Annotated in this window: 51 protein-coding genes and 1 riboswitch (1 of these 52 running past the window's edge); of the genes, 37 read left to right on the forward strand and 14 right to left on the reverse strand. The window is 53.0% G+C overall.

The features are described from left to right. The first annotated feature begins 171 nt into the window (after positions 1-171). The 4 genes from K9N21_11265 to K9N21_11280 all read left to right on the forward strand — a co-directional run bounded on the left by K9N21_11265 (position 172) and on the right by K9N21_11280 (position 2867). Entirely contained in the window at positions 172-462 is a 291-nt protein-coding gene (locus K9N21_11265) for a hypothetical protein (protein MCF8144486.1), read from the forward strand. 326 nt (positions 463-788) lie between these two features. Next, a complete protein-coding gene (locus K9N21_11270) occupies positions 789-1313 on the forward strand; it encodes a hypothetical protein (GenBank protein MCF8144487.1) in 525 nt (174 codons plus the stop codon). Between the two features lie 79 nt (positions 1314-1392). Then, complete coding sequence (locus K9N21_11275) at positions 1393-1935, forward strand: hypothetical protein (GenBank protein MCF8144488.1); 543 nt, start codon at positions 1393-1395, stop codon at positions 1933-1935. An 80-nt stretch (positions 1936-2015) separates the two neighbouring features. Beyond that, complete coding sequence (locus K9N21_11280) at positions 2016-2867, forward strand: hypothetical protein (protein MCF8144489.1); 852 nt, start codon at positions 2016-2018, stop codon at positions 2865-2867. A gap of 721 nt (positions 2868-3588) precedes the next feature. Here K9N21_11280 and K9N21_11285 read toward each other — a convergent pair. From K9N21_11285 to K9N21_11350, 14 genes are all read right to left on the reverse strand, one after another. Next, positions 3589-4572 (reverse strand): hypothetical protein, encoded by a 984-nt coding sequence (locus K9N21_11285; GenBank protein MCF8144490.1) that lies wholly within the window; start codon positions 4570-4572, stop codon positions 3589-3591. A gap of 65 nt (positions 4573-4637) precedes the next feature. After that, a complete protein-coding gene (locus tag K9N21_11290; protein MCF8144491.1) occupies positions 4638-6155 on the reverse strand; it encodes an MSMEG_0568 family radical SAM protein in 1518 nt (505 codons plus the stop codon). Between the two features lie 6 nt (positions 6156-6161). Further along, positions 6162-6758: a flavodoxin family protein gene (locus K9N21_11295; GenBank protein MCF8144492.1), complete on the reverse strand. Its 597-nt coding sequence runs from the start codon at positions 6756-6758 to the stop codon at positions 6162-6164. 146 nt (positions 6759-6904) lie between these two features. After that, positions 6905-7687: an ABC transporter ATP-binding protein gene (locus tag K9N21_11300; GenBank protein MCF8144493.1), complete on the reverse strand. Its 783-nt coding sequence runs from the start codon at positions 7685-7687 to the stop codon at positions 6905-6907. A 115-nt stretch (positions 7688-7802) separates the two neighbouring features. Then, a complete protein-coding gene (locus tag K9N21_11305; GenBank protein MCF8144494.1) occupies positions 7803-8558 on the reverse strand; it encodes an ABC transporter permease in 756 nt (251 codons plus the stop codon). Beyond that, a complete protein-coding gene (locus K9N21_11310; GenBank protein MCF8144495.1) occupies positions 8555-9523 on the reverse strand; it encodes an ABC transporter substrate-binding protein in 969 nt (322 codons plus the stop codon). The genes K9N21_11305 and K9N21_11310 overlap by 4 nt, the downstream gene beginning before the upstream one ends. A 58-nt stretch (positions 9524-9581) precedes the next feature. Further along, positions 9582-10208, reverse strand: coding sequence for a hypothetical protein (locus tag K9N21_11315; GenBank protein MCF8144496.1), 627 nt, complete (start codon positions 10206-10208; stop codon positions 9582-9584). Between the two features lie 87 nt (positions 10209-10295). Then, positions 10296-11855, reverse strand: coding sequence for a 4Fe-4S dicluster domain-containing protein (locus tag K9N21_11320; GenBank protein MCF8144497.1), 1560 nt, complete (start codon positions 11853-11855; stop codon positions 10296-10298). A 25-nt stretch (positions 11856-11880) separates the two neighbouring features. Next, the gene (locus K9N21_11325) at positions 11881-13314 is read right to left on the reverse strand and encodes a cytochrome c family protein (GenBank protein ID MCF8144498.1); all 1434 of its coding nucleotides are present in this window, start codon (positions 13312-13314) and stop codon (positions 11881-11883) included. A gap of 20 nt (positions 13315-13334) precedes the next feature. Next, a complete protein-coding gene (locus tag K9N21_11330) occupies positions 13335-14069 on the reverse strand; it encodes a cytochrome b/b6 domain-containing protein (protein MCF8144499.1) in 735 nt (244 codons plus the stop codon). A gap of 73 nt (positions 14070-14142) precedes the next feature. Continuing rightward, entirely contained in the window at positions 14143-15003 is an 861-nt protein-coding gene (locus tag K9N21_11335; GenBank protein MCF8144500.1) for a cytochrome c family protein, read from the reverse strand. 115 nt (positions 15004-15118) lie between these two features. After that, the gene (locus K9N21_11340) at positions 15119-16366 is read right to left on the reverse strand and encodes a hypothetical protein (GenBank protein MCF8144501.1); all 1248 of its coding nucleotides are present in this window, start codon (positions 16364-16366) and stop codon (positions 15119-15121) included. A gap of 335 nt (positions 16367-16701) precedes the next feature. After that, entirely contained in the window at positions 16702-17988 is a 1287-nt protein-coding gene (locus K9N21_11345) for a hypothetical protein (GenBank protein MCF8144502.1), read from the reverse strand. 114 nt (positions 17989-18102) lie between these two features. Then, entirely contained in the window at positions 18103-18456 is a 354-nt protein-coding gene (locus K9N21_11350) for a hypothetical protein (protein ID MCF8144503.1), read from the reverse strand. A gap of 652 nt (positions 18457-19108) precedes the next feature. Between K9N21_11350 and K9N21_11355 the strand changes: the two genes are divergently transcribed. The 33 genes from K9N21_11355 to K9N21_11515 all read left to right on the forward strand — a co-directional run. Continuing rightward, positions 19109-19987, forward strand: a complete 879-nt coding sequence (locus tag K9N21_11355) for a GntR family transcriptional regulator (GenBank protein MCF8144504.1) — start codon at positions 19109-19111, stop codon at positions 19985-19987. Positions 19988-20165: 178 nt separating this feature from the next. Then, positions 20166-21623 carry a CoA-acylating methylmalonate-semialdehyde dehydrogenase gene (locus K9N21_11360; GenBank protein MCF8144505.1) on the forward strand — a complete coding sequence of 486 codons (1458 nt, stop codon included), beginning with the start codon at positions 20166-20168 and terminating at the stop codon, positions 21621-21623. 15 nt (positions 21624-21638) lie between these two features. Then, positions 21639-22070, forward strand: a complete 432-nt coding sequence (locus K9N21_11365; GenBank protein ID MCF8144506.1) for a hypothetical protein — start codon at positions 21639-21641, stop codon at positions 22068-22070. A 24-nt stretch (positions 22071-22094) separates the two neighbouring features. Then, complete coding sequence (locus K9N21_11370; GenBank protein ID MCF8144507.1) at positions 22095-23525, forward strand: FAD-binding oxidoreductase; 1431 nt, start codon at positions 22095-22097, stop codon at positions 23523-23525. A 37-nt stretch (positions 23526-23562) separates the two neighbouring features. Continuing rightward, positions 23563-24891 (forward strand): (Fe-S)-binding protein, encoded by a 1329-nt coding sequence (locus tag K9N21_11375; protein MCF8144508.1) that lies wholly within the window; start codon positions 23563-23565, stop codon positions 24889-24891. A gap of 128 nt (positions 24892-25019) precedes the next feature. Next, positions 25020-26207, forward strand: a complete 1188-nt coding sequence (locus K9N21_11380) for an ABC transporter substrate-binding protein (GenBank protein MCF8144509.1) — start codon at positions 25020-25022, stop codon at positions 26205-26207. Between the two features lie 136 nt (positions 26208-26343). Further along, entirely contained in the window at positions 26344-27219 is an 876-nt protein-coding gene (locus tag K9N21_11385; protein MCF8144510.1) for a branched-chain amino acid ABC transporter permease, read from the forward strand. A gap of 1 nt (position 27220) precedes the next feature. Next, on the forward strand, positions 27221-28219 hold the full coding sequence (locus K9N21_11390; GenBank protein MCF8144511.1) for a branched-chain amino acid ABC transporter permease: 999 nt from the start codon (positions 27221-27223) through the stop codon (positions 28217-28219). Positions 28220-28228: 9 nt separating this feature from the next. Next, complete coding sequence (locus tag K9N21_11395) at positions 28229-28972, forward strand: ABC transporter ATP-binding protein (protein MCF8144512.1); 744 nt, start codon at positions 28229-28231, stop codon at positions 28970-28972. Positions 28973-28988: 16 nt separating this feature from the next. Further along, a complete protein-coding gene (locus K9N21_11400) occupies positions 28989-29693 on the forward strand; it encodes an ABC transporter ATP-binding protein (GenBank protein MCF8144513.1) in 705 nt (234 codons plus the stop codon). Between the two features lie 244 nt (positions 29694-29937). Further along, positions 29938-30888, forward strand: coding sequence for a tetrahydromethanopterin S-methyltransferase (locus K9N21_11405; GenBank protein ID MCF8144514.1), 951 nt, complete (start codon positions 29938-29940; stop codon positions 30886-30888). A 76-nt stretch (positions 30889-30964) separates the two neighbouring features. Continuing rightward, entirely contained in the window at positions 30965-31996 is a 1032-nt protein-coding gene (locus K9N21_11410; GenBank protein MCF8144515.1) for a methyltransferase, read from the forward strand. Positions 31997-32320: 324 nt separating this feature from the next. After that, the gene (locus K9N21_11415; GenBank protein ID MCF8144516.1) at positions 32321-32998 is read left to right on the forward strand and encodes a cobalamin-dependent protein; all 678 of its coding nucleotides are present in this window, start codon (positions 32321-32323) and stop codon (positions 32996-32998) included. Between the two features lie 80 nt (positions 32999-33078). Next, positions 33079-35157, forward strand: a complete 2079-nt coding sequence (locus K9N21_11420; GenBank protein MCF8144517.1) for an ASKHA domain-containing protein — start codon at positions 33079-33081, stop codon at positions 35155-35157. Positions 35158-35319: 162 nt separating this feature from the next. Then, the gene (locus tag K9N21_11425) at positions 35320-35691 is read left to right on the forward strand and encodes a hypothetical protein (protein ID MCF8144518.1); all 372 of its coding nucleotides are present in this window, start codon (positions 35320-35322) and stop codon (positions 35689-35691) included. A 43-nt stretch (positions 35692-35734) separates the two neighbouring features. Then, on the forward strand, positions 35735-36748 hold the full coding sequence (locus K9N21_11430) for an MtaA/CmuA family methyltransferase (protein ID MCF8144519.1): 1014 nt from the start codon (positions 35735-35737) through the stop codon (positions 36746-36748). Positions 36749-37615: 867 nt separating this feature from the next. After that, entirely contained in the window at positions 37616-40027 is a 2412-nt protein-coding gene (locus K9N21_11435) for a GAF domain-containing protein (GenBank protein MCF8144520.1), read from the forward strand. Beyond that, positions 40024-41445, forward strand: a complete 1422-nt coding sequence (locus K9N21_11440; GenBank protein MCF8144521.1) for a sigma-54 dependent transcriptional regulator — start codon at positions 40024-40026, stop codon at positions 41443-41445. Before K9N21_11435 ends, K9N21_11440 begins: the two co-directional genes overlap by 4 nt. A gap of 279 nt (positions 41446-41724) precedes the next feature. Next, a riboswitch (cobalamin riboswitch) is annotated at positions 41725-41981 on the forward strand. A 287-nt stretch (positions 41982-42268) separates the two neighbouring features. Continuing rightward, on the forward strand, positions 42269-43282 hold the full coding sequence (locus K9N21_11445; protein MCF8144522.1) for an MtaA/CmuA family methyltransferase: 1014 nt from the start codon (positions 42269-42271) through the stop codon (positions 43280-43282). 76 nt (positions 43283-43358) lie between these two features. Then, the gene (locus tag K9N21_11450; protein ID MCF8144523.1) at positions 43359-44105 is read left to right on the forward strand and encodes a B12-binding domain-containing protein; all 747 of its coding nucleotides are present in this window, start codon (positions 43359-43361) and stop codon (positions 44103-44105) included. 24 nt (positions 44106-44129) lie between these two features. After that, entirely contained in the window at positions 44130-45170 is a 1041-nt protein-coding gene (locus K9N21_11455) for a GTP-binding protein (protein MCF8144524.1), read from the forward strand. 152 nt (positions 45171-45322) lie between these two features. Beyond that, positions 45323-45853: a transporter gene (locus K9N21_11460; GenBank protein MCF8144525.1), complete on the forward strand. Its 531-nt coding sequence runs from the start codon at positions 45323-45325 to the stop codon at positions 45851-45853. Positions 45854-46001: 148 nt separating this feature from the next. Then, on the forward strand, positions 46002-47390 hold the full coding sequence (locus K9N21_11465; GenBank protein MCF8144526.1) for a sigma-54 dependent transcriptional regulator: 1389 nt from the start codon (positions 46002-46004) through the stop codon (positions 47388-47390). Positions 47391-47682: 292 nt separating this feature from the next. Then, positions 47683-49062: a methanol--corrinoid methyltransferase gene (locus K9N21_11470; GenBank protein MCF8144527.1), complete on the forward strand. Its 1380-nt coding sequence runs from the start codon at positions 47683-47685 to the stop codon at positions 49060-49062. Between the two features lie 101 nt (positions 49063-49163). Beyond that, positions 49164-49442, forward strand: coding sequence for a TIGR04076 family protein (locus tag K9N21_11475; GenBank protein MCF8144528.1), 279 nt, complete (start codon positions 49164-49166; stop codon positions 49440-49442). A 37-nt stretch (positions 49443-49479) separates the two neighbouring features. Next, positions 49480-49692: a hypothetical protein gene (locus K9N21_11480; protein ID MCF8144529.1), complete on the forward strand. Its 213-nt coding sequence runs from the start codon at positions 49480-49482 to the stop codon at positions 49690-49692. 19 nt (positions 49693-49711) lie between these two features. Next, positions 49712-51415, forward strand: a complete 1704-nt coding sequence (locus K9N21_11485; protein ID MCF8144530.1) for a methylamine methyltransferase corrinoid protein reductive activase — start codon at positions 49712-49714, stop codon at positions 51413-51415. Positions 51416-51449: 34 nt separating this feature from the next. Beyond that, positions 51450-52037, forward strand: a complete 588-nt coding sequence (locus K9N21_11490) for a hypothetical protein (GenBank protein ID MCF8144531.1) — start codon at positions 51450-51452, stop codon at positions 52035-52037. Positions 52038-52289: 252 nt separating this feature from the next. Continuing rightward, on the forward strand, positions 52290-54332 hold the full coding sequence (locus K9N21_11495) for a PAS domain S-box protein (GenBank protein ID MCF8144532.1): 2043 nt from the start codon (positions 52290-52292) through the stop codon (positions 54330-54332). Further along, the gene (locus tag K9N21_11500; protein MCF8144533.1) at positions 54322-54987 is read left to right on the forward strand and encodes a response regulator transcription factor; all 666 of its coding nucleotides are present in this window, start codon (positions 54322-54324) and stop codon (positions 54985-54987) included. The genes K9N21_11495 and K9N21_11500 overlap by 11 nt, the downstream gene beginning before the upstream one ends. Before the next feature lie 279 nt (positions 54988-55266). Next, positions 55267-56217 carry a tetrahydromethanopterin S-methyltransferase subunit H gene (locus K9N21_11505; protein MCF8144534.1) on the forward strand — a complete coding sequence of 317 codons (951 nt, stop codon included), beginning with the start codon at positions 55267-55269 and terminating at the stop codon, positions 56215-56217. Between the two features lie 52 nt (positions 56218-56269). Continuing rightward, positions 56270-57325: a methyltransferase gene (locus K9N21_11510; protein ID MCF8144535.1), complete on the forward strand. Its 1056-nt coding sequence runs from the start codon at positions 56270-56272 to the stop codon at positions 57323-57325. A gap of 26 nt (positions 57326-57351) precedes the next feature. Continuing rightward, on the forward strand, positions 57352-57671 hold the start of the coding sequence (locus K9N21_11515; protein MCF8144536.1) for a corrinoid protein. Its footprint extends 346 nt past the window's final position; only the first 320 of its 666 coding nucleotides appear in the window; the start codon lies at positions 57352-57354; the stop codon falls past the right edge of the window.

A 57671-nucleotide genomic window follows, 5' to 3' on the forward strand; every position in this document is an offset into this window, starting at 1 on the left:
TTTTTCGCACTATACTTTCAACGAGCATGAATCTTATCCTCCTTTCCTATCGGATCTTCACCAACAGGAACTATTGGATTTGATTCATGCTTTCAAGTTTTTAAATAATCTTTCTACCCACAAATTCGTATGAGGAGCCTATTTTTTGTCAAGCTATTCGGATGTGCTATTGTGGAACTAAAAGTCCCAATTGATATCAATCCATTTTCAGAGGCGATATTACAGCAAAAACCCCATCCTAAGGTATTTTTGGCTTTAGGGTCGTCTTTAGAAATGGGGACAGGGATGACAGATATTGAAACGGTTAATATTGATGACCAGTGCGTCTATGCTACATGGTTCTATATCGTCGAACCGATTGCAGTAACTGTGATATACGCAGAGCCTTCAGAAAAGAGAGAGGGTTTGGTGCATTCTTGGCATCCGTCTACAATTAAAAAATGTATTTATGCTGGATTTTAAAAACATAACAACGGGCTGGACAAGGATGCGCGAAAAACCGCCGCGCACCTGTCAGCCCGGCCGTTGGGCGCAAGTTATAAGTGATTGCAATGTCAATATCTGACAAGACACGTAAAATGCTGTGGGGAAAATCTGGTAACAAATGTGCGATTTGTAAACGCGATCTTGTACTAGAATCTACCGGTATGGACATCGAATCCGTCGTGGGTGAGGAATGTCACATCTTATCCGCCCAACGAAACGGGCCGAGGTTTGATTCGACCTATCCTGCAAACAAGCTAAATAATTATGGAAATCTTGTCCTACTATGCCGAGTTCATCATAAAATGATCGATGATCAAAAAGAAACATACACTCCAGATATTATTCTCCAATTAAAACAAACCCACGAACAATGGGTGGAGGCAAAGCTTGCCTCCGATGAAGAGCCAAAACCTTTACGTTTTAGAAAAACAAAAGAGAAGACAGCAGCCTTTCTCACAAGGCTTGATAATGGAAAAGAAGTTTTAAATATTGTCGAAGGCTCATGTGCTGCATCTTATGACCACGACGAACTGCTAACTGAGCAAGAAGTTGAACAGGTCGGAGAGTTTCTTGAAGTAGTGCAAGGTTGGGGTGATATCGGACGTGAGCTAGGGCCAGCGAGACGTACAGAGACTACTTTCAGGCTTTCTCAAGGAATTAAAGAATTAAATGATCTAGGTTTCCTAGTTTTTGGAGCTCGGGAGGTGCACGAAATGACCGGAGGCTATTTAAACGGGGTTACAGATTGGCCAGTGAGCATAATACGTGTACTGAGGAAGGATAATCCAGAAATTATGGCTATCCCAGTTGAGGACCAAAATGATTGAGATCGTCCAACCATCTCTTCCAGCGGAGCGCAAAAAGCGATGCGCCCGCTGAAGAGCCCGTTATGCATTGCAAAATAAAATGACTAAACCAATAAAAACAAATAGAAGTATTTCAAACTTAATAAAATCGCTGAAAAATCATGTCGATTTACTAAAAGAATATCATGAGCGAGCTTGTTTATACAATGATGTTCGTTTTTTGGGTGAGATTGCTGGAAAACTAAGAATTCTTGTCTGCGAAACCCGAACAAATAAGCCTCTATTAATGAAACTCATGGATGATTTGGAGTGTAAGATCCCTATTAGAATCGATCAACCAAAACCTCTTGGTGGACCTATAGTATTGTCTCTACGTGAATACCTTAACCGCCTTGCATGTTCGGTAAGAACCGAATCTGGAAGATGGGTTGAATTATCGAAAACAAATTTAATTGCTCTCTGGGCTCAACAATATGGAGCATCCCATGAAGATTGGGAGGTTAATGAGGAACTTGTGGCTGCATTAGATCCTTCTTTTAGAGTTGGGAATTTGCCTGCTGCAGCCCATGGGATCTGCATTATCTGTAAAACTGTAATTGTCGTTGCGTCAGAATTTATAAAAAGGCAAGACGAGTTGGCATAACAAATTTTTTCCACTGGCCGCCAAACAGCCGGCGCCAGTGAAAATGATGTTGTGCATGAAAGATTCTGAAAGGAATAGGCATGGCCGCAACCATAAAAGAAAATGCTGGAATTATATTGGCCACCCTCTATGAGGAGTCGAAGCAACTCGGGCAGAAAGATGAGATCGACGGACAGCGGATACAGGAACTGACTAAACTTGAGCCAGACCAAATAAACGATGCCGTATCTATACTACGCGACAACGGGTACGTCGAGTGGCAGCAGTATCTGGGTACAGCCCCCTTTGAATTCGGCGATGTTGAGATAACTCCTCGGGGTAAGGCTGAATATGAGAAAGCGTTGGAGCAGAGCAAAAATACGCATCTAATTTCTGCAATAAATCCAGCAGCAACTCCTGTTGGCTCCCCTTATGGGTTTCAAGATAGCGATTGGGAGTTAGTCGCAGAAAGGAAGTCTGAACGGTCTAAGTTATTTGTCGTGGTAGGCTACCAGTTTGCATCTTCCTACTATACTTCCGAAAATCTCATCATGAATCTTCGGAACCACTTCGAAAAGGCAGTTAAGAACTACAATGAACTACCGACATCTTTTCCTGTTGAACTTGACTTTAGCCCACTCGCCGCAGGTTATGGAGAACATCTTTTCAATGAGATATGCCGCGATATCATATGCGCAGACATAGCAGTCTTTGAGACCTCAGATGTAAATCCAAACGTGATGCTGGAAATGGGCGTGGCTCTGACCTGGGGTGTCAGGGTATTGCCAATAAAGGCGAACGGCTGTCCAAAGCCACCATCTGATATCTCCGGACAGACTTGGGCTGACTACGAAAACAACGCCAGCCAATTCGTAGACCAAGATCACGATCGGAAGATGCTGCGAATGGTTGAAAGAGCAGCAAGGAAGAAAGGCACTCGGACCGCACAATAACAGCATCAACCGGACGCTTGATAGTGCTGGTTATGCTCACGTGTGTGCCGGGCATGGCACAGAACTGGCGAGGTGAAAGTCCTCGTACCAGTGTGGCAGATGTGTGGCAGATGGGGACGCTGTAAGGTTTTAAGGTTTCTTCGGCTGGGCATGGCCCCAGATCTAGCGGATCGGCGTGAAAGGGACCATGGCCTATGGGGCCGGGAAGGCGTATTCCCTCACTATCCGGATCGTATTGGCGGGCTGGAAATCGGCCAGGTCTGCGGCTATGGGTGGAGCTGCTCCAGATTTTCGAAAGAACGGATGATGTTACTCCACCCCTGTGGTTTGCTGATCAAGGGGGCAGGTGATGCCGGTAATGGTGTCTGTTGTGAAATCGAAAACCATTTGAGATAAGGATCCGCTTCTGACGGTGACCTTTGTGCCATCAGTTACCCTGCCCACCACCGCGGCCTGGATATGCCTCTCCCGAAACAGGTCAATCACCAAATCCGAGTGTGGCAGATGGGGACGCTGTAAGGTTTTAAGGTTTCTTCGGCTGGGCATGGCGGCAGATCGAGCGGATCGGCATGGAAGGGGCCATGGCCTATGGGGCCGGGAAGGCACCCTCACTACCCGGACCGTATTGGCGGGCTGGAAATCGGCCAGGTCTGCGGCTATGCCGGAGGTCCTCAGATCTTCGAAGAACGGATGATGTTACCCCACCCCTCTGGTTTGCTGGTCAGGGGGGGCAGGTGATGCCGGTGATTCTGTCGGTCGTGAAATCGAAAACGGTTTGAGATTCGGATCCGCTTCTGACAGTGACCTTTGTATCATCCGTGACCCTGCCGACAATCGCAGCATGGATATGCCTTTTTTGGAACAGGTCAATCACCGAATCCGAGTGTTCAGGATGGACAGAGAGGATGAATCCAAAGCTTTGGAAAGAGAGCATCCAATCCTCAAGATCCAGACCCGGGGGGGAGGGGATGGCCTCCAGGTCGATCTCCGCGCCCCGTCCCGAATTTTCCATCATGATGGAAAGGGTCCCCAGGAGGCCGGCGTTGCTCACATCCTTGCACGCCAGGGCCCACCCGTTCTCCGCGATGCGGGGAAGGGCTTCCAGCCGGTGGATCAGTTCCTCAGGGGTCTTGCCTGAATTGGCATCCCAGCTTACCACGGAATGGCACCCCTTCTGACCGTTCAGGTCCGCGGCAAAGACGAGCTCGTCGCCCGGGACCGCAAGATGGCTCCGGAGCAGCTTATTGGCGTGGCCTAAAATAGCCACAGAGAGCGCGGGGGCGTCTGATGGGGCGTCGGGATGGAGGTGCCCGCCGACCATCGGCACCTGCAGCTTTTCACACCCCCTTCGAATCCCGTCAATGACCTTTGACCGATGCGCATCATCGCCGCTGGCCAGGACATTGACCATGGCAAGGGGTCTCCCCCCCATGGCATAGATGTCATTGACCGTCACCATGACCGCAGCCTTGCCGGCCGCATACGGTTCATTGACGAGCAACCGGGTCATCATGCCGTCGGCGGCCAGCAACAGGTATCCGTCCTTCCAGGGAATCACCGCTGCATCGTCTCCGTAGTTGGGCAACTGGGGTCCTTGGTGTCCCCCCAGAATCAGCTTTGCATACACCTCCTCGATCGGTTTTTTTCGCAAGAGCCCGAGGTAATTGCGCGTGTTATCGACCAACTGGGTCAGATTTCGGTTCAATGTGTTAGACTCCGGTTTTCCCGCTGAGGTTGCACCATCATCAATCAACAATCGACTATCATCAATCAACAATCCTCAAGGTTTGCCTCCATTACCTGATGGACTCTCCCGAAATAGGGCTCAGGCATTCCAATCCCTTTCCAGCCGAGACGCAAAAAAAAGGGGACATTGTCTTCCTGGATGTGGGCGGTGAATTTGGTGCATCCCTGTTTCTTGACCGTTGCGACGGCCCTCCGGACCAGGAGTTCTCCTGCGCCTGAGGACCGGTACCCCTTTTTGACCGCCAGTCGTCCCCCGATCCAGTGGGTATTGCCGTTACCGTTTGAAAACACCCTCACCGTGCCCACCACTTCCGGACCGTGTTTCGCCACCAGGTGGATGCCGTTTTCGTCATGCGGGTCCCTGTCCGAAGTCTCAAAGATTTGCTGCTCTGTGACAAATACCGCTTTTCGGATGTCAAAGGCCTGATTCAATTCAAATGAGGTCCTCGCCCGATGACACGTGAGATCGGCCCCGGGGCGTTCATACAGGGGAAGTGCCGAGCAGGCCCCGCACCGGACGCACCCTGCCAGGGACCGGTCGGCGGCAAGCCCCGTCTTCTGCAATATCGCGGCCACTTTTTCGTAGAGGGGGATCATAACGGCCGGATCCGGGGGAAGCGCATCCGCCATGAGCGAACCGGGGATGGGCCGCAGGGGGACCACAAAGGGATATACGCCCAGATCTGCCAGACGTTCGCTGCCGGAGATGATGGAATCCTGTTTTTCCCCCAGGCCTGCAATGAGGAAGCTGCTGACCTGGTTCGGCCCGAAGATCTCCACGGCGGCCTTCCAGGCCGCTTCATATCGCCTCAAACCGATGGCCGCCTTGACAGGGGCGGTCCTGGAGAGGGCCGCCATGTCCATGCTTTCAATGTGAATGCCGACGGTGTCCACTCCGGAATGCTTCAATTCATGGAGTCTTTCCGGGTCAGCGGGGGGAAGAAACTGGGCGTGCACCGGGAGATCCACAGCCTCCTTGATCGCCGTGCATGCAGCACCCAGGATGGAAATCTCCGCTCCTTGCGGGTTTCCTGTCCCCGTGGTGAGGACCACATGCCGGACCCCATCCAGGGCGTGTGCCTTGCGGGCCGTCTCTGCCAGGTGTTCGGGTGTTTTCAAAGGAATGGTCTGCCGGTTCTTCAAAGAGAGTTCGATTCCGCAGAACCGGCACCTGTTTTCGGAATTCCAGTAGATGCAGGTCTGAAGCACCGAGGTGGCCAGGCAGTCCTTTCCGTGAAGGAGGGCGATCTGTGAACAGGGGGTGCCGTCGCAGGTGGTCTGCCCGTAAAACCGTGGCCGGGGGATCATCTCCACGGGGAGGAGATCCCTGCCGTTTTTGCATAGCAGGACCTCCCCGCTTGCGGCCCTGAGGGAGTAGGGAGATGCGGATACATAGGGACTTCCCGTGGGCACGTTTATTGCGATACCCTTTATCAGAAAGGCGCCCGCGTCCGCCGGGCCTGCCCCCCCCTCTCTGCTGAGAAACCCCTTTCCGAGACGAACTCCCCGGCTCTGGATCTCTGTTACAACATGGCCGATCATCTGAATTTATCCCGCCATCTTGAGCGCGACCTCCGCCACTCGACGGCCAAGGCTTCGGACCGTTTGGAGACCCACCTCATCGTGCTCGACGCCTTCCGGATGTCCGCTCCACACGGTCCCTCCGAAATGAGCGCCGGGTTTGCCGTCGCCCACGAGAATCATATCCTGGACCAGCATAACGGCCTGCACGCTCTGAATGACCGCTTCCTGGCCCCCGTTTCGGAATCCGCCGACCGCAATGACGCCCCCGACCTTGTCCCGGAACAGGAATCCGTTGCGTCTGAACATGACGCACCGGTCCATAAAGGCCTTGCACTGGCCGCTCATGGCGCCCATATAGACGGGTGTGGCCACGATCAGGCCGCCCACATCCGGGTCCGAAAGGACAGGGATGAATTCCTCGAAGTCATCCTTCTGACCACACACGAGATTTTTGGTGCAGATGTTGAGGGCCTTGCAGACGTTGACCTCCTTTTCCGCCAGATCGATGGTCACGGTAGATACCTGAGGATAGGCCTCGGTAATCGCCCTGAGACAGCAATCCAGGGCATACCGGGTGGTTTTCTCCTTGCGCGCGCTGCAGGATACGCCGACTATTTTCATTTTTAACACTCCTTTCACACCATTCTTACCATTTTTATCATAAATACCCCGGAGAAATTATCAGACACCCGCGGGATTAACAATACTTGATACCTGATACCTGATATCTGGTAACGGATAACTGATAACGAATAACCGATAACCGGTCATGGGGGTTGCCCCCATTCACCGCCCCCTTTTTTCCCGGCCTCCAGGGTCTCCAGCACCCTTTTCCGGATGGCGTTGCAGGCCGGGCTGGTCCGGTCCCTGGGCCGTTCGCAGTCTACCTGGAAACGGCCCACAATCTGAGCAGGCCGCCCGGATAACACCAGAATGTGGTCGCTCATGAAAACAGCCTCATCCACGTTGTGGGTGACAAAGACAATGGTCACTTTCTGGGTTTCCCAGAGATCGAGAAGGAATGCCTGCAAATCATTTCTCGTCTGGCTGTCCAGGGAACCGAACGGCTCATCCATAAGGGTAACCTTCGGATCGGTGATCAAGGTCCTTGCAATGGCCACCCGTTGCCGCATGCCCCCTGACAGTTCCCGGGGATATCGCGCCTCGAATCCGCTCAGGCCGAATCGGTGGATGTAATCCATGGCGGCCGCATGCCGCTCTCCTTTTGGGATCCCCATGATCTCCAGGCCCAGCTGGATATTTTGGAGGGTCGTCAGCCAGGGAAAAAGGGCGTATTCCTGAAATACGAGGCCGATACGATCCGTTTCATATGCGATTTCCCTCCCGTCGATCAGGACCCTGCCGGACGAAGGCCTCTCCAGCCCTGCGATGATCCTCAACAGCGTTGTTTTTCCACATCCGCTCGGGCCGACAACGGAGACAAAGGTTCCTTCCTCCACGCGACAGTGGATATCCTTAAGCACGTGGAGCGGTGTATCGGAGTCTCGCCCGCCGAAGAATTTGGTCAGACCGATCAGTTCCAGGGCCATAAGACCTCTTCTTCTTTACAAAAAATTCTTTGTGTGCTTTGTGTCTCTGTGTGAGTCCCACCTGGGCGGGATTGGTTGTGGATATCCGCTTCAGGCATTTCACGCACTTCTTTCTTTACTGCCATCGGACGATTCGGGATTCACAGGCATGCAGCCCGCTGTTGATCAGGACGCCGATCAGGCCGATGATCAGCATGCCTGCCAGAATTTCATCCGGCCGCTGGATGTCCCTGGCCGTCATAATCATGTACCCCAGCCCGTAACCGCTCTTGACCCCTGTGAATTCCGCGGCCACCAGGGTCATCCATCCGATCCCCACGCCGATTCTCATCCCCACGAATATAGACGGGATGGACCCGGGAAGCAATACCTTAAGAAAAATGTCCTTTTGTTTTGCATTGAGGGTCCGGGCCACTTCAAAGTATATGGGGTTGATGGAAACGACCCCTGAAACGGTGTTGAGAAGGATCGGAAAGAAGGCCCCAAGGAAGATAATGAATGCCGCCGACTTCATGCCGATGCCGAACCACAGGATGGCAATCGGAATCCATGCCAGGGGGGGGATGGGTCTGAGAAGTTCGATCACAGGATTGACTATGCGTCGCAGCGCGGGCGACCCGCCCATCAAGAGCCCCAACGGGATACCTAAAAGTGCGGCAACGGCAAACCCGAGGGCGACGCGGTAGAGGCTGTAGAGCACGTGATAATAAAGGAGATGGCCGGGAGGCATGCCGATGACCGCCAGGTCTTTCAACCCAAGAAGGATTTTGACCGGCGATGGCAGGAGGTGGGGGGGGATCACCTTGACAAAAGAAAGCCCCTGCCAGACAAGGACCAAGGCCAGAGGTAGGAGGTACCGGTCAAATCTCATTTGTGGATGATGTCTCCGAGGATCTTCTGGTTGATAAACGTTTCCACAAACGCCCCCGGATCGGGCAGGGTGATGTACTTCATGCGGGAGAGAAAGTCCACATATTCCCTCTCTCCGTCGATGCTCAGGAGATAGGTGTAGTTCACGTTTTCCATGGCCAGACGGATGGTCGGCGCATCCATCCCGGTGTATTTGACGCCGATCTTTACGGCCTCGTCAGGGAACTCCCTGATGAAATCCGTAGCCTCCACGTGCGCCCTCACCGCGGCCTCGGCATCCCGGGGCCGCTCGGAAAGGAAGCGGTTGCTTACCACAAGGACACAGCAGGGATGATCTTTCCAGATGTCATGGGAGGTAAGGAGAACCTGTCCCACGCCCATGGTCCGCGCCTTGGCCGGGTAGGGCTCCCAGGCGATAAATGCATCGATCTGCCCGGTCTTGAGCGCCCCGATCATCTCCGGCGGCTTCAAGACGATGATATGGACCGCCTTTTGATCCACATTGTGCTTCAGAAGGGCCTTTTTGAGGAGAAAGTCCTGGACCGTGGAATGACCGGGGATGGCCACCCGCTTCCGTGCCAGATCGCGCACGTCCCTTATCGGCGCGTCCTTCCCCTTCACAATGGCCGACCCCTCGGTGTTGACCTGGGCCAGGACCGTTACCTCCGCCGCCTTGTTGGCCACGGCCGTGGTGGCGGGGGCCTCTCCCACGTAGCCCACGTCAAGGGCCCCGGCCGCAAATGCGCTCATCTCTTCAGGGCCGGCCTTGAAAATGCCCGCGACCTCCACTTCGACCCCGTGTTTCCGGTAAAGCCCATTTTCCAGGGCCACCCAGCAGGCCAATTGGTGAATATCGCTCTGGAGATATCCGATACGGATGGGTTTGTCTGCGGCATTTCCAGCGGACGGGCCGGCCAAAAAGATCAGAGAGATAACAACAGTCAGAAACAATGTGGTTTTCATCATGCCTCCTGCGGGTCTTTGCCGGAGCACTCGGTCGCGGACGGTGAAGCGGCGGAAAATGCTATCCGGGCTGAACTACCTCATAATACCGATTGGCGGCCAACCCTGCAAACAAAACAGCGCCGGGGCAGGGGACCACCAGCTTTTTTTGAAACCGGGAACCGATGATGTTGAAAAACTCAAGACAGGCGGAACAGATATGGGTGGTTTTTGCGATGGAATAGGGCACGGTCTGGTTCTCTTCCCGGATAAAATAGACAGGGTCAATAAAGTTGGCGTGATTGGCGCAGTGGGTGAGGAAGAGTTCGTCATAGGTGATGCCCCTCAGCCCCATGATCTTAAGCCATCGTTCCTGCAATTCAGGGTCCTCCCCCGCGATGTCCTCCCATGCCTCGGGACGGGCCTGATGATAGGTTTCTCTGTCGATCAGATGCAACTGCCCGGTTCGGTCGGGCAATTCAGGGCGCCTCAATTTGGACTCACGGATAATGATGTCCGGTCCCCTGTCGATGGTCACGATCCTGCTGGCGCTGATGACCAGGACCCGGCCATAGTAGGGACAGTCAGGAGTAAACCAGGTGAGCTGACGCCTGCAAAGGGCGTATTTGTCCCAGCCGTCCCTCGGCACAAACCCTATCTCGACGCTTCTGGACAGAGGAACGCAGACCGCCTTTCGGGCCTCATGCATGAGGATGCCTTCCCTCTTTAAACGGGAATCCAGAGAGGCGAATTCCGCTTGTTCAAGCCAGTAGACGTATTTCCTGTAGATGCCGATCTATTCTCCTTTGGAATCAGGACCTTCGGTCGCGTCATCCCTCGGCTTTCTGACCTTGCGGACCTTTTTTTCCTCTTTTTGGGGTGCATTATCCTGCAAAGACCGCTCCACCAGAAAGCTGATGTCGCGCATGATCAGGGGTGACTGCAAGGCACTGATGCCGACCTGCAGCCCCTGATAGCAGAAGGGGCAGGCAGAGACCAGTTCCGTTGCGCCGGTCTCTTCCGCCTCCTTCACTCGTCTTTGGGCCATCTTGTTCTGGATGTCCGGGTATCCGGATTTGAGGCCTCCACCGGCCCCGCAGCATCTCGAGTATTCGCGATTCCTGGGCATTTCTATGAGGTCGAGACCCGGTATCTTCTCCATGAGGAATCGGGGATCGTCGTACACGCCTGAGGCCCGGCCCAGATGGCAGGGATCGTGGTAGGTCACGAGCGTTTCCACCGGGTTACGGAATATCAGCTGTTTATCCTCATAAAGACGGCGCAGGAATTCCACAGTGTGCAACACTTCGAAATTCATCTTTCCGACCTTGGGATAGTCTTCCTTGATGGTCTTGAAACAGCCCGCGCACGAACTGATGAGGGTTTCGATCCCCAGTTCGTTGAACATCTTGATGTTCTGGGAGGCCAGTCGCTCGAACTCGGGATCGCCCATTCGAAGCATGACGCTGCCGCAGCATTTCTCGTCCTTCCCGAGGCAGCCGTAATCCACCCCCAACGCCTCCAGGATATTGATGGTGCTGACCGCCACCTGCTTGACATTGATATCATAGGCCGCGGTGCATCCCAAAAAGAGGAGGACCTTTCCCCCGGTCTTTTTGATTTCCCTCGGGAGTTCCTGGATGAGATTTTCCTTTTTGGCCCGCCTGGCCCATTTTTCCCGGCCGGCACGGGGCTGCTGCCAGGGATTGTCGTAGGATTTTACGCTCTTGATAAGGGCCTTCTGGGAATCGAGGGGGCCGTAATCGGCCTTGACAATGAGGCGGCGGATATCCTCCCATAGATTGACGGTGTCAATGTTGGCCGGGCATACCACATGGCACTGACCGCAGGTGGAGCATTCGTACAGGTTCCTTACAAACTCCTCAAACTCGGGTTTGGAGACCTCCTTATACCGAAAAACAAGGGCCAGAAGCTTTTTAATGGTTTCCGGGGCCTTTTCATTCCTCATAATGCTTCCGAGGAGGCCTTTCTGGGACCGGATCACCCTCAGAAAATCGGTGACCTTGGCCCGGGGGATGATCCCCGCTTTTTCATCCTGATCATAGACCGGGCACCAGGTGAGACATTCGCCGCACCGGGTACAGGCGTCCAATTCGATCAGCCGGCGCATATCCAGATTGGAAATGAGGATATCCCGGACCTTCTCCGGGGAAGCGACCGGCTCGGCCCGTTCCTTCCCGTCGGGGGTGTCGTCCTTTTCTTCCACAGCCGCGGCCGCGGATGTTTCCACACCCGCTGGGTCCACAGGGGGCGGGGCTTTCCCGGTTTCGGGCTGCGATACGGTCTCGTTTTCAGCGATTGCGTCTTCGGGGAGGATGGATTTTTCTTCCGGCATGTCTTTTCCAGTCTGTTTTAAATTTCTATTTCATTTTGTAATTCATCATCAGGGTAAGCGGCGTGTTAAACACATGCCGCATTTTGCCAAAGGGGAGATAGGCGATGAGCAGCGCCCCCACCCCTGCATGGGCATACCAGAGCCAGGGGTAGATAACCCGCCAGTCAAGGCCGAGAACCGCCATCAGTCGGGCCAGCGGATAGCCGATAAAGGAAAAGGCAGCCATGGACGGCGGGATCTGGGTCATCAGGATCCGTATTGCCTCCAGCAGGAACCCCAGAAGGACCAGGACCCCTATAATGGCGATGGCCAGATTGTCCTGTCCCTCCCTGGCCACGTGGACCGGTTTCAGAATGAATCGTTGAACCATGGCCCAGGCAATGCCGATGACGATCAGGAGCCCTGTCAGATCGTAAAAGAACGCTGTGAATCCGTTGTTCTTGTTCAAGAGCGCCAGTGCCAGGGTGCTGTCCGGGCCGATCCGATAGGCAAAATAGGTGAGAAGGCCGATGAACAGACGCGCCAGGATCGATATGTAGATGAGGGAATGGATCGACCACCGTTTTACACTCTCCTGAAGGATCCTTCGCTGCAGGAAGATATCGAGGACCATCACCTTGATCAGGGTGAAGACCTGGCGTGAGAATATTACCTGCCACATGGATTCGGATGTAAGGGCGATCTTCCGGTGGAGCGATTTCTCTTCTCCCTGGACGCTCCCTTTGAACCAGAAGCTGATCATCAGGAAGAGACCGAAGAGAAAGAGGATAAAGGCAATCCAGAAGACAGGGTGCCCGATGGTCAGCGGGGCGCTGTGACAGAGGATGCAGAGAAAGCTCTTGGAGGGGAGGGCGGCTGCGGCCGCTCCCACCTTGTTTTCAGCAGTGTGACATCGGTTGCAGAATTCAGGGTCCGTCACATCGGGGAGGGAATGATCGGTCAGGGGGATGGGGACCCCCTGATCGTCCACCCGGGAGAGCCTGATCTCCCCGGTTTTTCTATTAAGAGACACAATTTTGGAGGCGCGATGACAGGCCTGACAGTCCACCCGGAGGTGAGGGCCATGGGCGGCTTCTTCCCCATGTACGCTGTGGCATCCGGTGCATTGAGCGCCTGATTCGGAGGTATGGGGATATTCGGCCACATCCCTGTGGCAGTGGATGCAGGCCGTGTACTTATGGCGTGTCTTTTCAAAGGACTGAAGATCGACCTGGAGGGAAAGGGGTTGCCCTTCCACGCTCTTTAAACATTCTTTCTGAGCGTGACACTCCATGCAAAAGGCCTGGGAGGCAAAGACCCCTTCATTGGTGTTGACATTGGGATACCGATGGCAGTCCAGACAGTCCCGCTGCTTTCCGTCCAGAACAGGGGACATCATGACCGGATCTTGAGCCCGGGCTTGAGGGGCGATCAGGAAAATACCGATAAAAATGAGAATGAATGCAATCCGCGTTTTCAATGGCCTGGGTATCCCCCTGTTTAAGATATTTGAGAAGCAGAACCGGGTGAAGGGGCCTCGGGGGCGGCGATGATATCCTCCCACTCCCCGGGATGCTCTCTCATGAGTTTCTCTTTGTCGGTCCTTCCGGTAAAGATGCTCTTTTCCATCGGAAACACCTCGGGACGAAGGTGCGCCGAAATCAGGTGCACCACAAATTTTAGGGCCACCGCCAGAATCGCCTCGTACAGATGGAGGACCTGGGCCAGGTTGATGAAGTACCCGGGGATCAGCCTGGAGAAGAATTCCGGAGCCCACAGGATCAGTCCGGTGAAGCCCATGGTGTTCATGCCCAGAAAGATGGCCAGGTAGTCAAATTTTTCCCAGTAGGTAAACCGGTTGAAGGATGGAAGCCTTCCCTTGCCGAAAAAGTACCGCATATGCCCGAAGAGATCTTTGATGTCCTTGACCCTCGGGAAGAGGGACTGGGGATCGGTGAGGCTTCCCTTGAGGACCAGCTTATAATACACCAGCCAGAGGATGTGGACCATGACGCAGGCATAGGTAATGACGGCAAAGAAGCGATGGAGATAGGCCAGATGTCCGGCCCCGCCGATCAGCCACACAAACCCGGCGGCCCACCACTGGCTGCTGAATTTGAGCGAAAAGCCGGTGACCGCGAGTCCCGTGAAACCCACCATGACAATAATATGGAGGAACCGTTGAAGTACGGAAAACCGGATGAATATCGCTTCCTGTGAATTCTCTTCCGACATGATACACACCTCTTCACAAGTGCCCCCCCAACTCTAGGCACTTTAGCTCACTTTAGGCACTTTAGACACTTACTCAATGTTTCCGTAATTTTTCATGAAGTTCTCTCAAGAGCCACAGGAAGCTGTGCCCATAGAAAAACCCCACCACCAGGATCACGATGATGGTCATGATGAGGGTAACGAGTTTTATGATGGCCACGTGCTTCTGTTTTCCCTTATTGTCCCGGGCCAGGCCCTCCGTGGTGGGGTGGATCACGAACTGGGCGAATCGTTCCCCGGCATCGGGATGACACCGTTGGCAGGCCGCAAGGGCCGCCTCTCTGTCTTTCAGGGAAACACAGTCATGGGCCCCGTGGCAGTCCGTGCAGTAGGCGGATGCCGCATCCCCCAGATTGACAGCGGTCTTGCCGTGATAATTCTCCAGGTAGGTGGCCTTCTGCGCCGCATGACAGGCGCCGCAGACCCCTGTCATCTCTTTTCCCATGGCCACCCTGGAAAGATGCGATTTGGCATAGTGAGCGGAATGGCACTCCCCGCAGGTAGGGGCCTTCAGCCGATCAGAAACAGGTCCCTGGGAAGGCGCCGCTTTTTTTTCTTCTGCGAGGGCCTTGGCATGGGCCCCCCGAAGGTATCGCTCATACGATTCCCGATGACAGGTCTTGCAGCGGTGGTAGTCATAGAGTTGTGTTGCTTTTAGTTTCAGATCAGTTGCTTCGCGGGTGCCGGGATGTTTTCTCCCTGCTTCGTTCATGTCGCCGTGGCAGGCGTCACAGGAAAGGGTGTTGTGGGCAGACTCTGAAAACCGGTTCAGGTCCAAAAACCACCCGGAGGAATAGCGGGGAACCTCTACGACAACTGCGCCTGCCCGGGCCGAAGCAATGGAGGGGATGGAGAGAAACAGAGCGCACGCGAAAAGGAGAGACGTTCTGCGCATGAAAACTTGTGCCTTGACTCGTGATGGATTCTTCAACGGTGTCTCCTGCCGGCTCCTTATGACTATGGATGGCCCTGACTAAAACATACCCAGAGGTGATGATCCCTTCAATTCCTCAATCCCTTAATCCCTTATCCTCAATTCCTGAATTCCCCATCAGTTTTGTCCTGAAATATATTTCCAGGAAAAGCGTGGAGGTGCGATTCAATCTCTCAAACAGGGTTCTTGCCGGAAAAATCGTATCCGTTCCTTGCTTGAGCGACCTTTTCATCTCGCGCAGAAGCGCTGTTGTTTCTGAGGCCGACGCTATCAACCGGCCCGCCTGACCCGGCAGCAGGCGCATCTGATTCAGCCTTTCGAGGGGCTTTATCCGCTGCCAGACAGGCTCTATAAATTCTCTTATTTTGGCGGTTTCATAGACCTTGTTGCCGATCACCCATTGAACCGGAAGGGTTTCCAGTCCCACCGCGACGATACGGGCATTGCTGATCTCTCTTTTGATGTCTTTCAGGAGAAGCCGGCAGGCCTTGCCGGAGAGGGTTTCTCCATAAACGCCCCTGTCGGGGATCCGGTCCGGGTCATGAGGGAGGTCCCAAAGCATGGCATCAGTCAGGAGCTGATTGGCCGTCGGGAAACGGGGATGTTCGAAATGGGGTCCATACAGATGAAAAAATCCCCGGCCCATCTTCTGCCGGATGACCGCGGCCTTTCCCAATACCGTGTCGGCCGCGAGTTTTTCATCCACCAGAAACACCGTCTTTTCCGTAAAGCCGCTGTAGGTAGCCAGGACCTGGACAGGGTCGCCGGCGACCATGGGGGGACCGCCGTAGAGGGGGGCATCAAGGGCCGGCACCTTTTTAAAGGGGATAAATCCGTTGGTGGCAAGCCGGACCGCCTCCCTTACCGGATGAAAGATATACGCGCACCCATAGGCCGTGCAGAATTTCTCTCTCAGACGCCGGGCCTCGGGGAGGATCCGGGTCAGGTTGGCGACTTTTGCAGGGACAAAATTAAACAGGTTGAGATGTTCCTTGGAGGAATGGAGCGGGAGATAGGCCCCTGCGCAGGAACCGATGTAGAGTCCGCCATTGGTGATGAAGCGCTCGAGCCTCTCGGCCCCTTCCGGCCCCAACCCCTCTGCAATGGCAAAGGTGTCCCCTCCGGACATGGCCAGGACATCGCACCTGTCCAGACCGCCGCCCTTCAGGTGGGTTTCGCTCAGGAAGGCAAGATCAAAAAAACCGATCCGGTCAAATATCTCCACGAACCAGAGCCAGGAATGGGATGTTCCTCGACCGGTATAGATGCCGATCCTGGGATGCCCTTTATTATCAGACCTATTGCAGGTGTCATTATCCTTCATGGACACACTCGCCGCACAGGAATTCTGAAATGCTCCCCGGCGGCCTGACGGCCGCAACCAAAGATTTCCACACAAAGCCACAAAGACACAAAGATTTTTTGTCCAAAGGCTATTACCGAATAACGGACTACCTCCCGGCAGGGCTTGGTCTGTTCTGATCCTGAACCTGCCCCATGAAATTCATGCAAATTAGAGCGAAGCGGATTTCACTGGGGTCTTTCTTTCAGGATCAGAACGAACCTATCAAGACTTCTTCGCGTGCTTCGGGCCTTGGCGGTTCAACAAAACTTCTTCGCACGTTGCAGAGAAGTTAAAACCAAAGATTCTTAATCCCGTTATCCGGTGATATCCGCAATCACCTCGTCCAGGGTCTCTTGTGTCAATTCCAGTTCTGTCCCGAGGCTGGAAATATCGAGGAGCTTTTCCTCGGTCAATTCAGGGGCCATGAGCGCGAACAGGGGATGGATGCCGAAGATATAGGCCACGGCCTGGCGTCGCATCCATCCCTCCTTTTCCTGGTTCCCCACGGCTGCCCATGGGCTGAATACGGCATCGCCCGAACTCGACACCGGACCCTTCAGGTCGGGGAGGGCGCCTTTGATCGCTTCCGGGTCTGTAAGACCGGTTGTTTCGCTCAGTTCAGCAACCGCAGCCGCGTCAATGCCGTATTTTGCACATGCCTTGAGCACATGACAGGCGTCGGCCGCGGTCAGCCCCAGTCGCTTGAATATCAGGAGGGGAGAGATATCGGTCAGCAGGACCCCGGGCTCATTCACGGTGGTCTCTTTCAGGAGCGAGGGATCTTCATCCAGGAATACGAAGGTGTTGGTCGGCACAGAGGTGTTGAAGCAGGCCATGTGCTTATGGGTCAACGGCTGGAGCCACTCCCCGATGTCCTCCGCACCCAGGGCCGCGGCCATGGCGGCAATCCCTCTGATTTTAGCGGCGCCCCCCGACTTGACGGCGGAGAGAAGTTCGCCGCACTTCTCAATAAACTCTTCCGGCTCAGCAATTTCCAGGAGGCCCATCCCCCGCAAAGCGATCAGCTTGAGGCGCTTTTTTCCAAAGAGATTTCCGAAACCCATTCGATCTCCGCTCTGCCAGTAGTTGATCGAGATTTGGGCCAGATCGGATCCCTTTTCCCCGGCCTCTCCGATCCCGATGACCTGTATCAGGTCGTCCCCCATGAGGTCCCGGATACGATCCGTTGCGGTCCAGACATCCTGCCCCCACAGATCATCTGAGTCGCTGATGTCGGCGATGCCGTCATGGATCCATAAATAGACCGGTTTTTCGGATATCCCTTTGATAACGATATAGTCAAACCCGGAGTACTTCAATTCCATGCCGGCATCCAGGCTCAAGGGAACGTGGGAAACCCGCCCTGTCAAAGGGCTTTTCGCCGTGATCACACCCAGAGATGAACCGGGAACCAGGCTTCCCGTCAAGAGGCCGGTGCCCAATACGATGGGGTCTTGGTCTGCGAAACGATCATAGAGGGATTTGGTGATCCCGGCCCCTCCGATCTTCTCCAATACCAGGTCGTCATCCAACTCCTCTTCGATGATTTCACGTGTGGCAAGGTCGACAACAGCGATCTTTCCGGATGCTAAATATTCCATATGGGTATCTCCTCAAAATTAAGGTTTTCCGTCAGACTCGAGTGATTCGGTAGTGTATTGGTTCGACTTTGGCCCAACCATGAGCCGAACATGCACCGGTACGATACCAATTGTCTATTCCATGGAAATCGCATTGACCGGACAAAACCGGATGCACAGGGGTCCGTCATCCAGATCCTCGCACAGGTCGCAGGATTCCCTGAGCAACATCGGTTTTGCAGAGGCATCCGCCTCCTTGTCCGGGTCCTGCTCTTGGCCGATTCGACTAATTTCCGTGCCTTCCGGCCGTGCGGCGATCAAGCTGTCTTCCTCTTTTAAAATGACACCTATGTAATTTTTCTTTTCCCTGGCCCGGTAGGGTACGATGCATGACGACAGAAGTGCAAAGGCATCGTCCCGATGATAGCCGCAGGCCAATTCGCAGGCCATACATGCCGTACATGTCAGCGCGTCGATTTTCAACCCCATAGGAAAACCTCCTTAAGTTTGAGAATATGTCCGAAGACCGATTGCCTGTATCATTGAGTGGAATATCGATATCGTTAAATTATAATAGAAATATTAGAATATTAAGCTCAAACCCTATGCGACCTTCATTGAAATGGTGTCGTTTTTATAGAAAAGCCATGAAGAAAAGTCAAACAAAAATTATAACCTTTATAATATTTCTTTGACGATCTGTGGTGCGTTTGGTTTCTATTCCTGCCCTTATGGAAAATAAATCTGTGGTTTTGAGCAGTCAATTCCATTTAATAATTTTTTAAATCATATTAATTGATTTTAAATAATAATTATTAACGAATTTGCCGTTAATCCTGTTGTCGATGGTTTGAGGTTTTTGATGAGTTAAAAAATATGAAAAGATTATAATATTTTTCTTGACAGGTTATGTTTCATTCAGTATCTCTACACGGAAGCACACCATGAAAGCAAGCGTAGTGGCAGTTATCGGTTGTTTGTTGCCGGTCGGGCATCAAGCGTTCGTTTTCGGTCTTTCCCGATCCCGCGCACCCGCGGGATTAACCGGATAACCCGCTCCTGTTTTCATCCGCAAAGACGACAGGCTCCCTGTCATCACCTTTTACACTGAATTTCCGTTTTGAGGTCCATACCGCGATTCATGTTTAATAATGCAAACAAGTCTGAAAAGGTCTCAGACAACATCATCGCCCAGATTCGCGACGCCATCCTTTCCGGCAGGATCAAGCCTGGGGACAGGCTGGCCTCTGAGAAGGAGTTGATCGATCAGTTCGGGGTCAGCAAGGCGACCATGCGGGAGGCCCTTCGGGTACTCGAGGTCATCGGACTGCTGGAAATCCGAAAAGGGATTTCCGGCGGGGCCTTTGTGGCAGAGGTGGACATGAGGACCACCCTTCACGCCATTGTCAATTTCCTCCATTTTCAAACCGTATCCGTCAAAGAAATTACCATGCTCCGGTATCTCATTGAACCGTCCGTGGCACAAGTGGCCGCAGCCAAGCGAACGGACAAGGACATCGAAAAGCTGGAGCAGGTCATCGGCGAGGGTATCACACCCGGAGACAATGAGGTCTCCAAAGAGATCAGTTTCCACCGCTATTTGGCCCGAATGACCGAGAACACCATCCTGACGCTGACCATCGATATGATTGACAACCTTCTAAAGGCAATGAAAAAAAAGATCGGGCTTCCCCCTGAGTTCTATGCTCATGTCCGGGATGCACACACCATCATCCTGGAGTGCCTGGTCCAGCAGGACGGTCTGGCGGCGAAAATCGCCATGGCCAATGATGTGGTAGGGGTAGGCAGATACATATGCAAGTTTACAGAGACCCCCCCCTTTGAACCCTCGGAATTGAAAGCGAGTCGATCACCCATTGATACACATTTGGAGGTAAACCCGGAGGCCCGCGTGGTGATGAAAGATGATCCGCTGCTCCTGGAATCCGGGACTATTGTCAGACGGGTAGGGACCAGCGAGTTATACCTGGTTGTGAAAGAACATGAAAATGATGTTTAGAATCGGCCCCCGTCGGCTTTTTGAATCCTGCTGAAAGCGGGATTTTTGACCCGTAATCAATAACAAGAATATGGTAATCAGCTCCACATTTCATATGGTCCATTACACAAATTAAATTTTTAATTATAAGGAGGAATTTGCTATGGCGGTATTGGATGAACCCATAAAAGGCGTACCCATGGCCAAGAATTACATCGACGGGGAATGGGTTGAATCAAAAGGCGAGATCATCGATGTGGTCAATCCGGCCACCAATGAGACCATCGGAAAGGTCGGCATCTCAACTAAGGAGGAGATTGACAGTGCTGTTCAGGCGGCGCAGGAGGCATTTCATGACTGGAGAAGAACCCCCCCGGTGACGCGCTGCCGCTATCTCTTCAGACTGCGTGAATTGCTGGAGGAGAACTTCGAAGAGGTCAGCAGGGTCCAGACACAGGAGCATGGGAAATGCATCGATGAATCCAGAGGAGAGACCCGACGGGGCATCGAGAACGTGGAAGTGGCCTGCGGCATCCCGAGTCTCATGATGGGCGAGTGCCTGGAGGATATTGCAAGCGGCATCGACGAATATCTCATTCGACAGCCTTTAGGGGTTTTTGGCGTTATCGGCCCGTTCAATTTCCCCTTTATGATTCCCCTCTGGTCGGCCCCTTACGCGGTGGCCACAGGCAACACGGTGGTCATCAAGCCTTCCAGCGAAGTTCCCTTCAGCCAGACGAAGATCACGGAACTGGCCGAAGAGGCAGGGTTTCCCCCGGGGGTCTGGAATATGGTTCACGGCGGGAGAACCGTTGTGGGCGGCATGCTGGACCATCCCGACATTCAGGGGATCACATTCGTAGGTTCCACGCCGGTCATGCGGGACGTCATCTATCCGGGATGCGGCAATACCGGCAAACGATGCATTGCCCAGGGCGGGGCCGCCAACATCCTCGTCATCATGCCCGATTGCAATGTGGAGGCAACCATCCCAGGACTGATGACATCCTTCTTCGGGAATGCCGGGCAGCGGTGTCTTGCCGGCCAGACCCTGGTGATTGTGGGTGAGGACGATGCCTTTTACAAGAGTTTTGTGGAAAAGATTACGGACAGGGCCCGGAACATGCGGATCGGCTACGGACTCGATGAGTCTGTGCAGATGGGTCCTGTACGGGATGTGCATAAAAAGGAGAGCATACTGAATTACATCGAGATCGGTATGAAGGAAGGGGCGACCTTGAAATTAGACGGTCGAAAGGCAGGAGAGATCGTCGGCAATTACCCGGACACCTGCTTCTTAGGCCCCACCATCATGGAGAATGTATCAAGGGAGATGAGGATCGTCCGCGAAGAGATCTTCGGCCCGACCATGGGAATTATCAGGGTCAAGACCCTTGAGGATGCCATAGAGATCTGCAACGAGTCTCCCTATCACAACGGTCATGCCATATTTACGTCAAACGGCAAGTCTGCCCGTCAATTCCAGTATGACTGCATCAGCGGCAACATCGGCATCAATATCGGCATTGTTGCGCCCATGGCATTCTTCCCGTTCAGCGGAATGGCCGGTTCATTCTTGGGCGTGCTTCACACCCAGGGGAAGGAAGCGATCCGTTTCTTTACAGAGAGCAAAGTCTGCATCCACCGATGGTTATAGGAAAGGGGAGTGACGATGAATCTACGTACCGCTTCTGAAACATTAAGCTTTTTACGGGAGCTGGAGGAAAAGGCTGCCGTTTTCTACGAAGAACTGGCCGGGAGGTTCCCTGAAAACAAAGATGACTTCCTTGCCTTTGCCAAAGAAAACAGGAAATTTAACAAGCAGATTCAAATGGCGTACCAGTCCGTGATCACGGATGCGATTGAAGGGTGCTATGCCTTTGATCTGGAGACGGACCATTATGTCTTTGAAACGGATTTGCCGGATGCGGCAGGCCTGGCCGAGGCTGCAGCCAAGGCCCTGGCTATTGAAGAGAAAATCGTGTCGTGTTATAATGTGGGGGCCGAGCAATCCGGTTCGCTCCTGGCGGATGTCCCGAGGAATTTTAAAATAGTGGTGAAAAAGCGCAATAACCGCCTGGAAAAGCTGAAATCACTGGCATAAGGGTCAGGGAGAAGGAGGCTGTCAATGCTTGCCAAGAGAGAAGACATGATTTTGGATGAACTGGTCTCGATCGTGGGGAAGGATAATGCCACCGCTGCCAAACATATCCGCTACGCCTATTCCTATGACCTGAGCTTTGTCAAACCCAAGCTGCCGGACTATGTGGTGATGGCCACCACCGTAGAACAGATTCAGAGTATCTTCAGACTGGCCAACAGGGATAAGATACCCGTGGTTCCCTATACTGCCGGTTCTAATATCGGAGGCCTTTGCATCCCCGAACATGGGGGCATCCTGCTGGATCTGAAGCGGATGAACAAGATCATACGGATCGATACGGAGTCCCATTATGCCGTTATCGAACCGGGGGTATCCCATGCGCAACTGGCCATGGAGTTGTATAAGCATAACCTGAGATGGAGCTGGCCGGTGGGACCGCCGTCGGCCTCTGTCTCATCCAATGCCTTGTGCCATGGCATCGGAGGCATGAGCGGCAGGTACGGACTCAACAGCGAGGAGATCACCAGCATGGAGGTGGTGCTTCCCACCGGAGAGTTGGTCCGTGTCGGGTCCTGCGCCATACAGGAGGATTCCTGGCACAGCGTGCTTCCGCTGCCGCAGCTGGACGGCCTGTTCAAGGGGTGGCTGGGGACCAGCGGCGTGGTGACAAAGATGGGCGTCAGGGTCCATCCGATTCCCCCGATCCTCAAGGTGTTTACCGTGTCCACACGCAGTATCGAAGACATGACATCCTATATGGTGAATCTGGGGAACTATGAAATCTGTGACGACCTCACCGCGGTATCGTGGTGGCTGTCGCAGGTCCCGATCCCCTATCCATATAAGCCCAAGCCGGATGCGGCGCCTGAGTGGTATTGCTTCGGCGCGACCAATTCCTGGACCCAGAAGGAAAAGGAGGCCAGGGAAGAGATCTGGCAGAATGTTCTGGATGAGGAGAAGAAAAAGGGGACCTCCATTGAATACGCCGACTATCCGGAAGAGGCGTTGAAGGCAAGGACCCAGCTTCCCAGCCGGATTGTGGGATCTACCAAAAACTATACCAAGATGGCCGGCGGCGGCATATCGTGGCCCGGCACCTTTACACCGGCAAATAAATGGGCGCCGGTGTATAACAAGTGGAAGGAGATCCTCATCGAGCACAACCTTTCCCCTTCTGTTCGCGCCACCAACTACAGGGGGGTTCACTATGGCATGCTCAGGGCCATGATCCCCTTTAACAAGCAGAGCGCCGAGGAGACTGAAAATGCGAGACATGCCATCGTGGAATGCCTGAAGGTGGACCTGGACGCAGGGGGTATCCCGTACAAGCCTCCCGTGGATTTTGCCGCTGAGATAAACAAACGGGCACATCCCGGCTATCTATCGCTTTTAAAACAGGTGAAGAAACTGCTGGATCCAAATGATATCATGAACACCGGAAAATTGGGGTTCTGATGATTGGTTAACCGCCACGCGGCATTGGGAGGATATTATGGAATGGAACATCGCCACTCTTGAGGAGTTGAAGGATATTTTATGGAGGTGCACCGCCTGTGGCAACTGCAAGGCCGCCTACAACTACGGACCTCCCCCTGAATTCGGTGAGATCTGTCCTGCAGGGGCCGAGTTCGGCTTTGAAGGCTTTATGGCATCAAAGGGAAAGATCGCGTTTGCAAGGGGCATCCTGGACGGGCAGTTGGAATGGACCGACGAACTGCTGGATGCGATTTATAAGTGTACGGTCTGCGCAGGGTGCCAGAACCAGTGCGAGCTGGACCACAAGCCGTTCATCCCTGAAATCATTGAGGCCATGCGACGCAAGGCGGTACAAGACGGCATCGGCCCCATGCCCACCCAGAAAAAGATCGCCCAGTCCATGCGAAGCTACAACAACCCCTATCAGGGGCCCCGAAGGGTACGCACGGATTGGACCCGGCCATTTAAGAAAGCCAAGAAACCGATCAAGGACATCAACAAGGAACCTGCGGACATCCTCTATTACGTCGGCTGCACCGGGGCCTTCAACCTCCCGGCCAGGGGCGTGCCGGTGGCCACCGCCTCCCTGTTTCAGAAACTGGGACTGGATTTCGGCATCCTGGGGGAAAATGAGATCTGCTGCGGATCCACGGCCATGCGGATCGGGGACGCCGAGGAATTCAAACGGGTGGCCCAATCCAACCTGGAGACATTTAGGATGCTGCATGAGGAGCGGGGAGTCAAGACCATTGTCACCTCCTGCGCCGGGTGTTACAGGGCCATTAAGAAGGACTATATCCTCTCTTCCGAATATGACAAGATGATGGACGGCATCCAGGTGGTCCACACGGTGGATCTCCTGAATACCCTGTTCAAGGAGGGGAAGCTGAAATTCACCGGTGAACTCCCGATGAAGGTGACCTATCACGATCCCTGTCACACCGGGCGGCACCTGACCAAATTCGTGATTGATAAAGAGGGCTCCCAGCTCTGGAAGGGGGCCTATGTGGGTCTCAATGATGAAGATTGCCTGTACGACGTCCCCAGAGAAATCCTGCGGGCCATTCCAGGCATTGAATTGGTAGAGATGGAACGGATCCGGGACAACTCTTATTGCTGCGGCGGCGGGGGCGGCGTCATGACCGGATACGGGGACTGGGCCGCAAAGAACGCCTCCAAACGCATTGAAGAGGGGATGCAGACCGGTGCGGAGCACATGGTTTCCATCTGCCCGTTCTGTCATTATAATTTGAATGAGGGTTCTCGAAGGATCTCAAGCGAGATGAAGCTCTATGACCTGGTGGAGCTGCTGGATCAGGTGATTTCCGAAACCGACAAGGCGTAGGATGCAGGGTCACTGCATCTGAAAAGGGCGCCACGGATTTTGGAGGGATGGGAGGTGATAAGGGGAGATCAGAATTAAAGGAGCCTGGCATTAACCACAATTTTTTGCGGGAAGAGAAGGAGGGAAACATGAAAAGAGCACTTTTGATTACATCCTTACTACTGGCGGGTGTGTTTTTGCTGGCCCCGCTCAACGCAGTCGCCGCAGACCCCGTCAAAATCGGCGTTATCGTTCCCTTGTCAGGCATTGTGGCGCAGGGCGGTGAAGAGATGAAGATGGGGATCCAGATGGCTGCGGAAGAAAAGAAGACCATTTTGGGCCGTCCCATTGAACTGATTATCGAGGATACCCAGGTAAAGCCCACGGTTGCCGTGAGCAAAGCGGAAAAGCTCGTTTTCAAGGATGACTGCAAGGCCCTGATCGGTGTTTTCTCCAGCGGCGTAGGCCTGGCTATCGCCAAGAATATCGACAAACTGAACGTCCCGTTTTTGACCACACACGTTATGACCACCAAATTTTACGGCCTTAACCCACTGGTTTTCAGGTCCGGTCAGCTTGCCAACGACCAGACCGCGGTAGGCAACATCAAGGGCATTCTGGCGACCCCCGACCTTAAGGATCGGACCTATTATGTACTGGTTCACGACTATGCCTGGGGCCACGATGCGGGTCAGCGATTCATCGACCTGGCCAAGAAAAACGGCATCAAGGTCGCCAATGAGAATTTCGACAAAGCGCCGATCGCCACCAAGGACTGGTCCTCCTACATCAGCAAGATCAAGGCCTCCGGAGCGGATGCCGTATACATCGCGCTCATCACCAATGTCATTCCTGTCTTTGCAAAACAGGCCTATGATTTCGGCATTCAGAAATATGCCAGGATCGTATCCGGGGCCGCCCCGGGTCCGGTGGAACTGGAAGCGGGCGGCGAAGCGTGCGTCGGCATCTTCGGGGCATCCGACTGGTGCTGGGACGTGAACAATCCCATATCGGATAAATGGGAAGCGGATTTCTGGAAAAGATTCAAAACCATCCCGTCCGATGCGGCCTGCCACAGCTATGTGGGCGCCATGAACCTCTTTAACGGCATTGAGAAGGCCGGTTCAACGGATCCTCAGAAAATTGCCGCAGCCTTGAAAGGCATCAGTTTTAACGGACCTTACGGCGAAGTCCGTATCTCTGCCAAAGACAACTGCATGAGAAATTCGGCAGTACTCACCGAAACCACATTGGCCCCGGAGAATCCCTATGGCGCCAAGATCTACATGAAGGTACTTCGAACCTTTTCAGCCGAGGAGTTAGGACCTCCGGAATAGCCCGGAATAATACTATCTCTTTTCAGGTGATCTGCAGTCCGTTGGAAATACTGCAACGGACTGCACGACACCAAACTGAAAATCGGGACCGGCCTTATCTGTTGTAAACACCTGAGAGCGCCGACAGGAATCAGACATGAGCATTCTCGCTATCATCGTAGATATTGTATTAAACAGCCTCGTCCTGGGCGGCGTGCTCTTGATTGTCGCCATCGGGCTCAATATCATTTACGGCCTGAGCCGGGTAATGAATCTTGCTCACGGGTCCCTCTATGCATTGGGGGCGTATGCAGGCTTTACCCTGGTTGCCTCCGGTCTCAACTTCTTTGTGGCGCTCCTCATCGCCCCGGTCCTTATCGCCGCGGTGGGGTTGATCATTGAGCGGATCATTATTGCGCCGGTTAGAAAGCGATCCATCGTCTATACCCTGATCCTCACATACGGACTCATGTTTCTCCTGGACGGTCTGATAAAATACTTCTGGGGGAATGAACCCCGTTTTATCGAACTCCCCGAGTTTATGAGACAGACGCTTCCCATCGCCGGAACCCACTATCCGGTTTTCAGGCTGGTGACACTCCTGATCACGGCCGCGGCCATGATCGGATTGATGTTGTTTCTGGGAAAAACAAAACTGGGCATCATCCTCAGGGCGGCCAGCAGTATTCCTGAGATGGTATCGTGTATGGGAATCAACATGACCTACGTCCATATGAGCGCCTTTGCATTGGGCTGTATTCTGGCCGGAATTGCCGGAGTCATTTCAGGGCCGCTCTATACCATAGACCCGATCATGGGGCACGAAATGCTGATCAGCTCTTTTGTCGTCATTGTGATCGGGGGGCTGGGCAGTTTGAGGGGCGCTGTACTGGCGGCCTTCCTGATCGGACTGGTTCAGACCTTAGCCGAGTTTTTTGTAACGGATCTGGCCATGGTCATTGTCTATATGATGATGGCCGTTATCCTTGCTTTAATGCCCCGGGGGCTCCTTGGAGAAGGAAGGTTTGAGTAAGATGGATGATCGCACGTCTGAAACGGGCTTAAAGAAGGGAACCGGGCATCCTCTCAGGATCGTGGCCCTTCTCATCATTATCGCCTGTCTTGCCCTGTTCCCATTTGTCGTGACCAACCGATTCTATATCAGCCTCGTCAATGAGATGCTGATCTACGGTCTGCTGGCCATGAGTCTCGACGTGCTCCTGGGATATACGGGCCTGCTCTCCTTTATGCACAATGCCTACCTGGGGATCGGGGCCTATGTGGTGGGTCTGTTTCTGATCCATATATCGCCGTCATCCCTTTGGTTGGCTATCCTTGCGGGAGTTGCGGTGACATCGCTCATCGCCCTCCCTGTGGGGTGGGTCCAGGTGCGTACCGGAGGGTTGGCCTTCGCCCTTTTGACCCTGGCCTTCGGCATGATGTTTTATACCATTGTATGGAAGTGGTACAGTCTCACCGGGGGCGACGATGGTCTGATGGGGGTCCCCCATCCTGACATTCAGTTGGGGGGCTTTGTCCTGGGCAGTTCCGGAAATCCAACCGCCATGTATCTCTTCAGCCTGTGCATTGTCATCATCTGCCTGCTGCTGACATGGCGGATTGTCCATTCCCCATTCGGGGCAGTGCTGGAGGCCATACGGGAAAACGAGGAAAGGGCCTCCTTTGTGGGCATCAATGTTCGCAGATATAAGCTCTACGGATGGATGTACGCCTGCATGCTGGGCGGTGTCAGCGGGGGGCTTTTCATCCTTTACAGAGGTTATATCGGCCCGACGACCATGAGCGCATTTGCGGGTGCAGGGGTCCTTATGATGGTCCTGGTCGGAGGGATGGGCTCTCTCTGGGGACCTATTGTCGGGGCGGGCATTTTCATCTTTATACAGGATTACATCAGCACCATGACCGAGCACTGGGAGCTGTTCGTGGGCCTGGTGGTGATCCTCCTTGTGCTGTTCATGCCGAGAGGCTTCGTCGGCCTGGGTGACTATCTGACGCGCTTCAGAAAGGAATAATCAAGACCCATGACCACCATCCTGAGCACAAAGGGCCTTCACAAGCATTTTGGCGGCGTGCTCGCCGTCAACGATGTAGATGCTGAATTTAAAGCCAAACGCCTCCGTTCCATCATCGGACCCAACGGGGCCGGAAAAACCACCTTCATTAATGTCATCACAGGCAGACTCCCCGCCAGTTCCGGTGCGGTGCTGTTCGGGGACCGGAACATTACCAACAGGCCTGCCCATCGACTGGTCCGGTTGGGCATTTGTCGCACCTTTCAGATAACGAGTATTTTTCTTGGATTGACCGTATTTGAAAATGTGCGGATTGCGGCGCAAAGCCGGATAGGCGGGTCATTCAGGATTTTTTCAGCAAGAGAAAGCCTTAAAGCGGTCAATGACAAGGCTTGGGAAATACTCCATCGCTTGGGACTCGAGAGCAAGGCGACCGTGCCTTCCACCAATCTGGCCCACGGCGATCAGCGCTGCCTGGAAGTGGCCATGGCGTTGGCCGGCGATCCCAAGATCCTGTTTCTGGACGAACCCACGGCAGGGATGTCGCCTGCGGAGACGGAACATATCGCAGGGCTGATCAAAGGATTAACCGAAACCATTGCCGTCGTCTTGGTGGAACATGATATGGATGTGGTCATGAGCATTTCAGATGAAATCACCGTCCTGAACCAGGGGAGCATCATTGCTGAGGGACCTCCCCGGGCAATCCAGGACAATGATCTGGTCAAGGAGGCGTATCTCGGCCATGCGTAATCCGGAAGCAGATAAGATCCTTCAGATCGAGGATCTCCACGCCTATTACGGAAGAAGTCATATTATTCAAGGGCTTTCCATGGATGTGGAGAGACTTGAGGCGGTCTCGATCCTGGGGAAAAACGGCGTGGGAAAAACCACCACCCTCCGGTCCATCATGGGCCTGACCCCGCCCCGGAAAGGGACGATCCGAATCAACGGAGAAGATACCACCCGGTTGCCCACCCATAAGGTGGTCAGAAAAGGGATCGGTTATGTACCGGCTGAACGACACATCTTTCCCGGAGTGACCGTGGAAGAGAACCTCATATTGGGGGCAAAACCTTCAGAAGACACCGACGCCTGGAACATGGAGAAGATTTACACCCATTTTCCCGTGTTGAGGGCAAGAAACCGGCAGGACGGATCGACCCTCAGCGGCGGAGAACAGCAGATGCTGGCCATCGGCCGGGCATTGATGGGGAATCCGATCATCATGCTCCTGGATGAGCCGTCCCAGGGGCTTGCACCGCTCCTGGTGTTCGAGGTCATCCAGCCCATACTCCTTTTCTGCATCCAGTCGGGGCTGACCGTCCTGCTGGTGGAACAAAACTACCGGATGGCCCTGAAGGTGGCGTCCCGGCATTATCTCATGGGCGTCAAGGGGAAGGTCGGGCAAATTGCCACGTCTGAAGAACTGATGGCCGACAGCGAGATCATCAAGAGACATCTGGCAGTCTGAGAGAACGCGGAACTCGGAGCTCGGAACGCGGAAGAGGTGAGGGGAAAGGCATTAGGCGCAAGGAGTTGAAAGCTCAAAGCTGAAAGCAAAGGGGGAAGAAGTCACCCCCATCGCGGGAGAGTGGGTAACCCAACAAGCCCAATAAACTCAATAAACCCGCAACCCGCAACGGGTAACCGGTAATCCCGCTGAAGACGGGATCTTCGACCAGCAACCAGAGCCAAAATTTACACGAGGAGACGCGATGATATCCAATTTTTCGACGGCGCAGAAGGTCTGCGAGATCGGCGGCGTCAAGTTCGGCGGCCAGCCAGGCGAGTATCCCACCGTGGTCTGTTCATCGATCTTTCAGAAAGGCGACAAGGTCTTTGACGGGAAACGGAAAGAGGGATTTGACGAGAAGCGGGCGGAGGAGCTGCTTCGGACCCAGGACAGGATGTCCATGGAAACCGGGGTTTCCGGGATGGCCGACGTGGTGGCCAATACGGGAAAGGAGTTCGAATCATATATCGATTTCGTGACCTCGGTGAGCGATATGCCCTTTTGCATCGATGCGTGGCAGATGAAACCCAAACTGGCGGGTGCGGCCTATTGTGCGGACAAGGGTCTCCTGGACCGCATGTTCTATAACAGCATCACGGTGTGGGAAGAGGATTTGGAGACGGAGATCCGTGAAATCGCCCGGATCGGGGTCAAGCACGTCCTTCTGGTTGCCTTTGACATGGCGGACCAGATGCCTTCCGGAAGAATTGCCGGAACCCAGAAGCTTTTGGACGCCATGGAAAAGGTGGGCGCCCGGTTTGAGAGCATCTTTGTGGACACCTCGGTAATGAACGGGCCTGCCACCGCCTTCTGCGGTATCGCCAACCGGATGATCAAGGAGAAATGGGGGTTCCCCACGGCCAGCGCCCCGTCCAACGGGTCCTACATGTGGAAACAGGCCCGGGAACTCTGGGGATTCAAGGGGTGGTCGGCTGCGGATGCAGGCCTGGAGTCTCTGGCCGCCTTCATGTACCATGACATGATATTCTCCGGTCCCATGGCAGGGGCATCCCGGATCTTTCCCGCCGTGGCCATGGCAGATGCCTTTGCCGCCACGGCCGCCTTTGCGGAAACCAGAAGACTTCCAGGGCTTCAAACCCATCCTCTCAATAAGCTCTTTCCCGATTTTGTCGGGCAGCTCAAGGGGATGTGATCGGGCTGACAACAGATGGACGACACGGGTTGAGAGAAAATTGATTAACTTCCAGACACACAAGGAGTAACCGTTTATGACGACAATGACCCCGAGGGAACGTGTAAAGGCCTTTTTTAAAAGAGAACCGTTGGATCAGGCGCCCGTTTTCAGCGGTATGGGCACGGTGACGATTCAGGCAATCGACAAGATGGGGATCCGGTTTGCCCAGGTGCATGGGTCAGCGGAATATTTGGCAGGCTCGGCCATTGCCAGCGCCGAGATGTTCGGATTCGACGGGATCGTCGTTCCCTATGATATGTGTACCGTCCCCGAGGCCCTGGGAAGGGGGGCCAGTCTGTATGAAAATGCTGAGGGCATTCTTTATCCCACTGTCCCCTCCAAGTGGGCCACGCTGGACGATGTGGACCTCCCCGGCGATTACCAATCGATTTTTGATAAGGGACGCATGCCGGTGGTGGACGAGGCCATCAGGATCGCCAAGGCCCACGACGGGGGCAAGCTGGCAATCGGGGGGTGGGTGCTGGGGCCGTTCACCATGGCCGGACAGCTGATTGAGCTGGATGTCCTCCTTAAAGGGCTCCGCAAGGACAAGGATCGGGTGGAGGCCTTTTTGGCCAGGATGACCGACCTGGTGATTGCCGTGGCGCAGCATTATCAGGGATTGGGCGTGGATTACATGAACATCCGCGAGATGGGATCGGGCACGGATCTCATCTCCCCGCGCATGTGGAAGACCCTCATCAAACCGAATCTGGAGAAGGTTTTTTCCGCCCTCGAATCTCCCAAAATCAATCACATCTGCGGCTCCACCGACCTGATCATCGAGATGATGAACGACTGCGGTGCGGATGCCGTGAGTGTGGATCAGAAAAACAATGTGGTGGAATCGCGTCAAAAACTGGGTCCCGGCGCCATGATCCTGGGCAATTTCGATCCCTACGGGACCCTGGTCCAGATGGATGCGGCGGACGTGGCCGGGGTCATCAAGAAATGCGTGGATGACGGTGTGGATGCGGTCTGGCCGGGTTGCGATATCTGGCCCGATGTCAAGAAGGAAAACGTGGAGGCCTATGTGAAGGCCGTCCGGGAATACGGCAGGAAATAAAGCGCGAGGGAAAGGCGAGTTGAGGAAGTCAGGAATTGAGGAATTGAGGGATTCAGGGATTCAGGAATTTAGTACCTTATTTTCAATAACCCTGTAACAAAAAACAAGAAAATCTGTTTGTATCTCAGTACGCCTTATTCTATAGACTCACACGGAGCCACAAAGAACACAGAGAAAAGGGCATGTTTCCATTTCTTTTAAAAAAAAATCCTTTGTGTGCTTTGTGTCTCTGTGTGAGTCCCGCCTGGGCGGGATTGGTTGCAGGTATCCGCTTCAGGTCACTTTTAGGTATTCAATTTTTGGCACAGCGGAGGGAACGCGATTATGGCAGATGAAAAAGTCAGGGAAGAACTGTTAAAGGAGCTTCACGAAGGCGTGGTGGAGTTTGATGAAGACAGGGTGCAGGAGGCCGCACAGCGGGTGCTGAATGAAGGGGTGAACGCCTACGATGCGGTGATGAACGGCCTGGCCGCGGGCATGCAGGAGGTGGGCGAGCTCTATGATCAGCAGGAGTACTTTGTGCCTGAACTCCTCATGTGCGCCGATGCCCTGTATGTGGGGCTGGACATTCTCAAGCCCCATATCACCCTGGAAGATCTGGGAGACAAGCCCAAGGGCCAGGTGGTGATCGGAACGGTCCAGGGGGATGTGCATGACATCGGAAAGAATATCATCAAGATGATGTTCGAGGTGGCCGGGTTTACGGTCCACGACCTGGGCCGGGATGTGCCCCTTGAGAAATTCGTGGAGGAGCAGCTCCGCACCGACTCGGAGATCGTTGCCCTGTCGGCCATGATGACCACCACCATGATGGGGATGGAAAAGGTCATCAAGATGATCAAGGAAAAGAATCCCAATGTGGCCATCATGCTGGGCGGTGCGCCGGTCACCAGTGATACGGCCGACCTGTTCGGGGCCGATGGATACGCGGACAGCGCCGGGAATGCAGTGCAGGAGGCCATCAAGATGATCGGCCGGCTGAGGGAAATGCAGGCAAAGTAAATTGAATAGTGAATAGTGATCATTGAATATTTGCTGTTGAGTTGCACGGAAATCCAACAGGGAGCCGAGGAGTCTGTTAAATGGGCGAAAGCGGTAAGGTGAAGGTTATTTTCCAGCCGTCGGGGAGACGGGGAGAGGTTGACAAGGGGATCAACATTATCGAGGCGTCGCGGCGTCTCGGGGTGGATATCGAGACCCTGTGCGGTGAAAAGAGGGTCTGCGGCAAGTGCAAGGTCCGGATCGAAAAGGGGGCATTCGAAAAGTTCGGGGTGGTATCGGATCCCGGTCATGTGAGCGCATGGCAACAGGAAGAGGCGAAATTCATCACCCCTGAGCAGCGGGAATCGGGCTACCGCCTCGGGTGTGTGGCGGAGATTCAGGACGATATCCTGGTCTTTGTGCCCGAGGAATCGAGGGCCGGCAAACAGGTGGTGAGCAAGGCGGCCCGGGATATCGACATTAAATGGAATCCTGCGGTCAAACTCCATACGGTGACCATGACGCCGCCCACCTTTGAGGATCCCCTGGGGGATTTCGAGCGGATGACCCAGGCCCTGGAAAAAGAATATGGCCTCAAAGATCTCGACATCGACTGGTTCACCCTGCAGGACCTTCCCAATGCCATCCGTAAAGGCGGATGGACCATCACCGCCGCCGTCTGGATGGACAAAGAGATCATCAAGGTGTGGCCGGGGAGGGTGGAGGACTATTACGGTCTGGCCATCGATATGGGGACCACCACGGTGGCCGCCTATTTTTGCAATATGAGGACCATGGAGGTGCTGGATACGGTCTCCATGATGAACCCCCAGTGCAAGTACGGTGAAGACGTGATGTCGCGGATCACCTACCACATGCAGACCCCGGGCGGCCTGGAAAAAATGAGCGACGACATGATCGAGGGGCTCAACGAACTGGTGAAGAAGGCCTGCGACGCGACACACCCCCCTAAGACAAAACAGAAGGATGAAAATGGAAAAAGCATACGGGATGAAAACGGGGAATTCGTGATTGTGGAGAGTCCGGAAAAAGGGAAGCCGTATCCGCGGCTTGAGCCGTCCGACATCGTGGACCTGACCCTGGGCGGGAACACGGCCATGCACCACATCCTCCTCAAGCTGGACCCCCAGTATGTGGGACTGGCGCCGTTTCCGCCCGTGATTCACCGGAGCCTGGATATCCGGGCCCGCGACCTCGGGATCGGAATCAACCGATCGTCCCGGGTGTTCGTCATGCCCAATGAGGCCGGATTCGTGGGGGCGGACAATGTATGTGTACTGGTGTGCGAGAAACCCCACCGGAGCGAAACCCTTCAGCTCATCATCGACATCGGCACCAACGGCGAACTGGTGTTGGGAAACAAAGACAAGCTCATATCCTCCTCCTGCGCCACAGGGCCGGCCCTGGAAGGGGCCCAGCTGGCCTTCGGGATGCGGGCCGCGCCCGGGGCCATCGAACGGATCACCATCGATCCGGAGACCCACGAGGTGGACTACAAGGTCATCGGCCGCGAGGCGTGGCTCAAATACTCCAAGCCGGAGGAGATGCGGACCAAGGGGATCTGCGGGTCCGGGATCCTGGATGTCTTGGCCGAACTCTACCGGTCGGGCGTGGTGGAGAAGAGCGGGCGGTTCTCCAAGAATCAGAAATCCAACCGCTTCCGCACAAACCCGGACAACCCGAGACAGAAGGAGTTCGTCATCGCCTGGGCCGATGAGACCTCCATCGACAAAGACGTGGTGATCACCCAGAAAGACATCCGTCAGATCCAGCTGGCCAAAGGGGCGCTTTACACCGGGTGCAAGCTCATGATGCGGCGGATGGGGATCGATAAGGTGGATACCATCAAGATCGCCGGGGCATTCGGCACCCACGTGGCCAGGGAAAAGGCCCTGATCATGGGTCTGTTCCCGGATTGTGAGATCGAGAAGATCCTCTCTGTGGGAAATGCGGCCGGCGACGGCGCGAGGGTGGTCCTTCTGGACCGAGACATGCGCGAGGACGCCAACTGGATTTCCCGTCATGTGGAGTACATCGAGCTGACGGTAGAGCCCGATTTTGAAAAGCAATTCATGGAATCGATGCAGATCCCCCACATGACGGATCAGTTCCCCCATCTGGAAGGGCTGGTGCCGGAGGAGATCCTTCATCAGAAGTAGAACTGGATGCTGGATACTGGTTGCTGGATACTGGATACTGGATGCTGGATGGTTAGGATGATTGGAATGGTTGGATGATGGGGATGCTGTCTTTTCTGACTTCTGACCTCTGACATCCGAATTCTAACTTCTGACCTCCGGCACCTGATGGTGGATGATTGGATGGTGGGAACACCTGTGAGTCGGGAGACTGCGAATGGATCCGGCCGGGGGGACGGACCGGAAACCGTCCAGGTGATCGTGGATCCCGGTATCTGCGGCTTTGGCTGCACCATAAACGGATGGAAAAAAGGGAAACAGGTAAGCTTCGACATCCGGTCCGAGTGTGGTCAGATCAAAAAACTTACCGCAGACTTAAGACCGGTACAGATGAAAGACCTGTTTGTCCCTCTCACCAAGAGCCCGTTCTTCCTGTGTGCAGAGAAATCCAGATGCCATCTGGCATGCCCGATTCCCTCGGCTCTGGTCAAGACGGCCGAGGTGGTCCTTGGTCTGGCCCTTCCCAGAGATGCGACGATCCGGTTCTTGACATAAACGTGCGTTAACATTTTTCATGAGGAGGCGAAAAATGGCTGAAATGACCCTGAGAGAAAGATTCTGGAACCGTTTTATGGGGAAGGATGTGGACAAGACCCCATGCGGCAGCACCACCACCTATGGCGTCGTGGCCCTCATGGATGCCTGCGGGTATGCCAGGCCCCTTGCGGATACCGATCCGGTGGCCATGACCGAACTGGCCTATGCCGGACACAAATACGGCCAATTCGAATGGGTCAAGGCCATGGGATGGGATATCGTGGGCCTGAGCGAGGCCTTCGGATGCAAACTGGGGACCCCCCAGAAAGATATTCAATATTCCATCCATAGCCATCCCTATGCAGACAGCATCGAGAATATCGAGTTCCCGTCCGACTATCTGGAGCGGGGCCGGTTTCCGATGTTCAAGGAGCACTTCCGACTTCTTAAAGAAAAGGTGGGAGACGATCTGATCATATTCGGGGAGACAGAGGGTCCGTTCACCTGTGCCGCCAATCTGGTGGGCACGGAGCAGTACATGAAATGGATCTACAAAAAGCCCGAAAATGTGCACAGGGTCCTGGAAGTCACCAAGGAGGCGGCCATCGCCGCCATCAATTTTGCCTTTGACAACGGGGCCGACTATTATGTCCTGGCGGAACCGACTGCGGGCCCGGCACTCATCAGGTCGAAATTTTTTGAAAAATTTGTGCTTCCCGTGCTCAAAGAGGTGGTCACCCGCTCAAAAGGGCCGGTGGTGCTGCACGTGTGCGGCAATACGGATTCCATCATCGACCTCATGTGCGATACCGGGGTGGTGGGGATCAGCATCGAGGAAAAGGCGGATATGAAAAAGGCGGTGGAAATCGCCCATAAGAAAGGCACAAAGGTTTTCGGCAACGTGGCCACCGCAACCACCCTCTTCAGCGGAACGCCCGAGGCCGTATACCAGGAGGCCACCCAGGCCCTTGAGAACGGAACGGATTTTCTCTGCCCGGGGTGCGGAATCGCCCCGCCGTCCCCGCTGGAAAACCTGCTGCAGCTCAAAAAGGCCCGGGACGACTATTTCGCATAAGCGAAACCCACGTCTCTCAACCCCTGAAGCCTTCCCCTGTTCTTCAAAGAACGGGGGAAGGCTTTTTTGTGTGCTCATCACTTTTAGATCAAGCCTGATTCTATCGAAACAAACCACTCTTCGGGACAGATATCGGGTGGCATTCATACTGTGCTATAACAATTTTACCATTAGGACTATTGACAGGTTGGCATTTTTATCGTTCAATATTCAACATATATTATTATATATCATGTCAAAATAAACATGATTATGCCGGAGAAGAGATTATACAGGAGAAGTTCCGCGACAATGGGCCGGCAGAAGGTCGAGGTTGCGGGTTGCGAACCTTTTCGGGACGTGAGACTTCAGATCATTTAAAGATCGCTCACTCTGGTATTCCATATCTTATAACCTTTGCCTGTGCAAGGAGGCGACGCTATGCAAGTGAATTTCGCTTCAGAGACGGAAGTTGTTTTAGGAAAAGCGATTGAGTCGATCTGGAAGGCTTACAGCCTGGATGAACTCCTCGAAGCTTTCTTGTCCAACTTGCTCCACGTTGATCACGTGCGAAAGGCAGAAATCTCGCTATTCAACAAACAAAGAAACCTGTTCCCCGTAGCCAGTGCTGCGAATATAGGGCCAAGGGGGAAGGTGTATCAGGAGGTCAGGGTTGAAAGCTGGGTAATGGACTCTCCTGTTCTGCATTCCACCCGAAAAGTCAATCTGCCCAACATGCACTTTGCCCTTTCAATCCCCCTTTTGCAGGGCTCAGAGCCCCTGGGTTTTTTGCATATGGAGTTTGACCGAATTCCAACTTCTGCCAGTGATAAACTCCCCGTCTTCCATCTCCTCAGCCATCATCTTTCAATTAAAATAAGAGAAATAATGTTGACTGATGAGATCAAGGAGGCCAGAAGTGAATTGCAGGATGCGAGAACCGCCAACAGGGAGATGCTGCAACAGGTCACTTCGCTCAGCAAAGAGCTGTACGCTATTACCGCAATATCCACCAAGATAAACCAGTCAATGGAATTCCACAAAACCCTCGGGAAATCCATGACCAAGATCAGCGAGGTATTCAAGGCTTCAAGTATCGCCTTCTATATGAAGAGAGCAGGTTCCTCCGAACTGAAATTGTCCGATATGGAGGTGACGGACGACGCCCTTGACCCCAGACTCGTGAGAGGGCTCTTGAAACAGCTGGAGAAGAAGAAAGTTGTGCACGATATCGTTACCCTCGGCAGGCCATTGATAAAGGATTTGGAACTGATATTCAAAGAGGCAAAATTCGAAAAGGTGGCAGAAGGAGGGATCAGGACGTTGATCGGTGTTCCGTTAAATTCAAAGGAAACCAACATCGGCGCGTTGCTCCTTTTACATAAGTCAGCAGAGAACTTTACCCAAAGCAGTCTCAGATTGCTGTCCGGGATGGCCAATATTATGGGCATGGCCATCGAAAATATAAACCTCTACTGCCAGACCGAGCAGAAGAAGAAGGAGGCCGCATTCCTGGTCAACTCCATTGAGAGCTTCCATCAGACGCTCGATTTGAAAAGGACCCTGAAATCAGTAGCCGAGGAAGGGGCCAGGCTCACGGGTGACCAATACCAGGTTTATTTGTTTTGCAGAACCAGAGTTTCCATAGCGCAAGTCACATGCAGGACAGCTGAGGATAAAACGACCCTCAACTCGACCTTTTTCGAACATATCCAATCGGAAGAACTCAAGAAATTATACAACTATATGATGTCAAAGAACAAAGCTGTTTTGATCAGGAGTATCAATCATGCAAGGAAGATGGGAAAAGAGATGAGGGACTATCTTCAAGAGAGAGGCATCCATTCCTTGATAAGCGTACCCCTTACGTTAAAGGAAGAAACCCTGGGGTTACTTCTCCTGGGAAAGGAGAAATGTGAAAAATCGCTTGATCACAGCGATCTCTCTGTTGCTGAGGCCTTGGGGAGTGCGGCCACGGTTGCCATTCAGAACGCTCGAGCTTACACATCCAGTCTCGAGATGAGCGACTTTCTTGAAAGAAAGATCGCAGAAAAGACCAGTCAGATTGAACAGATACAAGAAACGCAGAGAATTCGAGTGGAACATCGGAAGGATATTATTTTCCGGGTCAACCGAAAAAACCGGTTTGTCTTTGTCAACAAGGCGATGGAAAAAATGACCGGAATCTCCAGGGAAGCGTTTTGTCGTGGCGATGTTTTGGCCGACGAAGTAGTTGTTGAGAAGGACCGTCCTCAGATACGAGAAGCCTTTGTGAAAGTCCTTAACAGTGAACTGGCAATGGTCAAGGATCTTGAGTATCGGCAACTCGCGATAGGGGGCGAAGACCGCATCATCTCCCTGACCATTTACCCGGAAAGGGATGCTGCCCACCGCATTATCGGGATTGAGGGGGTAGGGAGGGACATTACTCAAGAGAAAAAGCTGGCCGAAGAGCTAAAAAAAACGAGAGAATTAGCCCTGTTAGGTGAATTTTCTGCTGACATCGCTCACCAGATTAGAAACCCCCTGAGTAATATTCTCATGGGGAAAAAGCGGTTGGAAAGGGCCTTAAAACTGGACGTCCGCACTCAGGAGGCAGAGCAAGAACCTTGCAAAGAACCTGTTGCGTTCACATCTGGCCAAGAGAATTTGGCGGAGATCTTCGGAGATTTCTCAGAAGGAATCAGTAATCTAAATCAAATTGTCACCGAATTGCTGCAATATACCAAAACCCTGAAACTCACACGATCCTTTCAGCGAATCGATATTATCCTGGGGGAAGTCCTCAAGATGTTTGAGGACGTGATCAGGAAAAATAGGATAACGGTAAAAGAAGAGTATGACCCTGAGCTTCCACCACTTCAGATGGATGCCCTATTGATGGGGCAGGTATTTCAGAATGTGATTCACAATGCCATAGGAGCAATGCCGGGTGGGGGATGGCTTTTGACGCGAATTGGTTTTTGTTATGAAAGGCCCGGGTGCGCATTTATCTCGATCAGCGATTCTGGCGTCGGTATCAAGCCTTCTGAAATAGAAAATATCTTTCGCCCGTTTTATTCAACAAAGCCCTGCGGTGCCGGGCTGGGTTTGTCTCTGGCCTATCGCATTGTGGAGGCCCATAACGGCATCATACGGGTATGTCACAATCCATGCCCCAATCTTGCCCACAGGGCTTCTTCCGGGAATAGGGCAAATCGCAATCATCACGCAAGGGGAACTACCATACACATCCTCCTGCCTTTGGATACGACATCCGATGGAAAAACAGCAGAACCGGTTGGAGGTGATTTAGAATGAAACATCAAATACTTGTGGTTGATGACCAGATGTCGATTTGCCACCACATTCGCGCGATATTGGAAAACGAGGGGTATGGGGTAGGCATTGCCCACAGCGGTGATCATGCCTTAAGCACGTTGTCCTCTCAGTCCTACGACCTGTTATTGGCCGACATGAAGATGCCGGGGATGGATGGGCTGGAACTGTTTGAACAGGCCCGCAAGATGGACCCGAACATCTCAGGTATTATTGTAACAGCGTATGGCTCCATCTCCTCGGCGGTCCACTGTATCAAGCATGGAATAAGCGACTATCTGGTGAAGCCTTTTGAGCCGGAATCTTTGCTCATGGTTGTGGAAAAGGTCTTTAAAGAAAGAGAGATGATGCGGGAGATCGAAGATTTGAGAAAAGAGGTAACTCAAAAATACGCCTTCGGAAACATCATCGGCAAGAATCACAAGATGCAGGCTGTTTATAACCTGATCAAGAAGGTCTCCCCTACCGATGCCCGGGTTTTTATCTACGGCGAAACAGGCGTTGGCAAGGAGCTGGTGGCAAAGGCGATACATTTTAACAGTCTCAGAAAAAACAGGCCCTTTATCAGCATAAACTGCGGGGCATTGGCGGAGAGCCTGCTGGAGACCGAGCTGTTCGGGCATGAAAAGGGGGCCTTTACCGGTGCAATCCGTAAGAAGATGGGCAAATTCGAATACGCTCGAGGAGGAACCCTTTTTTTGGATGAGATCGGGGATATTTCGTCCAAGATGCAGGTAAAGCTGCTCAGGGTGCTTCAAGAAAAAATGCTGGAAAGGGTCGGGGGCAACGAGTCCATTGATGTGGATGTGAGGCTGCTTTCAGCCACTAATCAGGATATCGAGGAAAAGGTCGAATGTGGCAAATTCCGGGTGGAACTCTTTTATCGGCTCAACGTAGTTCCGATTCATATCCCCCCCTTGAGAGAACGGATCGAGGATATTCCGCTTCTGGTAAAACACTTTATGGAAATTTTTAACAAGAATATGAATAAAAATATCAAGCACTTTTCCATAAAAGCCATGCAACAATTGATGCAACATCACTGGCCGGGAAATGTTCGAGAACTGGAAAACGTCCTGGAAAGGGCCTTTGTTACGACAGATGCTGATACCATTGAGAGCGTCATTTTTTCTCTCGACAGCCGTAACATGCCATTTGGAGAAACCCCGTATAATGTAGATGTTGACATCCCTTATTTTTCAGCGCGATCCATCGTGCTCAGCCGATTCGAAAAGGCTTACCTTTTCGAAGCATTGAAGCGCTCTCAGGGAAATGTATCAAAAGCGGCTAAAGCAGTCGGGATGAACCAGCGTACTCTGTGGCGCAAGATCAACGCTTATGGATTTGATTGTGCGCGATTTAGGTCAGGATCTGACCCGCAGTCTTCTGTCACATCGTGACATTGCTGTCACTATAGTAACTTATTAAAATAATAGTGAATTTAAGAGCAAGGCCCTTTTTTCTGTTTTTTTGGGGCATTGATGACACAATATTCCTCCTGCAAATTGCCGGAATGCGCTGACTCAAAAGCTTTTTTCCACCTGCTTTTTCCTCTTGAATTCGGGTTCCCACGGTTGCCGATATTTTTGGCATTCAAATTGCAGCCTGTAAAGAAGAAAACAATCAAAAATTATACCTAAGCGTTATTTCTGAAGATAAGTACGCAAGCCCTAAACCGGGAAGGATAAAGGAATCTGCGTGTCTTCCCAGGTAGGGAAGATGGTGAAAAGCCATCGCTGCCCCGCAACTGTAAGCAGCAATCCCTTTCCTCCCTTCATATCGAGCGACATGGAAAGGGTTTTTGGGGTCTTCATTTTCCAAAAAGCGAAATCTGTACCAGGCCACTGTTCCACTGTAAAGGGTAAGCGGAATGGGAAGGCGCAGAGAGTAGATAAAGCTGCAAGCCAGGATACCTGCCCAACTGAGGATATGGGTTTTTCGAGGGCAAAGACCATATCCGCCTGCAAGATCTAAATTCTCACATTTACCGCTATAACTTTGAATGCCATCTCAATGTCGTTATGTAACGGAGCTATACTCCCCGTACATAATTGCAGAAGACGATGCATGTCGTGCTCCCATTTTGCATATGCAGTAGACGATACAGGCGCGAGGACCTCCGGGGTGTTCCAAATTAGTTGCCAATGACGCCGCTCTTTTCAGAGAGGTTCCGTATATGCAATAGCATCTCAAACCATATCTTTTACCAAAGGAGGAGTTCTAATGAATGGTAAAGAGCGAGTGATGGCTGTCTTGAATCATCAAAAGCCAGACAGAATGCCCTGTTTTGGGGCAAATTCCACCGTAACCTACGATCAGATGGAAAAGGTGCAGGCCTTTTGGCCTGAAGGCCACCAAAAGGGAGAGGTCATGGCAAAACAGGCACTGGCGGCATATACCGTGCTCGGTTTTGATGCGGTGAGGGTGCCATTCTGCCAGACATTCGAGGCGGTCGCCCTGGGATGCAAATACAAACCGGGAAAGAGTGTCGCAGGTGGCGAGGGCATCCCGGGAATTGAACATCCGCCCCCCTACAAATTGGATGATACCCCCATATATCCTGATGATTTTCTTACCAGGGGCTCGATACCGGAACTGATAAAGGCAGTCAAAATTCTCAAAAAAGAGGTGGGTGGTGAGGTACTCGTTGTGGCGGGGATCATCGGGCCCTTTACCATTGCGGGATCTCTTCTGGATGCGGTTCCCATCCTCAAGGCCACATTTAAGGCCCCTGACAAGATCCGGCCTTTTCTTGAGGTCGCAGAGAAGGCCGGCACCACCCTTGCGAAGGCGCTCATAGACGCGGGCGCCGACATCATCTCCTGTGAAGACATGACCGCATCGCCCGAACTCATTGCCCCAAAGACGTACAGAGATCTTGAATTGGAATATCAAAAAAGACAATTCGACGCCATCCACGTCCCCAAGATTTTGCACATTTGCGGCAACGTGGACGGCATTGTGGAATGGATGGGTCAGACCGGGGCAGACATACTGAGCCTGGAGCCCAAGGCCAGTGCCCGGCTTGCCCGGGAAAAATGCGGCCCGGACATTATTTTGATGGGGGGTGTGGATACCGCTACCACCCTTTTCATGAAAGATGCGGACACCGTGAGGCGGGGCTGCGAGGAGTCTATTGCCGACGGGATCCAGATCCTGGCCCCGGGCTGTGCGGTTGCGCCTGGCACCCCCACCGAAAACCTCCTGGCCATGGTGGAGGTGGCCAAGGCCCATTAGCTGCATAAAGGATATGAGTGGCTTCTGCCGGAGCCGATTTATACATCTTAAACAGGGGAAAAGGAAGGAGGCCAAAATGAGATATTTAGATGATTTTTCTAATATTTTCAAGCGCTACGATCTCGACCTTGAGGTCCATGGAGAAGCAAGGGAAGTTTCGAAAGATGCCACCTTGCAGGCGATCGCCAAATTCGTTGTGGAGGGGAACGATGAGGGGATCCTGGCGGCCGTCCAGAAGGCCCTGGAGACAAAATCGCCTCTCGACGTTATCAACGATGCCTTGATCGCAGGTATGAACGAGGTGAGCCGTCTGTGGGATGAAGGGATCTATTTCCTTCCTCAGGTCATCCTCTCGGCAGACGCGATGAGTATTGGAATTGCCGAGTGTGAGAAAAAAATGGGTAAGGCCATGGAGAGGAAGTCCACTGTAGTCACCCATACGGCCGAGGGAGATATCCACGACATCGGACAGGTTATTGCCAACGCCCTGCTCAATGCCAATGGCTATAATGTTGTGAACCTCGGCGCTGATGTCCCGGTTGAAAAAGTGGTTGCCGCGTGCAAGGAACACAGGCCTGTGATGGTCACCGGCACCGCCCTGATGACCACCACCATGACGGCATTTCCCAAGATCGCCCATCAGCTCCAGTCTGTCGGCCTGAATATCCCCTTTATCTGCGGCGGGGGAGCGGTCTGCGAGGAATACGTTACCAGTTACCCCCTGGGCATCTGGGGCAAAGAGTGCAGCCAGGCGCCGGGAATGGCCGAGGACGCCACAGAGGGCGAGAGTTGGGAAGCCATGCGCGCTAAATGGAACGGGTAGAACACAAAGGAAGGATTACAGGGAATGATCGTTGATATCGTCTTTGGGTTTTTGGGCTCCGGCAAGACCACTTTTATCACCAAGGCACTCGAGAAGTGGGGCGCAGAGGAAAAAATTGTTGTTCTGGTCAATGAATTTGGAGAGGTGGGCATAGACGGTGAGCTGCTGACAGGCAAAGGCGGCGATGTGGTGGAGATGCCCAGCGGGTGTATATGCTGCACGCTTCAGGAGGATTTCAGGGCACAAATGCTTGAAATCAGCGAGACCATCAAACCTGACAGGGTCATCGTAGAGCCCACCGGTGTGGCTACGATCGCGCAAGTCCGGTTCATCGTGGAGGCTGAACTCTTCGAGAATATCATTGATAAGATCAATAATATCCTGATCGCTGATGCCACCGGTTTTATGGGCCTGTATAAGGCCAACCGTCACTTTGTGGAATCGCAGGTCAGAAACGCCCAGCTCGCCCTTCTGAACAAGTGCGACAGGGTCGATAAGAGGAAGGCCATGGTTACCCAGGGGGCCTTATCGGCGATCAATCCCGAAATGACAGTCTTGATGACCGAATTCGGGGCAGTGGATTGGGCCGAGTATCAGTTTGCCCTGTCGACCGCCCCAAGTTTCCAAAAATGGGTGTCGAAAGCGGACGATAGCCACATAACAGGTGAGGGGGGCGAAAGGTCTATCCATCACCATGAAGCACATCCCCACAAAGAGGGTGAGCTGCATGTCCATTTCAATGAAGAGGAGGATGAACTGGGGTATGAGTCCTTTGGTTGTGTCTACCGCGATCAATCCTTTGATCAAGGGGCGCTGGAAGGGCTTTTCCAACAACTCAAGGCCTCCAACTCGGGGATGGGAGATATTGTCAGGGCCAAAGGGATATTCAGGGTTTCTGATGGGTGGATGTTGATGGAAGTGGCATCCGGTGAGTTCTCATCCCAGCCGCTCAGACAATCCGCTGGAACCAAGGTTTCCATCATCGGCAAGGGCCTGGACCGGGAATTGATCGGATCTGCTCTTGAGAGTTGTATGTCGGTAGAAGACGTGATCAAGACCCCATAACATGAAACCGTGAACCTCAACAATATGACATGGAGGCAAGTAGATCAAGACCAGAGGTGATATCATTTTGAAACTTAGGACGTAGGCGCTTTAGTTGGTTACCGCCACGGGACCTGACAACTGTCGAACCGCCAGGAAAGGAGGAAAGGAAAATGGTAGAATCCACACTTATGGCCATCAGTCTCATGTGGTTGCCCGTGGGATTGTTGCTTTTGGGTATAGGAGAAGCCAAGGGAACGGGCGCCCTTGTCATCATGGTGGGCGCCCTTGTGCTGGTATCTGCGGTCATTCAGGCGGCCGTGTTTAGAGACCCTTGGATTGCCGCCCTCCTTTTTGCATATGGGCTGTTTTATGCCATCGTCGGTTATTCATTATTCGCAGGGCTGGAGAACCTGAAGGCAGCGGGCAACGCCAGTTTCACCCTGATTCCGATCTCCATCGTATATGTGATACTCGCCCTTACAGGGGGACCGGTCCTGGAAGGCGGCAAGCAGTTGATCGGCAAGAGCAATTTCCTGGCCCTGGCCTGCGCCGGTTACACGGTGCTTTATGTTATGGTCTGGCTCAATGCATACGGCAAATTCTCTGCAAAGACCTTGGGCGTGTCACTTATCATATGGACCGTCGTGGGTCTTTGGCTTCCCTCCTTTTGGCTTCTGGCCACGGGTACGTTGCCGTTTTAGGGTAGGGTATTAGGGGGATTTTCAGTTACGGTCCCAACCCAGAGGAATACAAGAAATATCCTGTTCTGGTCCGCCTTCAAGCGCTTCTAAGTGATTCTAAGCCGGACCTGGGTTTTTCGCTGTCGTCATCTCATTCATGAGTTGAAAAATGACACAAGACACGGACAGAAACAAGCCGATCATACTTATCGTTGACGACCAGTACAGGACCTTCCGCCCCTTACTCCGCCTCATATCACAGGACCTGTTTTCGCCCATCTGGGCGCCGGATGCAAAGGACGGGTTGAAAATTCTGACAAATCACTCCGGTGGCGTGCAAGTCATCATCATTGATCTGAAATCTTCCGGTATGGGAGGCGGGGGATTTCTGCACCAGGCCAGGCAGATTGCCCCTCATGCGGCCATCCTGATCACTGCCCCGCTAGGGCCGTTTTTGTATCAACATGGGGCCTTTTATGATTTTTCAGGACCCAGTCTGAAAGCGGATATCAATGCTGTTCTGTCGAGCATTGTGGAGAAAATGGGCGCAGGAAACGGGGCCTCTGCAAGCAAAGGTTCGCCGCACGAATGGAAAGAGCGCTTTGGCGTCATCATCGGTCGAAGCAAAGGAATCAACGAAATCTATCAGCTCATCGAAAAGCTGAGGAGTTCTTCTGCCACGGTGATGATCCAGGGGGAGAGCGGCACGGGAAAGGAACTGGTGGCCCAAACGATCCACCAGACCAGCTCCAGAAACGATCGTCCCTTTGTGGCCATTAACTGCGGGGCCATCCCCGAAAATTTGATGGAGAGCGAACTGTTCGGGCATGAGCGAGGGGCCTTTACCACGGCCGTTCAGCAGAGGAAGGGGAAATTTGAGGCAGCCCACGGCGGCACTCTTTTCCTGGACGAAATCGGTGAACTGGACAGGGACCTGCAGGTCAAGCTTTTAAGGGTCCTGCAGGAGAAGGAATTCCAACGGGTGGGTGGGAACAGGTCATACGAGACGGATGTGCGTATTATCGCCGCCACCAGTAAGGATCTGAGAAGCGCTGTTGAGGCCGGGCATTTCCGGGATGATCTTTTCTACCGCCTCAATGTGGTCCCTATTCATATCCCGCCCTTAAGGGAGAGGCGGGAGGATATCCCCTTGTTGCTGGATCATTTTTTCCACAAGATCTCCCGAGAAATGGACCGGTCCGTCCCCCTGATCACCGAAGGGGCGCTAAGCCTTTTGCTGGATTACTCCTACCATGGCAATGTCCGGGAACTGACCAATATCGTGGAACGGCTTCTCGTTACCTGCCCCAATGGAAAAATTACGCACCAGGATCTCCCTGACGAGGTGCGTGGGGAAGCGGAATTGGGACAAGGCCCTGCCGAAAGGTTGAAAAATCTGCAGGAGCCCGGAGTCTCTTTGCAGGAAATAGAAAAGGAACTCATTCTGAAAACCCTTAAGATGACCTCCTGGAACAAGGCGGCCACCGCCAGAATGTTAGGGATTACCCGGCGGCTTCTTTATCTTCGGCTATCGCAGTACGGCCTCTCTCCCCCATGAGAATGTCACCTCGGGTTACACGAAAAAGGGAAAGTGTACCCGGAGGTGACAGGGCGGCGTCGCATGCATGAATGCGCTGGGTTGAAGGAAAATAAAGCAAGCAAAATCAAATTGTTATACGATTCAACGATAACTGCTTTGGCACATCAATTGCAAAATCTATGGAAGCAGGATAAGCGGGGTGAACCCAATTCGGCGGTTTGGAGGGAGGTGAAAAGGGGAGGTATTCGGATAGGGGAGAGAGAAGATGGTTGCTCAATGTAGTTTTCATATTTGAGAAAGGGGGATAAAAATGGCACGAAAAGCGATAACAAAAATGGCGTATGCCAGCGGTGCGGAAATGATGTTCGGCACTGCCAAAACTCCGGTGACCACCAAGAGGGGGATCGAGGTTGGGGGAGGGTATGTCCATCCCCATATCGTCCCACACCCCAGGCCGGGCAGTGAAAAGACCATGAAGACCCTGTTGAGGGAATATGAAAAGGCCAATGGGGACGCCCTGGAGAGAATGACCATTGTGGGTCACCCCACCCTTTATCTGGAAAATGAGCATATCTTCCAGATGACCCACAATCCCAAATGGGGCGGGGAGATCGCTGCCCAGACCGCCAAGCAGATGGACGACTATCTGGAGAAATATGGGCTCAAGGCCGCTTATCAATCCACACCGGCCGATCTGCGCAAACCCGACATGCATCATATGCGGACCAGCGACTACACCATGGAGATCCTTGAGAGCTTTAAAGAGGTCTCCAAATACGCGGATACCTGTTGCATCGAATCCATGGGGGGCAAGGAGATCTTCGACCATGCCATTATCCGTAATGACATCACCGGTATCCTTTTTGGGATTGGTGTCTTGGGTTCGATCGATATGGAGTGGATGTGGGACCAGATCGTGGAGATCTGCAAGAAGAACAAGTGTATTCCCGGCGGAGACACCAACTGTTCCGAGGCCAACACCGCCATGTTCATGGCCGGCGGTATGACCTCCAAGGACGTGCCCCATGTCATGGCCGCCTTAGCCAGGGCCATCTGTGCCGGCAGGAGCATGGTAGCCGTTGAATGCGGGGCCACCGGACCGACCAAGGATTGCGCCTATGAGAATCCCATTGTCAAGGCCATGACCGGGGTTCCGGTCGCCACCGAGGGAAAGGCCAGCGCCTGCGGCCATTCCGATCTTGCCAGCAATCTCATTATGGCGGTGTGTGACCTGTGGAGCAACGAGGCCGTGGAATACCACGACATGTTCGGCGCCACCACCACGTCGGTCTTTGCGGAGATCCTGGGCTATGACTGCGCCATACTCAACACGGCCCTTGAATTGGGTTACCAGGAACAGATGAAGGAAATCCTGGTCAACTCCGACATGTACAGGGATTCGCACAGCCTGATCCTGGCCCCGGACAATGCGTGGGAGATAGGCAACGCCATTGTCAGCAACAGGTCCAAGGGTTACTATGAAAGTGCAAGGGCTGCGGCCATCAAGGCGGGCGAGATTATTCTGGGTGATCCCAAGATGAAGCTGACCGCCCTTGAGAAGAATGCCCTTGACAAGGCCATGAAGGACTTGGAGGGCCTGCCGGATACCCAGGCAAACTTTATTGATATGTGCCTGGATAGATACAAAGGCGTCAACGGCTTTAACCCGGATTCCTATGGGCTAAAATAAGACTAACCGTTTGATTTGGGAGGGTGTAGCATGCTGTTTTAAATGCCCAGCAATGCCCTCCCTTTTTTGATAGAGAGCACCGTATACTGAAAGGAGGGGTGATGGCAATAACTTATCCAAAAATTGGCAACCAGGTGGTGGCAAAGATCATTGAAACAAAGGGTGACTGCACCATCGGCATGAAGGTGGGAGATGAATTTGATTTGGATATCCACAAGTGTGGTAACTTTTGCGGGTATTTCTATCATAATATCTTTAATTGGGTAAGTACCCTCCAGCTTGGTGGGACGTTCCCGCTCGGTGAAGATCCCGACATTCAGTACTGGGACTGCCCAAACCCCAATAATAGGGTAAAGATTGAACTGAAACGAGTAAAATGATTTAGGTGGAATCGGACTGCCCATCAGAGATAGCGGGATGATTGCGTGCACGCGGTGCGGCCAGTGGCATACGGATGCGGAGAAGGCATTGGGGAGAAGACTCTCCTGCACCGAGGTCAAGGCATACTGGGCGGGAATAAGACGCGAGCACATTCGACTGTATGGCCATCGTGCCCAGATTACGACCGACGATTCGGATAATTGGATATGTTATACATGTAAACGAAGGCTGCAAGGGATGGACGAGTAAGGAGGGATAAAAAAACCAAATGGCGACATTAGGCATTGCCTTGGACCTTGGCACCAGCGGCTTTCGCGGACATGCCATCGATCTCGATCAAGACGGAATTATTTTATCTACTGCGGTGACCACCCGTCATCCCCTCCCCGGGGCCAATGTCATCGACCATCTTCATTTTGCCTTGGAGGTCGGTCTGGACTGGGCCCACCAAGTGGTGGTGGATGCCGTAAATCAGGTCATCGACAACCTGAGGATCGATAAGAATGAAGTGGTGCGACTGGCCGTTTGCGGCAATCCCATCCAGCTTTCTCTTTTTCAGGAGATTGAGTTCAGGGACCTGGCCTATGCGGGGAAACGCAAACTGGAATCCCTGGGAGTCGTTTCTCCCAAGAGGGATGCGCAGATTGTAAAGGCCCCGGATATCCGAGGCCTTGATCTACCTTCCGATGCGGATATCCTGATCCCGCCGGCGGTTCGCCACGAGATCGGCGCCGATGCCCTGGCCATGATGATACAGACCGGCATGCTGAAAAAGGACGAGATTGCCATTGTCACAGACTACGGCACCAACGCGGAGATGGCCCTCATTCACAGGGAGACGGTGTATACCGGTTCCACAGCGGCGGGCCCGGCCCTTGAAGGCCAGCAGATCGAGGATGGCCTCCTGGCGCTTCCGGGCGCCATATCAGATGTCGAATTCCAGCGGCAGGAAGAGGCTGTCGCAGCGGTGGGTTTCAAACGGGTTGAGAGCGATGACCAGGCCGAGAAGGGTTACTTGAAGACCTACGTTCTCGATAAAGAGATGATGCCGCGTCCTGGAGATACGGTGGACCCAACCACCGGGAGTCTATTGGAAAAGGGAGAATTGGAGGCCGTTGGCATTACAGGGACCGGGGTTGTTGCCCTGCTAAGCCAGGGGATAAACGCCAGACTCATCCATATCCCCCGGATCAATACCCCAGACATGGAAATCCATCTACCCAATGGAATCAAATTCACGGAAAACGATCTCATAGAGGCCGGAAAGGCCATCGGCTCAGTCAGGGCAGGTCACATCACCCTTTGTGAAGAGGCGGGCATCCAAATTGAAGACATCGAAACCGCCTATATGTCAGGGGCCTCCGGCACCTATGTGGACGCCCTCAAGGCCCAGCAAATCGGGATGATTCCCGCGAGGGTAAAGAAGATCTATCAAGTGGGAAATACCTCTTTGGCCATGGCCAGGGACATGGTCAGGGACGAGGAAAACCTCTGGCACATGAAGCAGGTGGCCGATGAACTGAGACAGCATCACTGCATGTTTGCGGAATCCAAGGTCTTTGAAAAGGTGTACATCCTGGAGCTATCATACTGGACAGAGGGGATGCCTTTTGAGCAATACCAAAAGTTTTTGAAAAGATACGGGCTTCCCGCCTTGAAAGAAGTGACCGAGCTGCCTGAAGTCATCAAGACCGTGGAAAAGGATATCCCCGATCTGGGGGTCATGGGACTCGAGATTATTCCCGATATCGGACAGCGAAAGACCATTTACTTTGAAGGGTGTATAGGCGATGGGGCATGCATTGATGACTGCCAGGAAAAGGCCCTTGAAATGGAAGAACAGGACGGCAATTTTGGAATAACAATCAATCTGGCGCTGTGTGACGGGGTGGCCTGTAGGAGATGTGAAAGGGCGTGCGGTGAAAAGGTATTTGACCTGATCAATCTGATAACGGCTGAGGTCCGGATTTAGCAGAAAAAGGGTGTACCGCATAGGTGAATCGAGCATGGACAAAAGCGTGGCAGACGCGGTGCTGATATCAGCCTTGAAGAATGCGAAGGGGATCGTTGAAGTAAGTCCCTTTTTATTCGAAGATCGCCAGAAAATTTTAGATATTGAGCAGGATGCCGAAAACAGGTCCTTGATGGGGTTGGGGAAGGTGGTCAACACCGGAGTGAGGGAGGTCCTGATGTGCGATTATATATATATCGCCCTCAATAATATGGACTTTGACTGGGGTTGCCATGCCACGCTTGTGCTCATAAAGGACGGTGAAGTCGTTGGGGAAGAGGTTCGCGATGAGGGAGTCATTGCCACGCTGAGAAATAAGAAAAATGTCTGGTTTATGCACAGGAACTTTGTTGTTTACAAGGACAAGATCAATTTTCCCCAGGATATCATGAAAAAAATCTGCCATTTTGAGATCCCATGGCTCCCGGCAGAGTGGTGTACCGTGGAAAATGGCACATTCCAATGTCACTCTATTATCTATGGCAATCCTTCCACCCCTTCAGACGTTTTCTTAAAGGACCAATATTTCGGAGGGTTGGACGAAAGGGGCCTGGGTACGATTCTCGTCGGCGTGAAAATGTAGGAGGCAAACAAATTGGGTGATATCTCTGAAATGGCCCTTGTATGTGAAAAGGACGTTTCTTATTTGCCGCACGTTTTAACCCGGGACGTGTTGGGTGGATCCTGGAAACACCTTCAATGTCGCGAGCTTTTCCGCCCTCACTTCAAAGACAGACATGTCGCTTGCTATGGCTCATCCAATTCCTCAGGCCATGTACGCTGCGGATCGAGTTATCCCCATAAATTTGGACAATGCCTTGCCTGCCCGGTTTTCATGCCGAATGCTGAAAACGATTCGCTCGATCGGAATCATGTTGTTTTTGATGAAGCGGAAAATTTCGGCTGCCATCTTCTCAAGGCTGCCTTTCAAAAGGAGAGAGATCTTCTCCAGATCCTGGACAATCTCCCCGACGGTCTTTTCACATGGGACAAAGAGGGCAACATAAATTACTTTAACACCGCAGCAGAGCGAATAGCAGGGATCTCAGCCTCAGATGCCCTGGGGCTTCACTGCAAGGAGATATTCAAAGAGACAACCTGCCAAACAGGCTGCACGCACAACAAAGGCGGCCAGAAGGGGAAACACAACTACAATAAGGAATTTGTAGCGACAACGTTAACGGGCCGAACCATTACGATTACCTCCAGCATCTCCGTGTTGAAGGATCATCATGGCAACGTCATGGGAGGCGTACAGGTCTTTAAGGACACCTCGGACCGTAAGCGGTTAGAGGATGATCTGAGGCTTTCCGAAAACAAGTACCGTCGCATTTTTGAAGGCTCAAAGGACATGATCTTCATTACGTCAAAGGAGGGTTCGATCAGAGATGTGAACCAGGCCGCCTTGGATTTGTTGGGTTACGGGAGCAAGGAAGAGTTGCTGTCACTCTTTTCCGTGGAAGATGTATATGATACCCCGATGCATTGGCACGTGTTCAAGAAACAGATTGATCGTTATGGATTTGTGAAAGATTTTGAGGCGGGATTTAAGCGAAAGGACGGAACCCGCATGCATTGCCTGTTAAGCGGGAACGCCGTGAGAGGGGAAACCGGGGAGATTATCGGGTACGAAGGAATCGTGAAGGATATCACAGCAAGGATGGATGCCATCCGAAATCTGCAACAGCGGCACAGGGAACTTTCTCTTTTGAATGCCGTGGCACTTGCCATGAATGCCACTCAAGACCTGGACTATATCCTTATGACTGCCCTTCAAAACGTTTTGGATGTCTTGAATCTTACCTCCGGGGGTATCTTTCTGATCGATCATGCAGCTTCCGCTTTTCCCCTCGGCGTTCAGAAAGGCTTATCCGACTGGGTGAGTAATCATGCCTACGAGCTCGTCCTCCATGATCAGGCCCTCATGAGGGCCTTGCTTAAAAAGGGCCTCTCTCTTGAACCCAAGTCCAATTTCCCCGCCTTTTCCGCTGACTTGAATGTTGCAGAACTTCGAGGGAAGCCATCCTCACTTCGGCTTACCTGCTTTTTAATCACCGCAAGAGAAAAGGCGTCGGGATTGATTGCCCTACATGTCCCATCAAGCAGAGATCTCACTGAACAGGATTTTCATCTGCTTGGATCTCTTGGGAATTTCTTGGGCGGAGCTATTGAAAACACCCGGCTAATCCGGACCGTTCATAAACACCGGGAGGAACTTAAAGGACTGACCTCGAAGCTGTTTCAGTCACAAGAGATGGAGCGCAGGCGGATTGCACGAGAACTGCACGACGAAGCAGGGCAGGCCTTAACGGGAATCAATTTCACCATGGAAACCATCGAGAAGTCTGCGCTCCTAGACCCGGACCTTGTGAAAGGGCTTATCTCTGATGTTAAGAAGCAGATTAACCGGACCTACCAGGAAATGCGCCGCTTATCTTACAGACTTCATCCGCCTCTCTTGAGTGACCTGGGATTGGAGCCGGCACTTGACGCCTACTTGACACGTATTTCCAAACACTCTCAACTGAATATCGAATTCAAAATGGTCGGTTTTGAAGAACGCCTGGATCGTGAGACCGAAACAGTCCTCTATAGGCTTTCCCAAGAGGCACTTACCAATACGTTGAAGCATGCGAATGCAGAGAATTTTAGACTTTCGATCATCAAAAGCTACCCCCATATCATTTTCGCGGCAGAGGATGACGGATCAGGATTTGATTGCGACGAAGTCACTCGGAATAACAATACATTGGGCCTGTTGTCCATGAGAGAACGGGCATCCATGTTAGGCGGGGAATTTTCTCTCCGTTCTTCAAAAGGGAAAGGTACGCGCCTTAGAATCGGAATCCCCATCAACGGGTCTTCCCATGCTCGATAAAACCATTAGTCTTTTTCTCGCGGATGATCACACCATTGTTCGGCAGGGCCTGGTAAAGCTCCTGGAGGGAGAAACCGATCTGCGAGTGGTGGGAGAGGCAGAAAACGGGCGGGAAGCAGTTGAGAAAGTCGAGAAGTTAAAGCCCAATGTCGTGTTGATGGATATCGCGATGCCTTTGTTAAATGGGATTGAAGCCACTCGGCAAATCAGGAAGGTCTGCCCTCAGACCAAGGTCATCGTCCTTTCCATGCACTCCCACGACCGTTACATCAGCGAGCTGTTCAGCCTTGGTGCATCAGGGTATCTGCTCAAGAACTCCACCGGCATTGACATTATCAACGCCATCCACGCGGCACTCAAGGGAGAGACCTACCTGAGTCCATCCATATCACACAAGGTTATTGAAGATTACGTTTCCCTCAAGAGAAAGTCACCTCAGGAGGATCTCTACAACAGCCTTTCCAATCGGGAGAGAGAAGTCTTTCAAATGATTGCCGAGGGCCGTTCCACCAGGGAGATCTCTGAGATTCTTTACGTCAGTCCGAGCACAGTCAAGACCCATCGCAGTAACATCATGGAAAAGCTCAACATGGATAATATTTCACAATTAATACAGTTTGCCATTTACCTCGGTATTGTTGAAATCCAAGCCTGAGCAGTTTGATCAGCATTGCAGCAAAAATAGACCTTATTATACCAGAAAACCATCCCGTGGACTATAGCATTCGGCGCGAGCTTCAGCTATGGTCTCTAATAAGAGACCTGTGGAAGGCTGTTTTACGTTAGCACGCCGGATCATCCTAACTGCGGTTAGAGCCGTTGAAAATCCAGCCGTCTCGGACGATCCGAAGCTCCAAGACGTCTCTGAACTGTGTGATAGACGGCGAAGAGGTTCGTTCACTGATAATCATTGGTATAGGACGGAGGGAGGCATATGTTTCATTTTGAGAGGGAACAAAAGGTGTGTCAGGTAGGGGGGGTGAAGTTTGGAGGACAGCCGGGAAGCTATCCCACCGTGGTGTGTTCATCCATCTTTCAAAAGGGAGACAAGGTCTTCGAGGGAAAGAGAAAGGAGGGTTTCGATGAAAAGAGGGGAGAGGAACTTCTGAAAACTCAGGACCGATTGTGGAGCGAGACAGGAGTCCCTGGAATGGCGGATGTGGTCGCCAACAGCGAAGAGGAATTCAAGCGGTACATTGACTTCATCACCTCTGTCAGCGACATGCCTTTTTGCGTGGATGCCTGGAAGCTGAAACCCAAGCTGGCCGGGGCCGCCTACTGCGCGGAAAAGGGGCTCCTGGACCGGATGTTTTACAACAGCCTGACCGTATGGGAAGAGGAACTGGAGACAGAGGTCAGAGAGATCCATGGGATGGGCGTCAAGCATGTCCTCCTGGTGGCATTTGATATGGAAGACCAGCTGCCCAAGGGGCGGATCACCGGGACCCAGAAGCTCCTTGATGCCATGGAAAAAGTGGGCGCCACCTTCGACAGCATCTTTGTGGACACCTCTGTGATGAACGGCCCGGCGGTGGCCTTTTGTGGCCTTGCCAACCGGATGATCAAGGAGAAATGGGGCTTTCCCACGGGGAGCGCCCCCTCCAATGGGTCGTATATGTGGAAAAAGGCAAAAGAGCTGTGGGGATTCAAAGGCTGGGCTGCCGTAGATGCGGGCCTGGAATCGCTGGCGGCCTTTCTGTACCATGACATGATCTTCTCCGGTCCTATGGCCGGGGCTTCCAGGGTATTCCCGGCCATTGCCATGGCCGATGCCTTTACGGCCGCTGCGGCCTTTGCCGAGACAAAAAGGCTGCCAGAGGACCAGAACCATCCGCTCTTCAAGCTGTTCCCGGAATTTGTGGATCAGCTCAGGACGGTGGGATAATTCCCCATACCCTGAGGACAACCGAACCCTTCAGAAGAAAGGAGATTTTCTAATGGCGGAACTGACCCCAAAGGAGCGCGTACTCAGGCTGCTGCGCAAAGAGCCGATCGATACCATGCCTTTTTTCAGCGGCATGGGAATGGTGTTGATGCCCGGCATCAAGAAGGCCGGGTACAATTTTCCAACCATCCACACAGATGCCGAAAGGATGGCCATGTCCGCGGTCTGGACCGCAAGACTCATGGAATTTGATTGTGTGGTGATTCCCTACGACATGACCATGGAATCGGAGGCCATCGGCAACGAGATCAGTTTATACGAAGAGTCTGAGGACATCCTGTATCCCACCATACCGGAAAAAAGATGGAAGACGATGGACGAGGTCGTGATCCCTGACAACATCGTGGAACGAGGGAGGCTCCCCCTGATTCCCAAGGCCATCGCGATCATCAAACGAGAGGCCCCGGAGTTGCCCATCGGTTGCTGGCAACTGGGTCCCTTCACCCAGGCAGGGCAGATGCTTGAGCTGGATATGATCCTGAAGGGTGTATTCAAGCAAAAACAAAAGGTGGAAGAGACCCTGGACAAGATTACGGAGATGATCATCAAGATCGGGAAGTTCCTCCAGGCATCCGGGTGTGATTATATCACCCTCCGAGAGCCGGGGGTCGCCGCTGATCTCCTGAACCCCCGCACCTTCCGGGACATGATCAAACCGCGGCTGACCCGTATCCTGGATTCCTGGAAATCCCCCAAGATCCTCCATATCTGCGGGGATACCAACCCTCTCATCGAGATGATGAGCGAATGCCATGCGGATGGACTCACCGTGGACATCAAGAACAATATGGCAGAATCCAGGAAAAAGCTGGGTAATGGGGTATTGCTCATGGGAAACCTGGACACCTACAAAATCACCTGCGATGAGACTACAACCAAAGAACAGGCCATCGAGGCCGTGAAACAGACCATCGACAATGGGGCGGACGCGATCATGCCGGGATGCGACATGTGGCCGCCGGTCATCGAAGAAAACACCCGGGCCTGTGTGGAGACGACCCATACCTATGGCCGAAAGCCGAGTCCTGCGGTGGGAAGGCTTTCATAGGGAAACCGAGAAAGGAGTGTACGAACATGGCAACCCAAGAAGAACTGCACAATCGGTTGAGCGACGGAGTGGTGGAGTATGACGAGGAGGCTGTGAGGAGTGCTGCGCAACAGGTGGTAGAAGAAGGATACGATCCCCTTGAGGCCATTATGGACGGGCTCGCCGCCGGCATGGTGATTGTGGGGGATCTCTATGATCGAAACGAGTACTTTGTCCCTGAGGTGCTCATGTGTGCGGATGCCCTGTATGCGGGGCTGGATATCCTCAGACCCCTGGTGCCCAAGGAGGGCAGCTCCACGAAGGGGCAGGTGGTCATCGGCACGGTCCAGGGGGATGTACACGATAT

The organism is Deltaproteobacteria bacterium (genome assembly GCA_021737785.1).
In the GTDB taxonomy this organism is placed as follows: Bacteria; Desulfobacterota; DSM-4660; order Desulfatiglandales; family Desulfatiglandaceae; genus AUK324.

Bases quoted from the DNA above. Each gene is read 5' to 3' on its own strand.
- K9N21_11270 (MCF8144487.1), top strand. From the start codon at position 789: ATGATCGATGATCAAAAAGAAACATACACTCCAGATATTATTCTCCAA.
- K9N21_11275 (MCF8144488.1), top strand. From the start codon at position 1,393: ATGACTAAACCAATAAAAACAAATAGAAGTATTTCAAACTTAATAAAA.
- K9N21_11280 (MCF8144489.1), top strand. From the start codon at position 2,016: ATGGCCGCAACCATAAAAGAAAATGCTGGAATTATATTGGCCACCCTC.
- K9N21_11290 (MCF8144491.1), bottom strand. From the start codon at position 6,155: ATGATCGGCCATGTTGTAACAGAGATCCAGAGCCGGGGAGTTCGTCTC.
- K9N21_11295 (MCF8144492.1), bottom strand. From the start codon at position 6,758: ATGAAAATAGTCGGCGTATCCTGCAGCGCGCGCAAGGAGAAAACCACC.
- K9N21_11300 (MCF8144493.1), bottom strand. From the start codon at position 7,687: ATGGCCCTGGAACTGATCGGTCTGACCAAATTCTTCGGCGGGCGAGAC.
- K9N21_11305 (MCF8144494.1), bottom strand. From the start codon at position 8,558: ATGAGATTTGACCGGTACCTCCTACCTCTGGCCTTGGTCCTTGTCTGG.
- K9N21_11310 (MCF8144495.1), bottom strand. From the start codon at position 9,523: ATGATGAAAACCACATTGTTTCTGACTGTTGTTATCTCTCTGATCTTT.
- K9N21_11315 (MCF8144496.1), bottom strand. From the start codon at position 10,208: ATGCATGAGGCCCGAAAGGCGGTCTGCGTTCCTCTGTCCAGAAGCGTC.
- K9N21_11320 (MCF8144497.1), bottom strand. From the start codon at position 11,855: ATGCCGGAAGAAAAATCCATCCTCCCCGAAGACGCAATCGCTGAAAAC.
- K9N21_11330 (MCF8144499.1), bottom strand. From the start codon at position 14,069: ATGTCGGAAGAGAATTCACAGGAAGCGATATTCATCCGGTTTTCCGTA.
- K9N21_11335 (MCF8144500.1), bottom strand. From the start codon at position 15,003: ATGCGCAGAACGTCTCTCCTTTTCGCGTGCGCTCTGTTTCTCTCCATC.
- K9N21_11340 (MCF8144501.1), bottom strand. From the start codon at position 16,366: ATGAAGGATAATGACACCTGCAATAGGTCTGATAATAAAGGGCATCCC.
- K9N21_11345 (MCF8144502.1), bottom strand. From the start codon at position 17,988: ATGGAATATTTAGCATCCGGAAAGATCGCTGTTGTCGACCTTGCCACA.
- K9N21_11350 (MCF8144503.1), bottom strand. From the start codon at position 18,456: ATGGGGTTGAAAATCGACGCGCTGACATGTACGGCATGTATGGCCTGC.
- K9N21_11355 (MCF8144504.1), top strand. From the start codon at position 19,109: ATGTTTAATAATGCAAACAAGTCTGAAAAGGTCTCAGACAACATCATC.
- K9N21_11360 (MCF8144505.1), top strand. From the start codon at position 20,166: ATGGCCAAGAATTACATCGACGGGGAATGGGTTGAATCAAAAGGCGAG.
- K9N21_11365 (MCF8144506.1), top strand. From the start codon at position 21,639: ATGAATCTACGTACCGCTTCTGAAACATTAAGCTTTTTACGGGAGCTG.
- K9N21_11370 (MCF8144507.1), top strand. From the start codon at position 22,095: ATGCTTGCCAAGAGAGAAGACATGATTTTGGATGAACTGGTCTCGATC.
- K9N21_11375 (MCF8144508.1), top strand. From the start codon at position 23,563: ATGGAATGGAACATCGCCACTCTTGAGGAGTTGAAGGATATTTTATGG.
- K9N21_11380 (MCF8144509.1), top strand. From the start codon at position 25,020: ATGAAAAGAGCACTTTTGATTACATCCTTACTACTGGCGGGTGTGTTT.
- K9N21_11385 (MCF8144510.1), top strand. From the start codon at position 26,344: ATGAGCATTCTCGCTATCATCGTAGATATTGTATTAAACAGCCTCGTC.
- K9N21_11390 (MCF8144511.1), top strand. From the start codon at position 27,221: ATGGATGATCGCACGTCTGAAACGGGCTTAAAGAAGGGAACCGGGCAT.
- K9N21_11395 (MCF8144512.1), top strand. From the start codon at position 28,229: ATGACCACCATCCTGAGCACAAAGGGCCTTCACAAGCATTTTGGCGGC.
- K9N21_11405 (MCF8144514.1), top strand. From the start codon at position 29,938: ATGATATCCAATTTTTCGACGGCGCAGAAGGTCTGCGAGATCGGCGGC.
- K9N21_11410 (MCF8144515.1), top strand. From the start codon at position 30,965: ATGACGACAATGACCCCGAGGGAACGTGTAAAGGCCTTTTTTAAAAGA.
- K9N21_11415 (MCF8144516.1), top strand. From the start codon at position 32,321: ATGGCAGATGAAAAAGTCAGGGAAGAACTGTTAAAGGAGCTTCACGAA.
- K9N21_11420 (MCF8144517.1), top strand. From the start codon at position 33,079: ATGGGCGAAAGCGGTAAGGTGAAGGTTATTTTCCAGCCGTCGGGGAGA.
- K9N21_11425 (MCF8144518.1), top strand. From the start codon at position 35,320: ATGGTGGGAACACCTGTGAGTCGGGAGACTGCGAATGGATCCGGCCGG.
- K9N21_11430 (MCF8144519.1), top strand. From the start codon at position 35,735: ATGACCCTGAGAGAAAGATTCTGGAACCGTTTTATGGGGAAGGATGTG.
- K9N21_11435 (MCF8144520.1), top strand. From the start codon at position 37,616: ATGTTGACTGATGAGATCAAGGAGGCCAGAAGTGAATTGCAGGATGCG.
- K9N21_11440 (MCF8144521.1), top strand. From the start codon at position 40,024: ATGAAACATCAAATACTTGTGGTTGATGACCAGATGTCGATTTGCCAC.
- K9N21_11445 (MCF8144522.1), top strand. From the start codon at position 42,269: ATGAATGGTAAAGAGCGAGTGATGGCTGTCTTGAATCATCAAAAGCCA.
- K9N21_11450 (MCF8144523.1), top strand. From the start codon at position 43,359: ATGAGATATTTAGATGATTTTTCTAATATTTTCAAGCGCTACGATCTC.
- K9N21_11455 (MCF8144524.1), top strand. From the start codon at position 44,130: ATGATCGTTGATATCGTCTTTGGGTTTTTGGGCTCCGGCAAGACCACT.
- K9N21_11460 (MCF8144525.1), top strand. From the start codon at position 45,323: ATGGTAGAATCCACACTTATGGCCATCAGTCTCATGTGGTTGCCCGTG.
- K9N21_11465 (MCF8144526.1), top strand. From the start codon at position 46,002: ATGACACAAGACACGGACAGAAACAAGCCGATCATACTTATCGTTGAC.
- K9N21_11470 (MCF8144527.1), top strand. From the start codon at position 47,683: ATGGCACGAAAAGCGATAACAAAAATGGCGTATGCCAGCGGTGCGGAA.
- K9N21_11475 (MCF8144528.1), top strand. From the start codon at position 49,164: ATGGCAATAACTTATCCAAAAATTGGCAACCAGGTGGTGGCAAAGATC.
- K9N21_11480 (MCF8144529.1), top strand. From the start codon at position 49,480: ATGATTGCGTGCACGCGGTGCGGCCAGTGGCATACGGATGCGGAGAAG.
- K9N21_11485 (MCF8144530.1), top strand. From the start codon at position 49,712: ATGGCGACATTAGGCATTGCCTTGGACCTTGGCACCAGCGGCTTTCGC.
- K9N21_11490 (MCF8144531.1), top strand. From the start codon at position 51,450: ATGGACAAAAGCGTGGCAGACGCGGTGCTGATATCAGCCTTGAAGAAT.
- K9N21_11495 (MCF8144532.1), top strand. From the start codon at position 52,290: ATGCCGAATGCTGAAAACGATTCGCTCGATCGGAATCATGTTGTTTTT.
- K9N21_11500 (MCF8144533.1), top strand. From the start codon at position 54,322: ATGCTCGATAAAACCATTAGTCTTTTTCTCGCGGATGATCACACCATT.
- K9N21_11505 (MCF8144534.1), top strand. From the start codon at position 55,267: ATGTTTCATTTTGAGAGGGAACAAAAGGTGTGTCAGGTAGGGGGGGTG.
- K9N21_11510 (MCF8144535.1), top strand. From the start codon at position 56,270: ATGGCGGAACTGACCCCAAAGGAGCGCGTACTCAGGCTGCTGCGCAAA.